The organism is Kitasatospora sp. NPDC087314 (assembly GCF_044744365.1).
GTDB lineage: Bacteria > Actinomycetota > Actinomycetes > Streptomycetales > Streptomycetaceae > Kitasatospora.
Genome location: NZ_JBIUYE010000016.1, coordinates 1 through 55,819, shown reverse-complemented (window position 1 = coordinate 55,819; position 55,819 = coordinate 1). Strand labels below are relative to the sequence as shown.

Sequence of the window (55,819 nt, the reverse complement as noted above, 5' to 3'; positions counted from 1 at the left end):
GCGCCCGGTGGGGCGTCGCCTGGTCACGGGCCTACCTGGCGAACCAGCCGTTCGAGGAACCCCTGGTCGTCCTCGGTCGCAGACCCTACTGCCGGCCGACGGGCGAACCGTGAGGTCGACCATCGGCCGCGCGATCCTCGGCCTGCTGCGTCAGGCTCGGGTCACCTGCCTGTGGCTCTGGGGCGCACACCTCCAATTCTCGCCGCCGCTCCTGTGGTTCAGCCCCCGGCGGCGCAAAGCGGTCGCGGCGGTGGAACGGGTGCTCGCCGAGGAATGGCACCTCCGGCAGGCCTGCGACGAGGCTGCCCGGGACGCCCTGCACGCCGAGCTGTCCGAGGCCATGGCCAGACTCCAGCAGGCGGCGGGCGGCTCGTACGCCCTCGCCCGACAGCCCGCTCCGGCGCCCCGCCGCCGGCCTCGCGCGGCGTCCCGGCCGCCCAACCGGCCCAATTGAGAGCCTCCGGCGGCCGACTGCTTCGACGCTATCCCGCGTCGCGCGGTGGCAGCCGTCGGGTGATCCGGTCGAACAGCTCCGCCAGCGGTTCACCGACGTCGCGACCGAACTCGGTCAGCCCGTAGGTGACCTGAGGCGGCGTCGTCGGCTCGACCTTCCGCCAGACCAGGTTGTCCTGGACCAGCGAGCGCAGGGTCTGGGAGAGCATCTTCTCGCTGATGCCGCGGATGCTGTCGCGCAGTTCGTGGAACCGGAGGTCGTTGCTCCGCAGGGAGATCAGCACCCAGATGCCCCACCTGCTGGTCACGTGGTCGACCATGTCGCGCGCGGGGCAGTCGGTGTGAAACACGTCATACCGCTTCGTCGTCTCGGTCTGCATGAGCTGCGAGCCTCCCACCATGTGAGGAGCTTACCCCGAGGTATGTCCTTACGGAATGTTAGCCGGACTCCTAGCGTCAAGGACACGAGCCACAAGGCCACAGGGCCTCAAGGCCGAAGGGTCGCAAGGCCATTGGACAAGGAGCTGATCATGATCGTGGTGACCGGGGCTACCGGAAACGTGGGCCGGCCGTTGACGCGGGCGCTGGCCGAGGCGGGCCACCAGGTGACGGCGGTGTCACGGCATGCGGCGGCGGTGCCGGACGGCGTCCGCCACGTGGTGGCGGACCTGGCCGAGCCGGGCGGCCTCGAACCCGCGCTGGCCGGGGCGAAGGCGCTGTTCCTGCTGCTGTCCGGCGACCTGCACGCGGCCGGAGCCGGCCCGGCCGAGCTCATCGGCCGAGCCGCGGCCGGTGGGGTCCGCCGGGTCGTCCTGCTCTCTTCGCAGGGCGTGGCGACCAGGCCCTTCGGCCCGACGCGGATCGCGGTGCGCGCGGTGGAGGACGCGCTGCGGGAGTCCGGCCTGGAGTGGGCCGTCCTGCGGCCGGGCGGCTTCGCCTCCAACGCCCTGTGGTGGGCCGAGTCCATCCGCACGCAGCGGGTCGTCGCCGCGCCCTTCGGCGACGTCGGGGTGCCGATCGTCGACCCGGCGGACATCGCCGAGGTCGCGGCGGCCTGCCTGCTGGACGACCGGCACACTGGCGGCGTATACGAGCTGACCGGCCCGGAGGTGATCACGCCGCGCGGGCAGGCGGAGGCCATCGCGGCCGCGCTGGGCTCGCCGGTGCGGTTCCAGGACCTCACCCGTGAGGAGGCCAAGGCCGCCATGGCCCGGAGCATGCCGGCGGAGCTCGCCGAGGACACCCTGGACATCCTCGGCTCCCCGAGCCCGGCCGAGCTGCGCGTCAGCCCGGACGTCCAGCGGGTCCTCGGCCGCGCTCCGCGCCGCTTCGCCGACTGGGCCGCCCGCAACGTCGCCGCGTTCCGCTGAGGCCGGGCAGCTGCCACCGGATCGGCGCGCTCGGCGATCCGCTGCCGACGGCTGACTCGCCGGGCAGCTGCTACCGGAACCGCCGGGGCGACGGCTCAGACGAACGGGCCGCGCGGGAACCACGGATCGCGGACCTCCCGGGGCCCGTAGGGCGTCAGCAGCGTCAGGGTGTGCGGCGAGGCCGCGTACTCGGCCAGCTGCACCGCGCCGTAGCGGGTCTCCAACTCGGCCTGCACCGGTACCGGCAGCTTGCTCAGCGCCCGCCGCAGTTGCAGCGCGTCCCGGCGGCTGATCGGGTGCGGGGCGCGCAGCACCAGCCGCAGCGGGCTCAGCGGCCCGGCCACCGGCACCCCGGTGCCCAGCTCGTAGCCGACCGCGCCGATCGGGCCCCAGGAGAGCCGGTGGTCCGCCACCACCCGGCCGACCTCCGGGAGCAGGGCCAGCGCCGGGATCCCGGCGACCCGCTCGGCGTCCAGCCGCTCCCGCCGCTCGGCCAGCTGCTCGGGCCGCAGCGTCCGGGCCACCGCGGACCAGGGCGCCAGCGCGTCCAGCCGCTGCCCGGGGCGCGGGCCGCGCACGGTCACCGGGAACCAGAGTTCGGGCGCCGCCTCCGGATCCCGGGTGCAGCGTTGCGGGTGCGGCAGGTCCACCGGGGAGCCGACCACCGACGGCGCCCGGCCGACCGTCACCCACGGGTGCGCCCGCAGCACCGCTCGCGCCCAGTCCGGCAGCTCGCCGCCCGCCAGTGGGCGCAGCGAGCTGGGGCACTGCATCAGCAGCAGGTCGTGGGCGCCGGGCAGCCGCCCGTCCAGCGCGGCCAGCGGGCCGACCCGCCGGCGCGGTCCGTCGTGGGGCTCCTCGGCGGCGGTGCGTCGGGCGTGGCTTCCGGAATGTACGACGGTCACAGCGGGCTCCAGACGGTGGCGTCAGTTCGGCCGACGGCTCCACCCTGCGCCCGTCCGATGCCGACCGACTACGGTCCTTGGGCGCGTTCACCAGGGACCAAAGGCTCAAGGTGCGTGCGTCCGGACCCGGTGTGAGAGTGGGGGAAGCCCGGTATCCGTCCGAGGAGGAGTCATGGGCATCTTCGACAGGTTCCGCCACAAGACGCACGAGGCGACCGGGCAGGACGCCGCCGAGCGTGCCGCCCTCGCCCACGACGAGGCCGTCGACGCGTACAGCCCCGAGGTCGAGCGGACCCGGGAGACCCGCGAGGCGGAGCAGCGCGCCGCTCAGGAGGAGGACGACCGGCGTGCGGCCGAGAACATGACGGCCGAGGGCGACCCCTGGGGCTGACCGTCCCGGTCCACCCTGCCCGCCCTACCGCCCTGCCCGCTCTACCGCCCCGCCCGCCGATACCGTCCCGCGCAGTCGCCGTCCCGGCCTCAGTGCGTCCGGGGCGGCAGCGGCGGGCGCCGCAGGTCCGGCCGGGGGGTGTCCTCCGGCGGGGGCACCGAGGCGGGCACGTCCTCCAGCAGGTCCAGGGCCAGCTGGACGGCGGCGACCAGCTCGGGGTGGCGCCCCCGGGCCCAGTCCCGCGGGGAGCGCAGCACGTGCACGTCCGGTTCGACGCCGCGGTTCTCCACCGACCAGCCGAGCCCGCCGGTGAACCAGGATGCGTTCTTGGGCACCGAGATCTGGGTGCCGTCGCCGAGGGTGTGCCGCCCGGTCATCCCGACCACCCCGCCCCAGGTCCGGGTGCCGACCACCGGGCCGAGGCCCAGCAGCTTGATCGCCGCGATGACCACGTCGCCGTCCGAACTGGTCGCCTCGTCGGCGAGCGCCACCAGCGGGCCGCGCGGTGAGTGCCGGGGCCAGCGGACCGGCTGGCGGTCCCGGCTGAAGTCCCAGGCGAGGACGTGCCGGGTGAGCTTCTCCAGCACCAGCTCGGAGACGTTGCCGCCGGCGTTGCCGCGCACGTCCAGGACCAGCGCGGGCTTGTCCAGCTCGCGCCGCAGGTCGCGGTTGAACTGCGCCCAGCCGGAGCCGCCGAGGTCCGGGATGTGCAGGTAGCCGCACCGGCCGTCGCTGAACTCCCGGACCAGGGCGCGGCGTTTGGCGACCCAGTTCTGGTAGCGGATGGCCCGCTCGTCGGTCAGCGGGGTGACGGTGATACGCCGCACCGGGCCGTCCGGGCCGGTGCGCAGGGCGAGCTCGACGGTGGTGCCGCCGGTGCCCGCCAGCAGCGGCAGCGGGCCGCGCACCGGGTCCACCGGGCGCCCGCCGACGGCGAGCAGTTCGTCGCCGTCGCGCACGCCCTGGGCGGCGAGCGGGGCGCGGGCGCGCGGGTCCGAGGACTCGCCGGGCAGCACCCGGTCGAGCAGCCAGCGCCCGTCGGGGGAGCGGTGCGCGTTGGCGCCGAGCAGGCCGAGCGGCTGCTGGGCGAGCGAGGGCCCCTCGGCGCGCCGGGAGGGGGTGACGTAGGCGTGTGAGGTGCCGAGCTCGCCGAGCAGTTCGCGCAACAGGTCGGCGAAGTCGTCGGGCGAGCAGATCCGCTCCAGCAACGGCTCGTACTGGGCGACCAGGGCGGGCCAGTCCAGGCCGGACATCCGCTCGTCCCAGAACTGGTCCCGGACGATCCGGGCCGCCTCGTGGTAGGCCTGTCGCCACTCGGTGGCCGGGTGCACGGTGTGGGTGATCCGGCGCAGGTCCACCGTGGTGCCGGCGCCGGGGGCGGCGACCGGGATGATCCGCAGGGTCCCGGCCGAGTAGATCGCGACCGAGCCGCCGTCCCCGGAGACCGCGTAGCCGTCCAGCCTGTCGACCAGGGTGGTCCGGGCGCCCCGGGCGAGGTCGAAGTACTCCAGCGAGGGGCGGCCCGAGGTGTCGTCCGGGCTGGCGAAGGTCTGCCCGAGGGTGCCGGAGATCGGCCAGCGCAGCCAGAGCAGGCCGCCGCGCACCGCGTCGGTGGCCGAGTACTTGGAGGCGATCACCGGGAACTGCAGCAGCCGCTCGCCGATGCCCTGCGGGTCGACCCGGACGGTGCCGTCCCCGCCGCCGTCGCCGCGCGGGCCGCCGTCCTCGGCGGGTGCGGCGAACGGGGACGGCGTGTCGGCGGTGAGCGGGACGAGGTACGGGCGGCAGCCGACCGGGAAGGAGAGGTCGCCGGTGTGCACGTCGTGGACCGGGTCGAAGCCGCGCCAGGACAGGAAGGCCAGGTAGCGGCCGTCCCGGGTGAACACCGGCTGCTCGTCCTCGAACCGGCCGTCGGTGACGTCGGTGATCGGTCCGGGCGCCTCGGTGCGGGTGAGCCGGATCCGGCGCAGCGAGCGCCCGGCGGCCGGCTGGGACCAGGCGATCCAGTGCGAGTCGGGGGAGAAGCGGGCGCTGGAGACCGGCCCGTAGCCGGAGGCGGCGAGTTCGCGGACGGTGCCGTCCGCGGCGTCGACGAGCAGCAGTCGTCCGTCCGAGGCGACGGCGGCCAGGCGGGCGCCGTCGGGGGAGGCGGTGAGTTCCAGGACGCGGCCGAGCCGGCCGGCGGCGAGCACCCGGTGCCCGTGCTTGCCGCCCTCCCCGTGCCCGGGATCGCCCTCGTGCCCGGGCAGCGGCATCACCTCGATCGCGTCGGCGCCCTCGGCGTCGGTGATCCAGGCGGCCTCGCCGGTGTGCCCGAGCACCACCGGCAGCCGGGTCCGCACCCCCGGGGTGTCCGCGAGGGCGCGGGCCGGGCCGTCCTTGTGGGTGAGCCAGTACTGGCTGCCGCGCACGGTGACGACCCCGGCCCGGCCGGTCTGGTCGCAGGCCAGGTCCTTGACCTGGGTGGCGGCACTGACCTGGTACGGGCGGCGGCCGGCCCGGGCGCCGCCGAGCGGGACGGTCAGCCGGCGTGGGGCGGGGGCTTCCAGGCCGTCGAGCAGCCAGAGGTCGCCGGCGTGCTGGTAGACGATCCGGGTGCCGTCGGTGGCGGCCTCGCGGGCGTAGTAGGAGGCGTGGTCGGTGTGCCGGCGCAGGTCGGTGCCGTCGGGGCGGCAGGAGTAGACGTTGCCGATGCCCTCGTGGTCGGAGAGGAAGGCGATCCGCCCGCCGACCGGCATGGGTGAGGAGAGGTGGCCGGGGTGGTCGGCCAGGATCTGCTCGCCGCCCACCCAGAGCCGGCCGACGGCGCCGCCGCGGTAGCGCTTCCAGGCGGCGGGCTCGTGCGGGGCGGCGCCGGTGAGCAGCACGGTGCGCTCGCGGCTCATCTGGGCGTCGCCGACCGGGCCCCAGGGCATCCGGCGGCCGGGGGAGCCGTCGGGCGGCAGCGCGTGCGCCCAGGTGTAGTGGCCGAACGGCTCGTGGTAGGAGGTGACGGCCAGTACCTCGCCGTCCGGCAGCCAGCCGCGCACCCGGGTGTCCTGGCTGCCCCAGTGGCTGAGCCGTCGGGCCTCGCCGCCCTCGACGGGGGCGGTCCACACCTCGGGGGTCAGGCTCAGCCAGCTGGTCCAGGCGAGGGTGCGGCCGTCGGGGGAGAAGCGGGGGTGGCTGACCCGGGTGCGGTCGCAGCCGACCCGCCAGGCCCGGCCGGTGGTGTCGTCGGCGTTCAGCGGGGCGATCCAGACGTCGTCCTCGGCGGTGAAGGCGAGCAGGTCGCCGTGCAGGTGGGGGTAGCGGAGGTAGCCGGGCGGGGTCACCCCTCCATCCTTCGACGGGGTGTCACACCCGGCAACCGGGGCGGTCCGCCGGGGTCGTCGGCTGGGGCGGGCCGCCCCGGTCGTCCGAACCGGTCTGGATCATTGACACCGTGCTGTATGCACGGATCACCCGGCCCACCTCCTTCCGGTCGACGCGGTCAACATGCGGCACGGCACTGACAAGGCGGCGATCTCCGCCGACTTCCACGTGGCGATGACCGACCTGCTGCTCAACGGCTTCCCGGTGGCGGGCAACATCGCCGGCATGTTCCCGCCGCTGCCCGCCTCCAAGATCGCCATCGGCATGCCGGCCACCACCAACGCCGGCAACGGCTACATCGCCCCGGCCGAGGTGAACAAGGCCCTGGACTGCCTCACCAAGCTGGCCAACTGCGGGACGTACGTGCCGCGTTCGGGCGCCCAGCCGAACCTGCGCGGGCTGATGGCCGGGTCCGTCAATCGGGACCAGTTCGGCGGCCGGGAGTTCTCCCGGAACTTCGACGGCTACTTCCACCGCTGACCGCGCCCCCGGGGCGCCGACGGCCCGTCGGCCCGGGACCGGTCGGAGCTTGAACCTGACACCGGTGTGAGGTCCGAGCATGAGCCCATGCCGACCACAACCCCGACGCCTCCCGTCACCACAGCCCCCCGATTCCCGCTGCCCGCCCTGCTGGCGCTGGCCACCGCCGTCTTCGTCACCGCGCTCACCGAGAACCTGCCCGCCGGCGTCCTGCCCGGGATGGGCGAGACCCTCGGCGTCAGCGAGTCGGCCGCCGGCCAGACCGTCACCGTCTACGCGATCGGCTCCGCCGTCACCGCGATCCCGCTCACCGCGGCCACCGCCGGCTGGGGCCGCAAGCGCCTGCTGCTCACCGCGATGGCCGGCTTCGCCGTCGCCAACACGGTGACGGCGGTCTCCACCGACTACCTGCTCACCCTGGCCGCCCGCTTCCTCGCCGGCGTCGCGGCCGGCCTGGCCTGGGCGCTGCTGGCCGGGTACGCCCGCCGCCTGGTGCCGCCCGAGCAGCAGGGCCGGGCGATGGCGGTCGCGATGGCGGGGGTGCCGCTGGCGCTGTCGCTCGGGGTGCCGGTCGGCACCCTCCTCGGCCGGGTGCTGGTGTGGTGGGTGCCGTTCCTGGCGATGACGGCGCTGGCCGTCGGCGTGGTCGGCTGGATCGTGGCGACGCTGCCCGAGCAGCCCGGCCGGCCGGGCGGCGAACGGACGCCGGTGCGGCGCGCGCTCACCGTGCCCGGGGTGGTGCCGGTGCTCACCGTGACGGTGCTCTTCGTGCTCGCCCACACCCTCCTGTTCACCTACGTCGCGCCCTTCCTCGACCGGGCCGGCCTCGGCGACGCCACCGACGCGGTGCTGCTGGTGTTCGGGCTGGCCTCGCTGGTGAGCGTCTGGTTCACCGGCGCGCACATCCACCGTCGGCTGCGCCGGCTGACCGTCGGCGGCGCGCTGCTGGTCGCGGTGGCGGCGGGCGTCCTCGGCCTGTGGTCCGCCAGCGCGCCGCTGGTCTACCTCGCGGCGCTGCTCTGGGGCCTGGGCTGGGGCGGCGCGCCGACCCTGCTGCAGACCGCCGTCGGCGACGCCGGCGGCGCCCGGGCGGACGCCGCCCAGGCGATGCTGGTCACCCTCTGGAACGCCGCGATGGCGGGCGGCGGCGTGGTCGGCGGCCTGGTGCTCGGCCACCTCGGCACCGGCGCACTGCCCTGGACGGTCCTCGCCCTGCTGCTCCCCGTCCTCGCCGTGGCCGTCGGCGCCCGCGCCCACGGCTTCCCGGCCGAACGCCGTTAGCCCAGCAGCAGCCGCTTCGAGCGCAGTTCGGCGACCAGATCGGGCGGGGCCGTCGCGATCGAGCCGGCCGAGTACGGCGGCTGCGGGTCGTACTCGATGATCAGCTGGATCGCCTCCGCGGTCGCGTCCCCGGCCAGCAGGCCGGTCAGCGTCAGTGCGAGGTCGATCCCGGCCGAGGCCCCGGCCGCGGTCGCGTACTTGCCGTCGACCACGACCCGCTCGGTGCCGGTCGGCTCGGCCCCGAACCGGGCCAGCTCGTCCAGGCAGATCCAGTGAGAGGTGGCCCGCCGGCCGGTGAGCAGTCCGGCGGCGCCGAGCACCAGCGAGCCGGTGCAGACCGAGGTGGTCCAGGTGGTGGTCGCGTCCACCGCGCGCACCCACTCCAGCACGGCCGGGTCGGTCAGCTGGGCCTCCATCCCCGGCCCGCCGGGGACGAGCAGCACGTCGGCCGAGTCCACCTCGTCCAGAGCGGCGTCCGCGGTCAGTGCCAGGGTCTTCATGTCGGTGCGGACCGGGCCGGGCTTCGCGGCGGTGAACACCACCTCGGCACCGGGGATGCGGGACAGCACCTCGCAGGGGCCGACCGCGTCCAGGGCGGTGAAGTCGTCGTACAGCAGAACGGCGATACGCATCAGTGTCCTCCAAGGGGGTGGGGGTGGAAGCGGCGTCGGTACTCGGCGGGTGGGGCGGCCAGGGCTCGGACGAAGGCGCGCCGCATCGCCTCCGGGGTGCCGTAGCCGCAGGCGCGGGCGACCTCCTCGATCCCGTCGTCGGTGTCCTCCAGCCGGCGGCGGGCGGCCTCCAGCCGGACCCCGTCCACGTACCGGCCCGGGGTCACCCCGACCTCGGCGGTGAAGGCGCGGGCGAAGTGCCGCGGCGACAGCGCCGACCGGTGGGCCAGCGCCTCGACCGACAGGTCGGCCTCCGGGTGCTCGGCGATCCACTGCTGGATCTCGCGCAGCGGCTGCCGGGCCGCCACCTGGGCGGCCAGCTGGGTGCTGAACTGGGCCTGGTTGCCCGGCCGGCGCAGGAACACCACCAGGTGACGGGCGATCAGCAGGGCGGCGTCGCGCCCGAGGTCCTCCTCGACCAGGGCCAGCGCCAGGTCGATCCCGGCGGTGACCCCGGCGGAGGTGGCGAGGTGCCCGTCCCGGACGTGGATCGGGTCGGGGTCGACCTCGACGTCCGGGAACCGCCGGGCCAGCGCGTCGCAGTACGCCCAGTGCGTGGTGGCCCGGCGCCCGGCCAGCAGCCCGGCCTCGGCGAGCAGGAAGGCCCCGGTACAGACCGACACCACCCGTTCGGCCCCCTCGGCCAGCTCCCGGATCCGCGCCACCAGCGCCCGGTCCGGGGCGCGGGTGCCCTCCCCGCCGGGGACCAGCAGGGTGTGCACCGGCCCGACCTCGGCGAGGTCCGTGTCCGGCGCCAGCCGCAGTCCGCTGTGGCTGCGCACCGGACCGCCGCCGGGGGAGGCGGTGGTCACCCGGTACGCGCCCGGCCGCCCGGCGGCTGTGCCCGCTCCCGCGAACACCTCCAGGGGGCCGGTCACGTCGAGGCTCTGCACGCCCTCGTAGAGGACGACGACCACGCTGCGTGCGCTCATGTGATCAGCCTGTCAGCGGCCGGCGGTGGCAGCAATGACCTGTTTCCCACCTTTTCTGCCACCGGCGGGCGAGTGGGCGGCAAAACGCCGGAAGGCCCTCCGCTCTCGCGAAGGGCCTTCCGGCTGTCTGTGCGCCGCCAGGGACTCGAACCCCGGACCCGCTGATTAAGAGTCAGCTGCTCTAACCAACTGAGCTAGCGGCGCCTGCTGACGTGGAAGACATTACCTGGTCGGCAGCCGAAACACACAATCGGCCCGGACGGCGGCCGCACCCGCCGCGGCCTCAGGCGGTCAGCACCACCTTGCCCCGGACGTGCCCGGTCGCGACCAGCCGGTGGGCGTCGGCGGCGCGCTCCAGGGGCAGCGCCTCGGCGACCTCCAGCCGCAGCTCGCCCGCCTCCCACAGCTTCACGAGCTCGGCCAGCCGTTCGGCCGTCCGCTCCCCGCGCAGCGGGCGCACCCCGAGCCGTTCGGCGCCCGCGTAGTCGACCACGGTGCCGATCCGGCTCCGGTCGGCGACCAGCTCGACCGAGGCCTCCAGGGCGCCCCGCCCGGCGGCGTCGAAGGCGGCGTCCACGCCTTGCGGGGCCGCCTCACGGACCCGCTCGACCAGCCCCTCGCCGTACGCGACCGGGATCGCGCCCAGCTCGCGCAGGTAGTCGTGGTTGGGCTCGCTCGCGGTGCCGATCACCGTGGCGCCCCAGGCCCGGGCGAGCTGGACCGCGACCGTGCCGACCCCGCCGGAGGCGCCGTGCACCAGGACGGTGTCGCCGGGGCCGACCCCCAGCAGGGTGAGCGCCAGGTGCGCGGTCTGACCGGAGGCGGAGAGCGAGCCGGCCTGTTCCCAGGGCATCCCGGCGGGCCTGGCCACCAGCCTGGCGGGGTCCACCGTGACGAACTCGGCCTGGCCGTTCAGGAACCCGAAGCCCAGCACCTCGTCGCCGATCCGCCGGCCCCCGGCGCCCGGCCCGATCCGGTCCACCACCCCGGCGAACTCGTTGCCGAGGACGAACGGCGGCTCGACCGCCAGCCCCGGCGGACGGAAGCCCTCCCGGATCGCGAGGTCCACCGGCTGCACCCCGGCCGCGAAGACCCGCACCCGCACCTCGCCCGGGCCGGGCTCCGGATCGGGCACCTCGGTGACCCGCAGGACCTCCGGACCGCCGGACCTCGTCACGGTGACCGCCTTCATGTCCGCTCCCGCCCTCTCGACCGTTCGACTGCCCCGATCCTCGAACCTGAAGCCCGCTTGAGGTCAAGTCGCCGTTCGGCGCGTCTTCACCGATGGGTGCATTGTCAGATTTATCCTGGGCGGCGCTCAGCCGTCCGTCAGCGAGAGGAACGTTTCCGTGGGCCAGCTGCCCCTGCTCTTCCTGGTGCTGCTCGCCTCCGTGGTGACCATGCCGCTCGCGCGCAGGACCGGAGTGCCGCAACCGGTCCTGATGACCCTGCTCGGCATCGTCATGGCGCTCGTCCCGCAGATCCCGGACGTCACGATCGAGCCCGAACTGATCCTCCCGCTGGTCCTGCCGCCGCTGATCTTCGCGGTCGCCCGGCGCTCCTCGGTGCGCTACTTCAAGGCCAACGTCCGCTCGATCCTGCTGCTGGCCGTCGCCCTGGTGGTGGTCACCACGGCCGCGGTGGCCGGGGCGGTGCACTGGCTGCTGCCCGCCCTGCCGGTCGCCGCCGCGATCGCGGTCGGCGCGCTGGTCTCCCCGCCCGACCCGGTGGCCGCCGTCGCGGTGGCCGGCAGCGTCGGCCTGCCCCGGCGCCTGGTGGCGATCCTGGAGAGTGAGGGCCTGTTCAACGACGTCACCGCGATCGTCGTCTACTCACTGGCCATCGAGGCCGTGGTCAGCGGCGACTTCTCGATCGGCCACGCGGCGCTGCGCTTCGTCCTCTCCGCGGTGCTCGCCGTGGTCGTCGGTGTCGCCCTCGGCTGGGTGAACGCCAAGCTCGCCGAGCGCCTGGACGATCCGACCCAGCAGGTCGCGCTCAACCTGCTGGTGCCCTTCGCCGCCTACACCATCGCCGAGGAGATCCACGGCTCCGGCGTGCTCGCCGTCGTGGTCTGCGCGCTCTACCTCGCCGAGCGGGCCTCCGACGCCGACGCCGTCTCCTACCGGCTGGTCGGCAACGCCTTCTGGGAGGTCGTCGAGATCCTGATCACCGGCGTCGCCTTCGGCCTGATCGGCCTGGAGCTGGCCACCGTGCTCAAGGAGGCCGGCCGTGGCTGGACCGGTTTCCTCGGCGACGCCGCCGTGGTCATCGGGGTGGTCGTGGTGGTCCGGCTGCTCTGGCTGCTGCCGGCCGGCTGGCTGTCGAAGAGGCTGCGCAGCGGCGACGACGAGGACACCCCGTTCAGCTGGAAGGAGAGCGTGATCCTCTGGTGGTCCGGCATGCGCGGCGTGGCCACCGTCGCCCTGGCCCTCGCCATCCCGCTCACCCTGCACTCCGGCGCGGACTTCCCCGAGCGCGGCCGACTGGTCTTCATCGCCTTCAGCGTGGTGCTGTTCACCCTGCTGGTGCAGGGACTCACCCTGCCCTGGCTGGCCAAGCGGTTCGAACTGGACATCGACCAGGACAAGCACGAGCAGGCCGTGCGCCAGCTCTGGTGGCGGGCCGCCAAGGCGGGGCTCCAGCGGCTCGGCGAACTGGAGGAGCAGGACCGGCTGCCCGTCGAGGTCGCCGACCGCCTGCGGGACCGTCAGCACGACCGGCTGGCCCGGCTCTGCCCGGAGAACTACGCCGAGGAGGAGGCCGCCGAGGCGAAGCTGCGCCTCGCCCAGTGGCGGGCCGCCCGGGACGTCGAGCAGGAGATGATCGCCGCCTCCCGCCGTGAGATGCTCGCCGCCCGCAGCGAGCTCGGCGCCGATCCGGAGCTGGTCGACCAGGTGCTGCGCGGGCTGGACCTGCGATCGGAACGGAAGTGACGAGGCGTCCGGCCGCCGCGGGCCGGAATGTGCGCGACCCCGCCGCCCGTTGCATAGGCTGAGCCCGGGCAGGCCGTCAACGACGTCGGCGCACCACCAGTACCCGCACGACCTCGCACGGAGACCCTTGCGGCCTGGCCCGCACCGCCTGGCCCTGCCGGTATCCGCACCCAGATGAATCGAGGAACCCCCGATGTCGGAGACCCGCGCCGACGCCCGCACCCCGCTCGACCGCACCCCGCAGTGGGCCGCCCTCGGAAAGCACCGGGCCGCGCTGGGTGACACGCACCTGCGCGAGCTGTTCGCCGCCGACCCGGAGCGCGGCCGCCGCTACACCCTCCAGGTCGGCGACCTGCACGTGGACTACGCCAAGCACCTGGTCACCGACGAGACGCTGGAGCTGCTGCGCGAACTCGCCGCGGCCACCGGCGTCGCCCGGCTGCGGGACGCGATGTTCCGCGGCGAGAAGATCAACAACACCGAGCACCGCGCCGTCCTGCACACCGCGCTGCGCGCCCCGCGCGGCGCCGTGATCGAGGTCGACGGCGAGAACGTGGTGCCCGCCGTGCACGCCGTCCTCGACAAGATGGCCGGTTTCGCCGAGCGGGTCCGCAGCGGCGAGTGGCGCGGCCACACCGGCAAGCCGATCCGCACCGTCGTCAACATCGGCATCGGCGGCTCCGACCTCGGCCCCGCGATGGCCTACGAGGTGCTCCGCTCGTACTCCAAGCGCGACCTCGACGTCCGCTTCGTCTCCAACGTGGACGGCGCCGACCTGCACGAGGCGGTCCGCGACCTCGACCCGGCCGAGACGCTGTTCATCGTCGCCTCGAAGACCTTCACCACCATCGAGACCATCACCAACGCGGTCTCCGCCCGCGACTGGCTGCTCACCGGGCTGGGCGCCGGCACCGAGGCGGTGGCCAAGCACTTCGTCGCGCTGTCCACCAATGCCGAGGGCGTGCAGGACTTCGGCATCGACACCGCCAACATGTTCGAGTTCTGGGACTGGGTCGGCGGCCGCTACTCCTACGACTCGGCGATCGGCCTCTCGCTGATGATCGCCATCGGCCCGGACGCCTTCCGCGAGATGCTGGACGGCTTCCACCTGGTCGACGAGCACTTCCGCACCGCGCCGCCGGAGCAGAACGTCCCGCTGCTGCTCGGCCTGCTCGGGGTCTGGTACGGCGCGTTCTTCGACGCCCAGGCGCACGCCGTGCTGCCCTACTCGCACTACCTGTCGAAGTTCACCGCCTACCTGCAGCAGCTGGACATGGAGTCCAACGGCAAGTCGGTGACCCGCGACGGCTCGCCGGTGAACTGGCAGACCGGCCCGGTGGTCTGGGGCACCCCCGGCACCAACGGCCAGCACGCCTACTACCAGCTGCTGCACCAGGGCACCAAGGTCATCCCGGCCGACTTCATCGGCTTCGCCGAGCCGGTCGCCGACCTGCTCCCGGGCCTGGTCGCCCAGCACGACCTGCTGCTGGCCAACTTCTTCGCCCAGACCCAGGCGCTGGCCTTCGGCAAGACCCCGGAGGAGGTCGCGGCCGAGGGCGTGCCCGCCGAACTCGTCCCGCACAAGACCTTCCAGGGCAACCACCCGACCACCACCATCCTGGCCGCCGAGCTGACCCCCTCGGTGCTCGGCCAGCTGGTCGCGCTGTACGAGCACAAGGTGTTCGTCCAGGGCGCGATCTGGAACATCGACTCCTTCGACCAGTGGGGCGTCGAGCTGGGCAAGGTGCTCGCCAAGCGGATCGAGCCGGTGCTGCTCACCGGCGAGGGCGCCGGGCAACTGGACAGCTCCACCGCCGAGCTGGTCGCCCGCTACCGCGCGCTGCGCGGCCGCTGAGCCCCGGCCGGGCCGTCCGCTCCGGCGGGCGGCCCGGCGTTCTCGTCCCGTCGGACGCGGCGGAGAACGCCGAGAGGCCCCTCGCTTCCGCGAGGGGCCTCTCGGCTGTCTGTGCGCCGCCAGGGACTCGAACCCCGGACCCGCTGATTAAGAGTCAGCTGCTCTAACCAACTGAGCTAGCGGCGCCTGCTGACAGAGAAGACTTTAGCAGCGGCTCCGGTCCGCGCCAAAATCGAATACCGGTCGTCCGGCGTTCACCCCCCGGTCACGACCGCCGCACCGGACGGCACCGCCGGGACCGGCTCCCGGGCCGCCCGCACGCACGCCCACAGCACCACCGAGGCGCCCGGCAGCCACGGCTCCCGGTCCTCCGGCGCGACGATCCACCGGCCGGAGCCCAGCCCGGGGGAGTCCGGGCTGTTCACCATGCGCTGCACCGGCGGCACCGTCACCGCGTCGCCCCTGCCGTGGCACAGCAGCGGCGGCACGTCCCGGGCCCACTCCTCCCAGGCCAGCAGCCGGCGCAGCCGGGGTGCCGCGCCGGGCCGGACGAACAGCAGCGTCCGCCCCCGGTAGGAGGCGACCGGCCCGCAGCCGGGCCCGGAGGCCCACAGCTCGTCCAGCACCCGGCGGCCGAACAGGGCCGGCATGCTGATCACGTCGAAGGCGCGACCGCAGGGCAGCACCGAGGGCGCCCACGGGCGGGCCTCCCAGAGGGCGCGCATGCTGCGCGGGTACTCGCTGGCGGAGGCGAGCCAGGCCTCCCCGGCGACGGTGACGTACTCCACCGACTGATACGTCCAGATGTCCACGGACAGCAGCCTGCGCGGTCCGCCGGCACGGCGGGAGGGAAAGCACCGTTTGCCGGACACGGCAACGGGGAACCGCGTACCCTTCCCGCTCGCGCATATGCCAGCGGCGAATGTTCGGGTGCGCTCAGTCCTCGTGGCGACGGGGCTGGAGCAGGCCGCGGCCGTACTCGATCATCTTGGCGGCGTAGTCCGGGGTCCAGTCCGCGCGCCGGGCGATCTCGGTGCCCGACAGCGCGTCGAAACGGCGCGGGTCCGCCAGCTGGGCGGCGGCGACCGCCTGGAAGTCGGTGGCCCGCTCGGCCGCCGCCCGGAAGGCCAGGGCCAGCTCGGTGGAGCGGCGCAGCAGCTCCGCGGGGTCGTCGATCGACTCCAGGTCGAAGAAGCGTTCCGGCTCCGGCTCGGCGGACTGCGGCTCGAACAGCAGCTGCACCGGACGCAGACGCCGCCCGGGGTCGGCCGGACCGCCGTGGTCGGACGCCTTCGTGTGGGAGTCGGGCATGGACGGACACCTCCGGGTCTCGGTGGGGGGTGGGCGGCGGCCGCTCCGGGCCGCGCCGCCCGGCCGCGGCCGCCGTCCATTGTCGCGCGGCACCGGCCGGTAACGGAACGGTGCGCGTGCGGGCGCTATTCCCCCGTACGCGCCGGGGTCGTACTACTCCTTCGGGTGGTTGGGGGTGTACGGCGTTGTCCTGACGGCGGGGTCGTCGTTGTCCCGGATGTCCCAGTGATCCTCAACCCCGGGGAGAACCCATGCTCGTACGAAATGGCCTCGCGGCCGGCCTCCTACTGATCACCCCGGCCCTCGGACTGGTGGCCGCACCCGTGGCCGAGGCCGCCGAGACGACCACCGTGGTGACCGGGCCGGCGAGCTACCCGGGCGGCTGGTCGACGGCGACCTGCCCCGAGCCCAGCCACCTGACCGGCGGTGGTTACTTCCTCCAGCAGGCCAGTCCCGACGACGTCGTCCTGGTCAACGCGCCGAACCCCAACGACCCGGGCACCTGGATGGTGCGGGCCAAGTACGGGACCGTCCGGGCCTACGCCGTCTGCGAGACCGAGTCCGGGTCCTGATCCTCAGCCCAGTCGTACCCGGTGCCCGGACAGGTGGTCCAGCACCTGGTGGTTGGCCTCCCAGCCGTCCGGGAAGGTCACCGGGACGCCCAGCTGGACCGGCTCGGTGGACGGATGCTCGTCCAGCAGCTCGCCGATCCCGGCCCGGGCCACCACGATGCAGGCGTGCCGGTGCCGGGAGGCGAGCACGCACAGCCGGCCGGTCTCCAGGTGGAAGGCCGTCGCGTCGGGCCGCCCGGAGAGCGGGTGCAGCACCACCGTGACGTCGTACTCGCGGCCCTGCAACCGGTTGGCGGTGTCCACCGTGACGGCCGGGCCGGCCGCCTGGTCCACCGGGACGCCCGCCGTGAGCAGGGCCGCGCGGACGGCCGCGGCCTGGTCCCGGTGGGCGGTGCCGACCGCGATCCGGTCCGCGGTGAGCGGGGCCTCGCCCTGTTCGGAGCGGGCGGTCAGCCCGCGCTCCAGCAGCCGCCGGACGGTGGCCGCGACGGCCGCCACCGCCTGCGGGTCGGTCCGTACGGTGTGCCGGGCGGGCAGCTCCAGCAGCGCCCAGCCGTGCTCGGCGGCCCGGTCGATCGCGGCGTCCAGCGCCGAGCCGTCCGGCCGGACGGCGGCGGTCAGCCGGCGGTCGTCCGGGCCGGTGCCGGAGCGGAACGGCGTGTACGGGTAGAAGGCCCGCGAGATCAGCGGCGCCGCGCTGGCCGGCAGGCGCCAGGAGACCGGCAGGCGGTGCGGCTCGATCTGCGGGTTGTGCGCCAGCATGGTGACCACGGCGCTGCTCGACGGGTCGTACGACAGGCCCGCCCACTGCTCGGTGCCGACCACGGTGAACGGGTCCAGCTGGCCCGGGTCGCCGACGAACAGCGCCCGCTCGAACAGCCGGGCCACCGCGAGCAGGGCGTCCGAGCGCATCTGGTACGCCTCGTCGACGATCGCGTGCCGCCACGGCGCCTCGGCCCGGACCCACTGCCACTTGGCGGAGGTGGAGACCACCACGTCGTGCTCGACCAGGTCGGCGACCTTGTCGGAGGGCGTGACGTTGGCGTGCTTCAGCACCTCCGGGCCGGGCCGGGAGTCCGCGGCGTGCAGTCGGCCGATCGTCAACTCCGGCGCCTTCTCGGCCAGTCGGCCGACCAGGTCGTCCACCTGCCCGTTGGTCTGGGCGACGATCATCAGCCGCTCGCCGGCCCCGATCAGCTCCCGGGCCGCCCGCACCACCAGCGTCGACTTCCCGGCGCCGGGCGGGGAGTCCACCACCACGCCGCGCGGGGCGCCGGCCGACGGGTGGACGGTCGCCGCCAGGATCCGGGCCACGGCCGCGTCGGCGGCCGCACCGGGTGCCTGCTCGGTGCTCATCTCGGCCATCACTCCCACTCCTCGGAGCCGGGCGGGGCGGGTACGGGCGCGGCGCCGGGCGGGCCGCCGTGCGTCCACGGGGTGTCGTCCGGCTCGGGCAGCGGCGCGGACTGGCGGACCGTCAGCTCGAAGAGCGTGAAGGTGACCAGGTCGCCGGGTTCGGGCAGGCTGCCCGGCTCGGGCTCCTTCTTCCGGCCCATGCCGGACAGCACCCGCAGGGTGATGGTGCCCTCGGCCGGGTCGACCGCCGCGATCTCCGCCTTCTGCGCGGCCGGGCCCCCCTCGGCCTCCTTGCGGACCCGGTGGGCCTCCCGTCCTAGGTCCGCGTGCGGGCGGTCGGCGGTGCGCAGGGTGACCAGCGGGCGCGGCTTGGGGGAGCGGCCGGTGGTGTCGTAGTCCGGCACCACCTCCGTCACCACGCCGCTGAACGCCTCGCCGGCCAGCCGGTGTTCGGCCATCGCCAGCGGGTCGTCCAGCGCCTCCTGGACGTCCAGCCGGGCCTGCTCGCGCTCGCGCTGGGCGAGCTTGCGGGCGGCCGTCACGGCGTCGTCCTGCCGGGGCTGTGGCGGCTCGCCGGCCGCCAGCCGGTCCCGGTGGCCGGTGTACGACCAGCGGTCGCCGGTCCAGCGCTCCGCCAGGTGCCCGGCGGGCGGCAGCGTCCGCAGCAGGTCCAGGCCGTGCCAGACGTCCCGCCAGGTGGGCAGCAGCACGGCCGTCAGCACCTCGCGCAGCTCCTCGACGGCTGTGCGGACTGCCGCCCGGGCGCGCTCGGCGGCGGTCTCGTCCTGCTGCTCGACGCCGTGCTGCAGGGCGGCCGCGGCGGCGTCGTAGCGGGCGATCGCGGGGGCGAGCACGAACTCGTCGAAGCGCGGATCGGTGGCCGGGCCGGCCGGTGGGTGCAGCAGCTGCCCCCGGTCGTCCCGGGCGGACTCGGCGCGCTCGGCCGCCGCGGCGCCGGTCAGGCCCTCCGGCGGGGCGTGCCAGGCCAGTCGGGCGGCCAGGTGCTGGTCCTCCAGGTGGCTCTGGCCGGTGGCCCAGTGCCGGGCCAGCAGGCCGGTCATCGACAGCAGCAGGCTGGTGCCGGGCACCTGGGCCCGGTCGGTGAGGTGGGTCAGCCAGCGGCCGAGCAGCGGCACCCGCACCGGGGCCGGGTACGGGCCCGGCTCGTCGTCCTCGACCGTGCGGCGGAACCGGGTGGAGCGGCCGAGCAGGGCCAGGTGCCGCACGCCCGCGCCGTTCGGCACGATCAGCTGCGGTGCGTCGGCGCACAGCTCGCGGAACACCTGCGTCTTCTCGCCGGTCTCCGGGTCCTTCTCGGAGCCCTCGATCTGCTCCACGTCCTCGGCGAAGGACTCCAGGTACGGCAGCAGGTCGGCGGCCAGCTCGGCCAGGAAGTCGAACCGCAGGGTGCGGTTGAGCGGCTGCGGCACCAGGTGCAGCCGGGGCGCGTCCCGGTCGGTGCCCAGCATCACCGCCAGCGGCGCACCGGCCTCGCCGGCCGCGGTCAGCGGGACGACCACCATCGGGCGGTCGGACAGGTGCCGGTGCCGGACGGTGGCCAGCGGCTCGGCCCGCCCGCTGCGGACGGCCTCCAGCCGGGCCAGGGTGGTCAGCAGACTCATCGGCCCGCCACCTCCGCGTGCCCGGCGTGGGTGTGCGCCCGCCCGCGGCCTTCGCCGGCGAGCCCGTTCCGCCCGCTCATGCGCGACCCGCCACCGGGATCCGGCCCAGCGCCTCGGCGCGCAGGGCGGCCGCGTAGGCCAGCCGCTCGGCCGCCTCGTCCGGTCCGGCCTCGGCATCGGTGGTGACGGCGGCGGTGACGGCTTCGGTGGTGGCGGCGGCGAGCGCCTGCGTCACCGTCCGGATGCTGCCCAACTCGCCGCGCACGCCCCGGCCCAGCTGCTCGACCCGGTCGCCGCAACGGGCCTGGGCGCGGCAGTGGAAGCCCAGCTCGCAGGTGGAGAGGCAGTCCGGGCCGTACGCGGCGGGCACCGCCTCGACCGAGGCGGCCAGCTCCTCGGTGGAGCGGGCCGGCACGCCGTTCTGGTCGGCCGCCAGGTCGAAGTCGGCCCCGGCCGGCAGCTCCTCCAGCAGCCGGCCGATGCCGGTCATCCGGCCCAGCTGGCGGCGGGTGGTGGCCAGCTCGCGGCGGACGTCGACGGCGACGGCGGTCGGCCGGTTGCCGAAGTCCTTCGGGCAGACCAGCAGCACGCTCGACCGGGGACTGCCCGGCAGCCGCTGCTCGGTGTACGGGTCCGCGGCGAGCGGCCGGCCGGCCAGCGCGGCGGCGGCCTGCTGGAGCGCCAGCACGTACACGGCGGCCTGACGGGCGGCGGCGCCGACCTTGGCCGGGTCCGCGCCGCCGTCCAGCACCGGGAAGGACTTGATCTCGACCACCGTGCACCGGCCGCCGTGCACCACGACCGCGTCCGGCTCCAGGTAGGCGGTGCCGCCGGCCACGTCCAGCCGCAGCATCGGGTGGTCCAGCAGCGTCCAGGCGTCCGGGTCGGCGGCGGCCCGGGCCAGCGCCTCGACCGTCCGGTCGGCCCGGACGGCGGGGCCGGAGCGGGGCAGCAGATCCGGCACCTGCACGGGGGCTCCGCCGTCCGCCGGGACGCCGAGGTGGGCGCGCAGCGGCTCCAGCAGCGCGGCGTAGTCGTCCGCCTTCAGCCGGGACTCGAAGATCACGCCGCGGGCGATCGCGAACGGGGACTGCCCGAAGGGCGCGGGGCGGCCGAGCCGGGCGGCCAGCGCCGACTTGTCCACCCCTGCCGCGTCGAGCACGGCGCGGCGGTGGCAGCCGGGATTGGCGGCGAGCGCGGCGAGGGAGCGGGCGTTCAGACTGCGCTGCGGTGCCGGTCCGCGCAGCTCGGCGAGCCGCTGGGCGAGCGGCTCAGCGTGCCCGCTGGACGGGACGTTCGTCGAGACGTTCATGGTGCGGCCCAGTGTCGCACCAGGGTCCGACAATGCGGTGCGGACCGGCGTGTTCCGGCCTGAGCCGCGCGTCCCCGCCGGAGGGGACACCCCGCGCCGTGGTCGGCCGGACACCCGTGCCGCCCCGAGCGCCGTCCGCCCCGGGGCCGTTCCCGCCCGGCCCGCGATCGTGTCCGCCGTCCGGGTGGGAGATCATGGAAGCCGGTGCTCAAGGGTGAGACCGACCGTTGCCACCGCCCCGCTGCGAGGAGCCTGCCATGCCCGCCCGAATCGTGCTGGTCCGCCACGGCGAGACCGAATGGTCGGCCACCGGCCGCCACACCGGCCGCACCGACATCCCGCTGACCGAGGAAGGCCGCGCCATGGCCAGGGCCCTCGGCGCCCGCCTGGCCAAGGCCCCCTGGAACGGGCTGCCGGACGCGCTCGTCTACACCAGCCCGCTCGGCCGCGCCAAGGAGACCTGCGCGCTGGCCGGCTTCGGCGACCGCGCGGTCGAGCGCCCGGAACTCATGGAGTGGGACTACGGCCAGTACGAGGGCCGCACCGGCGCGGACATCCGCGCCACCGACCACCCCGGCTGGCTGATCTGGCGCGACGGCGTGCCCGGCGGCGAGAAGCTGTCCGAGGTGGCCGCCCGGGTGGACGCCTTCCTCGCCGACCTGAACGAGGAGCACGGCGTCCCCGCGGCCGACACCACCGACATGCACTGCGCCGACCGGGACGTCGTCCTGTTCGCGCACGGCCACCTGCTGCGCATCCTGACCGCCCGCTGGCTGGGCCTGCCGCCGGAGTACGCCCAGCGGTTCAAGCTCGGCACGGCCGCGCTCTGCGTGCTGTCCTGGGAGTACGGCGCGCCGGCCGTGGAGGTCTGGAACGACCTCTCCCACCTGGAGGGCCTGGCCGCCGGGCACTGATGGCACGTCAGCAGCCGTGTCTCAGGCGGCCGCCGCCTGGTCGTACCCGATCAGGAAGCGGCGGACCTCGGGCGCGGCGGCGTGCGGGCGCAGCCGTTCGGCGGTGTCCGCCAGCATGCTCCGGATCCGGGCCGAGCGGACCTCGCCGAACAGGGCCACGGCGGCCGAGCCGTGGTGTGCCGCGCCCGCCAAGTCGCCCCGGCCGAGCCGGTCGTGGGCCAGTTCGGCGGTGTACAGCACCCGGTTGCGGACGAAGTGCGGCTGCTGCAGCGTTATGGCCAGCCCGGCCTGCTCGCTGGCGCGGTCCCAGTCGCCGAGCGCGGACCAGCACTGCGACTGCAGGCCGGCGATCTCCGCCTCGCCGAAGAAGGACATCCACTCCGGATCGTCCTCGGAGGGGCCGCGGTCGAACAGGATGTACGCCCGGGCGATCGCGCGTTCGCAGGCGGCGCGGTCCTGCAGCAGCGCCCAGCCGCCGGCCTCGCGCATGGCCAGTAGCGCGAGCAGCCGGTCGGAGTCCAGCTGGCGGGCGGCGACCTGCCCGGCCTGGGCGGCGCGCAGCGCCTCGCGCGGCCGGCCGGCGTCCCGGGCGAGGAAGGCGCTGTTGCAGAACACGTGCGCCTCCAGTGCGGCGTCGCCGGCCATGCGGGCGGTGGCGAGCGCCTCGGCGTAGAGCGAGCGGGCGTCCGCCAGCCGGTTCGAGTCGTGCGCCAACCAGCCGACCGAGATGGCGAGTTCGCCGGCTCCGGCCTGGAGCCGGCGTTCGGTCTCCGCGCTGTACTCGCCCTCGTTGAGCAGGAGGTAGGCGGTGCGCAGCGACTGTCCGGCGCGTTCGAACAGGGTGTCGCCGCCGTACGCGTCGTCGGCCAACCGGATGTCCCGGACGGCCTGTTCGACGCAGAGCACCTCGGCGGCACCGACCTTGCGGGGCGGCGGTACGGGCCGGGGCCGGCCGGGCACGAAGGCGCCGGGGCCCGGGTCGAACAGCGCGGGTGCCGCGGGGGCCGCGGCTGCGGCGGTGGGGGCGGCGGCCACCGCCGCGGCCACGGTCGGCCGGTCGATGCCGACCACGGTGGCCAGCGCGGTCGGGCCGCCGGCCAGGAACGTACGGCGACGCACGTCGTCGTTCTCCTCGTCGAGATAGGGCGATCCATCGGGCCCCCGGGGCACCGCGACGGCGCTCGGCCACGGGGGCCCGTCCGAAGCGGCTGGATCCGCGTACGGCGAGGCAGCGTACGGGAGTTGAGTGGAGAGTGGTGAGCGCGGGGCGGGCAGGGGCGGGAACGGCGGTTGGAGCGTGGGCATTTCGGCGCTCCCGCCGGCGCTCTCCGCTGAGCGGCGGCGGACGGCGGTCCGGGGGGAGAAGCCGAGATCGGTGAGCGTGCGATCCGGCCACATGTGCCGAAAGACCCGCTCGTAGGCGTAGTTGGGGCAGCGGATCTCACCGGATTCGACCCGTCCGACGTAGCGGGCGTCGCAGGACACATGCTCCCCGATCTCCCGGGCCGCCCGGCGTACGGCCATGGCGAACTCACCGGGTGAGCGGTCGCCGCGCAGTGCGCGCATCGCGGTGTTGGGTGACGGGCGGTTCGGCTCGGCCGGTGGGGTGGCTGCCATGGTGCGCTCCGTGGTCGTGCGGGGGCGGTGGTGCGGGCGCGGGGCCGGGGGGCCGGAGGTGCGCGGGTGTGCGGGGGGCGAGGGTCGGGGTGCGGTGCGGGGGTCGATGGACGGGGGCCGGGGTCGGACTGTGCGGCGGTGCGGGAACGGCCCGATGGGGCCGGTGGGGTCGTGGTGATCCGCCACCGACAGTACCCGGCGTGACTGACCGAACACAGCTGGTTTGTGGGAGATGTGCTGTCAATTCGGTATAAATCGGGCGTGGTTGTGGGTTATCCGCCATGAAATGCCATGCCTTGCTGTAAGGCGCCCCGTGGCCTCGGGCGGGTCCGCCACGTTGTCCTGATACGTGGAAGCCCAGGCCGTCGCCCCGGCCCGCCGCTCGTCCCCGCGGCCCCCACCTCCCCGGGCGGCAGTGCTTCCGACCCGACCAGGTACAGGAGGGCCCATGATGGCCACCGGACTGCCGCAGCACCGACCGGTCGCCGGGGGTGTGCTGGCCGGCGCCGCCCCCGCCCTGCTCCCCGACCCGGCCGATGACCGGATCCCCGGCCGGGGCCCGGTCGAGGGCGGCCGCGCCTCCTGCGGCGGGCGGCACCCCGGCCACCGCCTCGTCCCCAACGTGGACCAGGACACCCTCGTCACCACCTACGACACCGTGACGGTCGCCCTGCGGCACGGCCTGGAGGCGGTCGACATCCTGCGGCTGCGCCGCGCCTGCGGGGCCGTCCTGCAGAGCCGCAACGGCAGCACCGTCACCTTCCTCGTCCCCGCCGGCACCTTCGAGACCTGGCACCTGCCCGGCAGCTCCTGTACGGCCGGCGCCCTGCTGCCGGCCGGCACCGACCCACGCTGGGTGATGCCCCCCGCCGGCGCCGTCTGCGCCGCCCGCCCCACCGACGCCTGGGTACTCCGCTCCGCCCTCTGCGAGGCCGCCTGCACGCTCACCGCAGGCGGCCTCGGCCCGTTCTAGCGGGCGTGCCGTGCGGATCCCGCCGGGCCGCGAGCCTGGCCCGCCCCTCCGGCCGGATCCACCCGGCACGCCCCCCGGACATCCCTGACCTGCGAGGTCGCTCCGCCCGGCGGCGATAATGGCGGTCATGGGACGAAGCAGCAGAGCCGCCCGGGGCGCGGGCCGCAGCACCGAGCGCGACACCGGGCCGGCCGTCACCGGCCCCGGCGGCCGTACCCACGCCCAGGGTCCGCTCACCAGCCCCGTCGGCTCCGGCCTCGCCGAGCTGCGCCCCGACCGTGACCGCCCCGCGGCCTGGTCGCTGCTGATCGACGGCGCCCCGCAGTCACTGGTCGACCTCGCCGATCCCACCCACCTGGGCTTCGAGTACCAGCGCCGGCTCGGCCACCTGATCGACCTGGTCGCCCCGCCCGGCCGCCCGCTCACCGTGCTGCACCTCGGCGGCGGCGCCCTCACCCTGGCCCGCTACGTCGCGGCCACCCGGCCCCGTTCCCGCCAGCAGGTCGCCGAGATCGACACCGCGCTCACCGAACTCGTCCGCACCGAACTCCCGTTGGAGCGCGGCTGGCAGATCAAGGTGCGCGGTGCCGACGCCCGCAGCGTGCTCGAACGCACCCCCGAGGGCAGCGTCGACCTGGTCATCACCGACGTCTTCTCCGGCGCCCGCACCCCGGCCCACTGCACCACCGTCGAGTTCACCGCCCTCGCCGCCCGCGCCCTCGCCCCCGGCGGCTGGTACGCGGCCAACATCGCCGACGGCTCGTCCCTGCCCTTCGCCCGCTCCCAGATCGCCACCCTCGGCGCCGTCTTCCCCGAACTGTGCCTGGTCGCCGACCCCGCCGTGCTGCGCGGCAAGCGCTTCGGGAACCTCGTCCTCGCCGGCGCCCACACCCCCCTCCCGATCGCCGACCTCACCCGCCGGGTCGCCTCCGACTCCGCCCTCGGCCGGGTCGAACACGGCCCCGCCCTCACCGCCTTCGCCGCCGGGGCCACCCCCGCCACGGACGCCACCGCGGCCCCCTCCCCGGCTCCGCCCCCGGGCGTCTTCCGCTGACCACCCGCAGGGCCGGGCGGCCGGAATCCGCCGGTGGCCCCCCGGGTCGCGGCCGACAGCGGCCGTCGCCGCCCGGTCCGCGCACCGAGCCGTACTGCCGCGCGCTGGGCGCCACCCGGACCGGCCGCACGCCGTCCGGTTCGATCCCCGGGTGTGAACTCCCCCGGCCGGCACCGGAGCTGTCGTCGGGGGCCTGATCCCCGGGGCCTCATCCCGTTCAGTGCCCGCGCGGCAGGCCGCGGTGTTTGCACATGGCCGCGCCGGTCAGCAGCAGTCCGGCGGCGATCGGCGCGAGGACGGCGGTCGCGGTGGCGGAGCCGTCGTCCAGGGCCGTCACCGTGGCGGTGTCGGCGAGCGTGAGTGCCTCCGGCGGCTCGGCGGGCGTGCCGGGCGGGGCCGGTACGGCGGTGGTGGCGCCCACCTGGTCGGAACTCGTGGCGGGTCCGACCGCGCCCTGCCCGTCCGGCGCGGTGGCCTCCTGGACCGCGGATGCCCCGGAGGCCACCGCGCCGGACGGGCGCGCGGAGGTGGCCGGGGCGGCGGAGCGGCCGGTGCCGGTGCCGGGGCGTGCGGGGGTGCGCAACTCGGCGGGCTCGCCGTCCCGGGAGGCGCGCGTCCCGGTGGGGCGGCCCTGGGCGGGGACGGTGTCGAGCAGACCGGAGGCGAGCGCGAAGGCGTCGGGGACGGCGGCCCGCTGGCCGGGCAGGGGGAGTCCGCCGGAGCGGATCCGGTCCTGGAGGACGTCGCCGACCGTCCCGGTGGCGCCGTCGACGCCGGTGTCGGAGACGGTGCCGGTCGGGTCCCCGGCGAGTCCGGGGGAGTCGGCCGCCTCCTCGGCCGCCGCGCCCCCGGGGCCGCCGGGCCGCTTGGCTGACTGGCCGTCGCGCGCGGTCCGCCCGTCCGGTACGGCCTGCCCGTTGTGCACGGGCCGGCCGTGCACGGCCCCGCTGTGCAGGGCGCGGCGGACGGCGGGCTGCGCCTGGGCCGGCAGCGGGTCGACGGACGCGGCGTACGCGCCGGGAGCACCGAAGCCCCAGAGCTGGACGAGGAGGGCGCCGCCGGCCGCGACGGTGCGGGGGTGGGGCAGCCACCGGCCGATCGCGCTCCGCATGCCGACGCCGCCACGGGGGGCGGGTTCCTGGGGCCTGGTCGCGTGATTGGCTCGCATGTGAGTTGAGAACGAGCGGACGGGTCGTGAGGTCACGCCCGCCGTCACGGACAGTCATCGCACGGGTGGCCCCGGGGCCTGCTTTCCGGGGCCACCGGCCGCGGGACGGTCAGGAGTTGGGGCGCAGGGTCCAGGTGACGGTCATCACGCCGGTGACGGCGCCGTCGGCGCGGGTGATCTCGACGGTGACCGGGAACTCGGGGCGGCCGCCGGCGTCCAGCTCGGCGACGACCTCGGCGGCGGGGCGGCCGAGCACGGCGGTGGCGGTGACGTCTCCCATGGCCAGCTTCTTGTACGCGATCTCGGCGTTCACCGCGAGCGGCACGGCCCGGGAGAGCTGGTCGCCGAACGCGGCGAGCACGACGCAGCCGCTGGCGGACTCGGCGAGGGTGAACATCGCTCCGGCGTGCGGTCCGCCCACGTGGTTGTGGTACGCGGGCTGGTCGGGCAGCCGGAGCACGGCGCGTTCCGGGGTGGTCTCCAGGTACTCGAGCTTGAGGGTGTGCGCCATCGGCACGGTGGAGTCGAGCAGCTGGCCGATCGAAGGTGTGGTCATGGCGGCAATGTTACTAGTCGGTAGCTTCCGGCGGCAGGCCTGCGCCGGGAAAACCCGAACCGCCGTGGACAACTGAGGGAACGCGAAAACGCCCGAGGGGCCGACCTCTTGAAGAGATCGGCCCCTCGGGCTCTGGGGTGAGTGACGGGACTCGAACCCGCGGCCACCTGGACCACAACCAGGTGCTCTACCAACTGAGCTACACCCACCATCTGTCCGGACCGTTCCCGCTCTCGCGTTCCCGTTCCGACAGGAAGAACTCTACAGGATCCGAGAGGGTGCTCGCGCCAGGGTTTCGTTCCGGCGAACGCGGGCACCCCGGTGGACCTCCTGGACGCCGGTCAGTCCGTCGGTCGGTCCGTCGGGGCCTGGTACTTCTCGGCGATGGCGCGCGCGGTGTCGGTGTCCGGGCCGGGCTGCGGGACGAACACCGCCTCGCGGTAGTACCGCAGTTCGTCGATGCTCTCGCGGATGTCGGCGAGCGCCCGGTGGTTGCCGCCCTTCTGCGGGCTGTTGTAGTACGCCTTCGGGTACCAGCGGCGGGCCAGCTCCTTGATCGAGGAGACGTCCACGATCCGGTAGTGCAGGTGCTTCTCCAGGGCCGGCATGTCCCGGGCGAGGAAGCCGCGGTCGGTGGCCACCGAGTTGCCGCACAGCGGCGTCCGCCCGGCCTCCGGCACGTGCTGGCGGATGTACGCGAGCACCCGCTCCTCGGCCTCGGCCAGCGTCACGCCCTGCTCCAGCTCGTCCAGCAGGCCGGAGGAGGTGTGCATCGCGCGCACCACCTCGGGCATGCTCGCCAGCGCCTCCGCCGGCGGGCGGATGATGACGTCCACACCCTCGCCGAGGATGTTCAGCTCGGAGTCCGTCACCAGCGCCGCGACCTCGACCAGGGCGTCCCGGTCGAGGTCGAGGCCGGTCATTTCACAGTCGATCCATACCAAACGGTCATTCACACAGGTCACCCTACGGCGCGATCACGCGCCGCGGGGACCGCGGGAGCCGAGCGGGGCTCCGGGGCGCAGCCCTCGGCCTGGTGCTCCTCCGTGCCGCCGAGCTGGCCGTGGCCGTCCGGGCGCTCGCCCTCCCGGCCGGTCCGGACCGCGTGGCCGTCTCGCCCGGGACGGCCCTCGCGGGTGGTCCGGGCACCGTCGGCCGCCGCCACCCGGCTGCCCTGCGGACGACCCTGCGGCGCCCTCGCCGGTCGACCGCGGAGCTCGCCCGCCCCGGCCGTCGGCTGCCCGCCGGGGGCGGGGGCCGGCACCCGGCCGGTCGCCGCGCCGTGACCGCGCCCGGCGGAGCCCGCCGCGGTACCCGGCTCGTCCGCGGGCCGTTCGACCGCGCTGCGGTGCCCCTGCCCCTGGCCGCGCGCCCCCGGCTGAGGGTGGCCGTCCTCCGCCGCCGCGTGCTCCGCGGTGCGTGGCGGACGCCCCGCCCCCGGCCCGGCCTGCGGCGGGACCAGCGGCGACCGCGCCGGACCGCGCCCCGCACCCTGCTGTCCGGGGTGCGGCTGCTGTGCGGCCTGCTGGTGCGGATACGGCTGTCCGGCACGGGCGTGGAAGGACTGCGAGGCCGGCGTCCCGGCCTGCCCCGGACCGAACGGGCCGGGCTGGCCGTGCGGGCCCGGCTGCCCGGGCGCGACCGGCGGTGCGCCGTGCGGCACCGGCTGCCCGTGCGCGCCGCCCGGCATCGGTACGCCGTTCCCGGCCGGGAACTGGTGCGCGGGCTGCGCACCGCCGAACAGTGCGCCGCCCGACCCGGCCGCGGCGGCCGCCGCGTGCGGCAGGGCGCCGGGCAGCCGCAGGTCGCCGCCGTGCGGGCCGGCCGACTGCGGCCCGGGCCGGCGAGCCCGGTAGCCGGTCCGGTACGCGGCCGGGGACACCCCGAGCTGGCGGCGGAAGTGCCCGCGCAGCGCCACCGGCGAGCGGAACCCGCAGCGGCGGGCGACGTCGTCCACCGACAGCTCCGAGGTCTCCAGCAGCCGCTGCGCCTGGAGCACCCGCTGGGTGATCAGCCACTGCAACGGCGCGCTGCCGGTGAGCGTGCGGAACCGCCGGTCGAAGGTGCGCCGACTCATGTAGGCGCGCGCCGCCAGCACCTCGACGTCGAACTGCTGGTTGAGGTTCTCCAACGCCCAGGTGACCACCTCGGCCAGCGGGTCGTTGCCGATCTCCTCAGGTAAAGACTGATCGATGTACTGGGCCTGTCCGCCGCCGCTGCGACGGCTCGGCACCACCAGCCGGCGGGCCAGTGCGTTGGCCGCCTCGGCGCCGTGGTCGCTGCGCACCACGTGCAGGCACAGGTCGATGCCGGCGGCGGTGCCGGCCGAGGTGAGCACGTCGCCGTCGTCGACGAAGAGCTCGCGCGGGTCGACGTGGACCCGGGGGTAGCGCTTGGCCAGCGTCGGCGCGTACATCCAGTGGGTGGTCGCCGGGCGGCCGTCGAGCAGGCCGGCGGCGGCGAGGACGAAGGCGCCGGTGCAGAGCCCGATGATCCGCGCGCCCTCGTGGTGGGCCTTGCGCAGGGCGGTGATCGCCTCGACCGGCGGGGGCTGCGAGATCGAGCGCCAGGCCGGTACCACGATCGTGCCGGCCCGGGCGAGGGCCTCCAGGCCGTACGGGGCGGAGAGGGTGAGGCCGCCGGTGGTGGCGAGCGGGCCCTCCTCCCCGGCGCAGACCAGCAGTCGGTAGCGCGGCACCCCGGCGTCCTGGCGGTCGACGCCGAAGACGGAGAGCGGGATCGAGCTCTCGAAGATCGGGGCGCCGCCGAAGATCAGCACCGCGACGGTCTCGCGGCGGCGCCGGCCGGAGAGCTTGCGCGGGGCGGAGACCGTCACCGGGGTCGGGGAGCCGTTCGCACCGGGCCCGCCGTGGCCCAGCGGGCCGTGGCCGGGGGAGCCCAGGGGGAGACCGGCGAGGGGGCCGCCCAGTGCGCCGGCGGGGGTGCCGTTCAGGCCAGGGGCGCCGTTCGTCCCGTTCATCCCGTTCGTCCCGCTCGGTCCGGGGTGGCCGGAGTAGGCGGTGAAGTCGCCGCCGTAGGCCTGCGGGTGGCTGACGGTGCCTCGGCTGACGGCTTGTCCGGCGTGTGCCGCTCCGCCGTGTGCCGTTCCGCCGTACGTCGCTCCGCCGTGTGTCGTCCCGCCGTGCTCCGGGGCCGCCGCCGTGGTGCCGTTGGCGGCGCCGCCGGGGGAGGGCACTGCGGGGTACGGGGAGTGCGAGGCGGCGCCCGAGGTGCCGGAGTTGCGGGTGGTGGCGGCGATCGCGGAGGTGCCAGTGCTTCTCGCGGACCGACCCGCGATACCGGCCACCGCCTGGCCGCTGTCAGGACCCGCGTCGCTCCTGCTCACCCTGCTCAAGGCGCTCAAGCCCCCTCGGTGGTGTGGTGTGGGTGGTGCGGCACTGCTCGCCAAGATCGAAATCTATCGGGTGGACCATTGCCGTTGTGACAAGTTCACCATCCGACGCTATGTCGACATGGCAATTTGGCGTGATGCATTCGATCACGAAGCGTGGCACCCGTCGACCTTTCTGGGAAGAGGGCCGGTGCAACGGTGGCTGGTTGTCGCAGGACCGGTCCTGGGGCGTCCGGCTCCCGCGCGCCCGGTCGGCGGGTCTGGACTGCGGATTTGCCCAAGCGGGAGGGATCGGCGCGAAATTGACCGAAAATCGGCGGTGCACGGGAGGGCGCACAGAAAGAGTCCGTGCGCCTCCCAGGCTTCATCCGGCCAAGGCCGGGGCGGCGGAACCGGGGCGCGACGCCCGGGTTACCGTCCTGCCGTGAATACCAACAGCCGGCTCGAACAGGCCAACGACAACGCCGCCGCCTTCTGGCTCGCCCAAGCCCGCGTGCACGGCTGGCGGTTCCGTACCCGACCGGGCTGGACGGCGGTTCGCTGCGCCCGCACCCCGGAGGACGCGCACCGGGTCGTGGTCACTCGCCCGTACACCGAACCAGGCCTGCTGGAACGTGAGTTGGAAGACCTCCTGAGCGAGTGGGAGACCATCCGCTTCACCCTGGAAGACCCGTACGGCGGGCTCGACCTGACCCGCTTCGGCGCCACCCGAATGCCGATCATGCCGGTGATGACCCGTGAACCCGGGCCGGTCGAAGGAGTATCGGCGACCCTCCCCGCCCTTGTGGCGGTGCACGGCGGCGGCTCCCTGACGGTCGATGAGGCGCTGGACGGTGACACCTTCGCGCAGGTCGAGCGGGCGATCGTGGACGGGTTTCCGCTGCCCGCCCGGCAGCCCTGGACCCGTGGCGACGCGCTGCCGGAGCGCCTGTGGGGCGAACCCGGGTGGCGAGCCTGGCTGGGGCGCGTCGACGGTGTCACCGCGGGCACCTGCCTCACCTACGACGACGGCCAGGCCACCGGGGTGTACTGGGTCGCCACGCTGCCGGCCCAGCGCGGCCGGGGCGTGGCCCGCGCCGTCCTCCAGGCCGCCCTGGCCCACGCGCATCCCGACCGCCCGGCCACCCTGGTCGCCACCTCGCTCGGTGAACCGCTCTACCGCAAGCTCGGGTTCACCGAGCAGGCCCGCACCTGCTGGTGGACCCGAACCTCCGTTGACGGCTGACGGCTGACGGCTGACGGCTGGCGTTTGGCGGCTGACAGCTGACAGCTGACAGCTGACGGCCGGGCCGCCGCGTGGCGGACGGTTGGCCGAGAGGCGGGTGGGGTGGCAGGCGGGCCGGTGGCGCGGGAGGGTGCTACGGGGCGGCCGCCGGCGCCGCGGCGAACGTGGTCCGCGCCGGACCGGTCCCATCAGCCGTTGCGCGGACCGGCGTTGGGCGCGCCAATGCGGCGACGCGGCGCGCATTCGCACCGGGATCCGTGCCCGCGGGCCCTCCCGAGCGGCCGTCGGCGACCACGGCAAGCTCGCCGGTGCGGTTTCGGACATCCGACCCCGCCGCCGCAGCACCGGCCGCCCCGGCGGTCACGACCGCGGGCGCAAACGAGCCATCAGGGGCGGCTGCCGTCGGCCGTGCGCCGGACCGCGCGCTGAGGAGCGCCGTCGCGCGCACCGACGCTCCGATGGAGCGCCGCCCGACCGGTCCGCCCGCGCGGATGCCCGGCCGGGGCGACGGCGCGTTGCGCGCGGCGAGCACCTGCCCGACGGCCTCCGGCAGACCGGCCGCCTTCAGCGTCGGCCGGTAGCCGGGCTCGGCCCAGGGACGGCCGTGGTGCAGCCAGACGCTGCGCAGGCCTGCCAGTTCGGCGCCGGCGATGTCGGCGGGCGCGTGGTCCCCGACCATCCAGGTGTGCGCGGCCCAGTTCCCGGTGGGCGCGACGCCGCACCGCTGGGCGGCGATCTCGAAGATCAGCGGATCCGGTTTGACGCAGTCCGCCTCCTCGGAGATGACCCAGCCGTCGACCAGCGGCCCCAGCCCGGTCCGCCGGATCTTCTCCAACTGCGGCCGGGTGCCGCCGTTGCTGACGATGCCGAGCGTCCACCCGGCCGCCCGCGCCGCCCGCAACGCGTCGACGTGTCCGGTGGGGCAGTGGATGTGGGAGTTGATGCCGCGTCGGTAGTGGGCGAGCAGGAACTCGGCGGAGGCGTCGAGGCCGTAGCGGCGCCGGACGGCGGACAGTACGGTGCTGCGCGGTACGTAGCCGCCGCCGTCGAGGGTGACGAACCAGTCGAGGTCTCCGGGCGGTAGCTCGCGTTCGGACAGAAAATCCTGAGCCCAGGCCCGGAAAGCGGCGTCCCTGGGGAGCAGCGTGTTGTCGAGGTCGAACAGGAGCAGGGGCATGCCGAGCATGGTGCCAGCGGCCGAGCCTATGCACCTGGCAAATGCCAGACAGCGTCGCGAAGCCGTACACAGTGGCTGAAACGGTTCCAGGACCAGGCGTACGGATGGGTCCGGACGGGCCGGCTGAGGCTCGCGGGGCGTGACGGTTCGCGACGTGTCGCAACGGATCGTCGCCGATCCATGACAGTCCGGTCACGGTGTCCGGTGGGCCTGTTGCGTCGACTGGTCCGCTCAGTCAAGCTCCAGGGAACCTCCTTTCCGGAGGGGGCGCGTCGCCTGCGGGCAGGGCGCACTGCCGTCGGCGGGCGCATCCTCCTTTCGCGGGAACAATGTCGCTCCGAGGCTTCACCGCTGGGCTGGGCCTCCTACCCGTCGTACTCTGAAAGGAACAGGTCACATACGGTGCTGCGCGGCGCAGACCGACGTCATCCCGTGGGCGGGCCTGCTGCCCGGGCAGCGTTGTCCTCTCCTGTCGGCCCCTCTCCCTTGAAGAGCCGTGAGCCATGGCTGGTTTTGAGTCCTCCCGACCGGTGGAACCGGACACCCCCCGCAGCGCGGGCGCAGCGACCGGGGACGACGACGGCCGCGCGGACCGCGCTCCATCCGACGGGCACGCCGAGGTATCGGGCCTGCTGCCTGCCGGCAGGAAGCCCGACGGGCAGATCGACGAACCGGGCCGCACACCGGCCTCCGCGCACGCTGACGAGCGCCCCGTCGACCGGTCCGGCGGGAGGGGCGGTGACCGCGCCGACGAGCAGGTCGGCGACCGCGCAATCGAGCAGGCCGGTGACCGCGCAGTCGACCGTGCCGGTGACCGCGCCGACACCCCAGGTGGCGCCGGTGACCCGAGCGCCGAGGAAGCCGGCCCCGGGCGGGGCGATCCCCAGGGCTTCGCGCGTGCTCTGCGTGGCCTCGTCCGGCGCGGCGGCCTCGCCCGACGCGGCCGTTCAGGGCCTCGCCAGCGGCGTGGTGAGTCCGCGGCCGACGCGGCGGGGGCTCCGGTGACGGGCCGCCTGGGCCCGGGCGCCGAGCGCCCGGAGGCGTCCGGCCTGCCTGGTGCGCACACCGAGTCGACGGCCCAGGACGCGTCCGCGCGCTCCCCCGACCCGGTGTTCCAGCACGGCGTCGTGGTCGGTTTCGACGGCTCCTTGTCGAGCGAGCGCGCCCTCGCCTACGCGGTGGGCATGGCGCGTCGTTCGCAATGCGGCCTGGTGATCGTGCACGTCGCCAACCGCCTGCCCGCCACTGTCTGGGCAGGCTGTGAACCTCCCGTCTTCGTCGACCTCCCCGACCACCGGACCGAGGTCCTGGGCCTGGAGCTCGCCTGCGCGGACTTCCTCACCGGGGTGCCGTGGATCCTGATCGAGCGCGGCGGCGACATCTGCCACGAGATCGAGGAGGTCGGCCGTGAGTACGCCGCCGACGCGATCGTCGTCGGCACGACACACGGCCTGCTCGGCAAGATCTTCGGCTCGGTCTCCGGACGGCTGGCGCGGCGGGCCAACCGCCCGGTGATCGTGATCCCCTGACGCCCCCTCGGGGCGCTGCTTCCGCGCGCCCCCGGGACATCTCCCCGCTGTCGCCCGCTCCTCAACGCCGCCTGAGGAGCGGGGTGTTGCTCCGGTCGGCTCGGCTCAGAACGCGGCGCCGATCTCCCGGGCGATGAGCATGCGCTGAACCTCCGATGTGCCCTCCCCGATTTCCAGGATCTTGCAGTCGCGCCAGAAACGGGCGACCGGGAACTCGTTCATGAAGCCGTACCCACCGTGGATCTGGGTCGCCTCGCGGGCGTTGTCGACGGCGGCCTCGGACGAGTACAGCTTCGCGATCGCGGCCTCCTTCTTGAACGGTTCGCCGTGCAGCAGCCGGGAGGCGGCGTCCCGCCAGGCCAGGCGGGAGGTGTGGGCGCGCAGCTCCATGTCGGCAAGCTTGAACTGGATGGCCTGGTTGGCGCCGATCGGCCGGCCGAAGGCCCGGCGCGTGCCGGCGTACTTGACGGACTCGTCGACGCACCCCTGGGCCAGGCCGGTGGCCAGGGCCGCGATCGCGATGCGGCCCTCGTCGAGGATCCGCAGGAACTGGGCGTAGCCTCGGCCACGCTCGCCCAGCAGGTTGGCCGCAGGAACGCGGCAGTCGGTAAAGGACAGTTCGCGGGTGTCGGATGCGTTCCACCCGACCTTCGAGTACTTCTTCGATACCTGGAACCCCGGGGTCCCGGTGGGCACGATGATGGAAGAGATTTCGCGCGTTGGCGAGCGGAATTCGCCTTCTTCACTCGAACGAGCGATCGGTTCCGTGAGGGCGGTGACGGTGACCAGACCGGTGATGTCCGTGCCGGAATTCGTGATGAAACACTTGGTGCCGTTGATGACCCACTCGTCGGTGGTCTCGTCGTACCGCGCCGTCGTGCGGGTCGCGCCGGCGTCCGAGCCGCCCTCAGGCTCGGTCAGACCGAAGGCGCCGAGGAGTTCGCCGGAGGTCAGCCGGGGCAGCCACTCGCGCTTCTGCTCCTCGGTCCCGAACCGGCGGATCGGCATCGCACCGAGCGAGACGGCCGCCTCCAGGGTGATCGCCACCGAGGAGTCGACCCGGGCGAGCTCCTCCAGGGCGATGCCGAGCGCGAAGTAGTCACCGCCCATGCCGCCGTACTCCTCCGGGAAGGGCAGGCCGAACAGGCCCATGCGCCCCATCTCGCCGACGATCTCGTAGGGGAACTCCTCCCGCTCGTAGAACCCGCCGATCTTGGGCGCCACCACGTCCTGGGCGAACTCGGCGACGGTGCGCCGCAGGTCCTCGTACTCGCTGCTGAGCCGGTGGTCGAACATGGTGATCCTCCTGGGGCCCGGCCGGGGTGGCCGCGGGCGTGAGCGGGATGACCGGCGCCCGTCTGACGGTGTGACGGTCGCACGGTGTGGTTGGACGATGAGCGGTGCCTGGTGCCTGGTGCCTGAGGCCCGGTGCCGGTGTGGCCGGGGTCCCGGGTGGCCGGCACCGGGGGAGCGGTGGGGCGGGGTCAGCCCCGGGCGGCGCCGAGCAGCGCCTGGACGGTGCGGGACGGGCTCGGGCGGCCGAGCTGATCGGCCATCCAGCCGCTGGTGGCGACCAGCGCGCGCAGGTCGACCCCGGTCCGGATGCCGAGTCCGTGCAGCATCCACACCAGGTCCTCGGTGGCCAGGTTGCCGGTGGCGCTCTTCGCGTACGGGCAGCCGCCGAGGCCGCCCGCCGAGGCGTCCACCGTGGTGACCCCCTCGCGCAGGGCCGCCAGGGTGTTGCTGAGCGCCTGGCCGTAGGTGTCGTGGAAGTGCACGGCGAGCCGGTCGGCCGGCACGCCGGCCCGCGCGAAGCCGGCCAGCAGGGCGCCGACCTGGCCCGGGGTGGCCACGCCGATGGTGTCGCCGAGGCTCAGCTCCGCGCAGCCCATCTCCAGCAGCCGCACGCCGTACCCGACCACCTGGGAGACCGGGACCGGTCCCTCCCAGGGGTCGCCGAAGCACATCGAGAGGTAGCCGCGGACCGCCACCCCGGCCTCGGCGGCCCGCGCCACGACCGGGCGGAACATCGCCATCGCCTCGTCCGCCGAGCGGTTGAGGTTGCGGCGGGCGAAGGTCTCGGTGGCGCTGGCGAACACCGCGATGTCGGTGACGTGGTGGGCGAGCGCGCGGTCGAGGCCGCGCTCGTTGGGCACCAGCACCGGCAGCCGCAGGCCGGGGTGACGCTCCGGCAGACCGGCGAGCCGGGGCACCAGCTCCTCGGCGTCGGCCAGCTGCGGTACCCATTTCGGGTGAACGAAGCTGGTCGCCTCGACGGTGCGCAGCCCGGCGGCCGCGAGCCGGGCGATGAACTCCGCCTTGACCTCGACGGGCACCAGGGAGCCCTCGTTCTGCAGTCCGTCGCGCGGCCCGACCTCGTGGATCCGGACCTCCTCGGGCAGGCCGGCGGCACGGACGGGGTCGGGCAGTCCCAGGTCCAGCGCGTCGGGTTCGCGGGCGGGGGCGGTCATGACCGCACCTCGGCGGGCACGGGGGCGGACTGCTCGGCGGCGTCGTCCTCGGCCGGGGCGACCACGACCAGCAGTTCCTCCATCGCGACGGTGGCGCCTGCGGTGGCCCGCAGTTCGGCGACCACGCCGTCGTGCGGGGCGGTGATCACGTGTTCCATCTTCATGGCCTCCAGCACGAGCAGGGGCTGGCCCTTGCGGACCGTCTCGCCCGCCGTGGTCTTGACGACGGTGACGGTCCCGGGCATCGGGGCGGTCAGGGCGCCGTGGTGGGCGGCGGTTCCGGCGGTGCTCTCGCCGACCGGGTCGTAGGCGTGCAGCGACCAGGCGTCGCCCTCGACGCCGAGCCAGGTCACCGGGCCGGCGGCGAGGCCGGGGGTGGCGTCGGTGGCCAGCGCGAACGTGGTCTGCAGTCCGTCGACGGTCAGGTGCAGCCGGTCGGCGGTCAGGGTCGCGCGGGCGCGGTGGACGTGGCCGGAGTCGAGCCGGAGCTCCACCTCGCGGGTGAGCTCGGCGGGATTGTCAGTGGCATCGGCTACGTTGCCCGCAGTGATCGAACGGATGCGCACCGAGACCGGGTCCTGGCCGGGGGTACGGAGTCGGTGGGTGGTCCAGGCGGGGGTGCCGCCCAGGCGCCAGCCGGAAGGAAGGGAGAACGGGTCGGTCCAGCCGCCGGGGTCGGCGGCCGGGGTCAGGTCCAGGTGCCGCGCCAGCGCGGCCGCGTAGTAGAGGAGGTGGGCAGGTGGCGGTGTTTCGACCGTCAGCGGGCCGGTTGCTTCGGGGTCGGCTTCGCTCACCGCGGTTGCCGCGCTCGCTTCGTTCGCCGCATGTGCCGCGTTCGTCGCACCCGCCGCGTTCGTCGGGGAGTACGGCGAGGCGAGCAGGGCGGGTTGCTGTTGGGCCGTCTGTTCCACCAGGCCGGTGTCCAGCCGGCCGGCGACGACCTCGGGGTGTGCGAGCAGCCGTCGCAGGAAGCCCGTATTGGTGGTGACGCCCAGGATGCGGGTGTCGGCCAGTGCGGCGCGGAGCCGGCGCAGCGCGGCCGGGCGGTCGGGCCCGTACGCGATGACCTTGGCGAGCATGGGGTCGTAGGCGCTGGTGACGACGGATCCGGGGGCGACCCCGGAGTCGACGCGTACGCCCTCGCCCCGGGGCTCGTCCAGGACGAGGATGCGCCCGCCGGTGGGCAGGAAGTCCCGTTCCGGGTCCTCGGCGCAGATCCGGGCCTCGATGGCGTGGCCCAGGAAGGAGATGTCGGACTGATCGAAGGAGAGCCGTTCACCCGAGGCGATCCGCAGCTGCCACTCGACCAGGTCGAGTCGGGCTGAATCGTCGCCGACGGCGATGGCGAGTTCGGTGACGGGGTGTTCCACCTGGAGGCGGGTGTTCATCTCCATGAAGAAGAAGTCCCGAACCCCCTCCTCGGCGGAGGCGGTGGCGGGAGAGTCCGGGTCGATGCCGGGAACGATGAACTCCACGGTGCCGGCCCCGGTGTAGCCGCAGGACTCCGCGGCTCGGACGGCCGCGGCGCCCATCGCGGCGCGGGTCTCGGCGTTGAGGAGAACGGAGGGAGCCTCTTCGATCAGTTTCTGATGGCGGCGCTGGAGGCTGCACTCGCGCTCGCCGAGGTGGACGGTGGTGCCGTGGGCGTCGGCGAGCACCTGCACCTCGATGTGGCGCGGCCGGTCGATCCAGCGTTCCAGCAGCAGGGTGTCGTCGCCGAAGGCGGTCCGGGCGACGCGGCGGGCGGCGGCGATCTCGGTGGGCAGGTCGACGGGGTCCCGCACGAGGCGCATGCCCTTGCCGCCGCCGCCGGCGGACGGCTTGAGCAGCACGGGGTAGCCGATCTCCTCGGCGGCGGCGAGGAGGTCCTCGTCGGTGGGCGCGGTGGCCTGGCTGCCGGGGACCACCGGGACGCCGGCGGTCCGGACGGCCTCCTTGGCGTTGATCTTGTCACCCATCAGTTCGACCGCACCGGGAGGAGGTCCGATGAAGACGAGGCCGGCGTCGGCGCAGGCACGGGCGAAGCCGGCGTTCTCGGCGAGGAAGCCGTAGCCGGGGTGGACGGCCTGGGCGCCGGTGCGGCGGGCGGCGGCGAGGATCTGGTCGGTGCGCAGGTAGGTCTCGGCTGCGGAGCTGTCGCTGCGGTCGGCCGGGCCGAGCCGGACCGCGACGTCCGCCTCGCGGACGTGCGGCGCGTCGGCGTCGGCGTCGCTGAACACGGCGACCGAGCGCACACCGAGCCGCCGCAGGGTGCGGATCACCCGGAGGGCGATCTCGCCGCGGTTGGCGACCAGAACTGTGTCGAACATGGGAGGCGTTCCTCCGGGTCGAGGGGAGCCGTACGAAGGAGGTGGCGATGGAGGGGGAGGCGGCGCCGGCACGGGCGGTGCGCCGGCGCCGCGGGAGTCACACCCACCCGAGCGGAGTCACATCCGAGCGGAGTCACACCCGAGTGGGGTCACATCCATGGGAGGAGGTCACACCCACCGGAGCGGGGTCACATTCGGAAGACCCCGTACGGGCCGGGCGGCGGGAGCGGGGCGTTGGCGCAGGCGGTGAGGGCGAGGCCGACGACGGTGCGGGTGTCCATCGGGTCGATCACGCCGTCGTCCCAGAGCCGGGCGGTGGCGTAGTAGGCGTTGCCCTGGTGCTCGTACTGCTCGCGGACGGGGCGCTTGAACTCCTCCTCCGCCTCGGCCGGCCACTGCTCGCCGTGGGCCTCCAACTGGTCGCGGCGGACGGTGGCGAGGACGGAGGCCGCCTGTTCACCGCCCATCACGGAGATCTTGGAGCCCGGCCACATCCACAGGAAGCGAGGTGAGTAGGCCCGGCCGCACATCGAGTAGTTGCCGGCTCCGTACGAGCCGCCGATCACCACGGTCAGCTTCGGAACGCGGGTGCAGGCGACGGCGTTGACCATCTTGGCGCCGTGCTTGGCGATGCCGCCCGCCTCGTACTGCCGGCCGACCATGAACCCGGTGATGTTCTGCAGGAAGAGGAGGGGGATGCCGCGCTGGTCGCACAACTCGATGAAGTGGGCGCCCTTGAGGGCCGACTCGGAGAACAGCACGCCGTTGTTGGCGACGATGCCGACGGGGTGGCCGTGGATCCGGGCGAAGCCGGTGACGAGGGTTGCGCCGTACTCGGCCTTGAACTCGGCGAACCGGCTGCCGTCGACCAGCCGGGCGATCACCTCGCGCACGTCGTAGGGCGTGCGCGGGTCGACCGGGACGGCCCCGTACAGGCCGGCCGGGTCCACGGTCGGCGGCTCGACCGGGGTGAGCGGCCACGGCCTGGTCGAGCGCGGGCCGAGCCCGGCCACGATCGTTCGCACGATGGAGAGGGCGTGGGCGTCGTCCTCGGCCAGGTGGTCCGTCACGCCCGAGGTGCGGGAGTGGAGGTCGCCGCCGCCCAGTTCCTCGGCGGTGACCACCTCGCCGGTGGCGGCCTTCACCAGCGGTGGCCCGCCCAGGAAGATCGTGCCCTGGTTGCGCACGATCACGGCCTGGTCGCTCATCGCCGGGACGTACGCACCGCCGGCGGTGCAGGAGCCGAGCACGGCGGCGATCTGCGGGATGCCCGCGGCGGAGAGCCTGGCCTGGTTGTAGAAGATCCGGCCGAAGTGGTCGCGGTCCGGGAAGACCTCGTCCTGCATGGGGAGGAAGGCGCCGCCGGAGTCCACCAGGTAGACACAGGGCAGTCGGTTCTCCAGCGCGACCTCCTGGGCGCGCAGGTGCTTCTTGACGGTCATCGGGTAGTAGGTGCCGCCCTTGACGGTGGCGTCGTTGGCGACGACCACCACCTCGCGTCCGGCGACCCGGCCGATGCCCGCGATCACCCCGGCCGCGGGCGCCGCCCCGTCGTACATTCCGTCGGCGGCCAGCGGGGCCAGTTCCAGGAAGGGCGAGGCCGGGTCGAGCAGGGTGTCCACCCGGTCGCGCGGGAGGAGCTTGCCGCGCGCCGTGTGCCGGGCGCGGGCCTTGGCGCCGCCGCCGAGGGCCGCCGCGTCGAGCTTCGCGCGCAGTTCGGCGACGAGGGCCCGGTGCGCCTCGGTGTTGGCGAGGTAGGCGGCGGAGCCCGGATCGACCGAGGTGCCGAGCCGGGGCGCGGGAGCGGCGGCTCCCGGCGGGACGGCACCTGGCGTCGCCGTGGCGCCGGTCGCTGCGCTGCCATGGACGCCGGTGGGTACGCCGGCGGTTGAGATGACCATTCCCAAGAGCTCCCTTGCCCTCGGCAGCAGGTGGGCGGCCGGAAGCGGTGCGCCCATGATCCCCACGTTAATTAACGTTAACTTACCCTCCCAGGTTAACGGTCGATAACCCGACTGTCTACGATGGGCAGCATGTCGAACGTCCCCGCAGCCTCCGCGCTCCCACGCCGCGACCAGATCCGCCGGGAGGCCGCGCGCCTCTTCGCGGCCCGTGGCTTCCTCGGGGTGGGCGTGGACGAGATCGGCAAGGCCGTCGGCATCAGCGGCCCCGGGCTCTACCGCCACTTCGCCGGAAAGGACGCGATGCTCGCCGATCTGCTGATCGGCATCAGTGAGCGTCTGCTGGAGGAGGGGCGGCGTCGGGCGGGCGGCGGTGACGGTCCGGCCGCCGCGTTGGACGCGCTGATCGGCGGCCACGTCGACTTCGCCCTCGACGACCGCGACCTGATCACCCTGCACGACCGCGAGCTGCTGAACCTCAAGGAGGAGGACCGCCGCACCGTCCGCCGCCTCCAGCGCGGCTACGTCGAGCTGTGGGTGGACGTGGTCCGGCAGGTCTACCCGCAGCTGACCGGCCCCGCCGCCGAGCCGGTGGCCCGTGCCACCGTGCACGCCGTCTTCGGCCTGATCAACTCGACCCCGCACAGCCTCGGCCCGAACCTCGCCCAGGACGAGCGCTCCGGCCTCCAGCGCGACGGCATGGCCGCCCTGCTGCACGCTCTCGCCCACGGGGCCTTCGCGGCGGCGGCCGACTCGGTGTCCGCGCCCGCCTGAGCCGGGCCTGCCCCGGGGCGCGCACCAGGGGCCTCAAAGCCGGACGAGCCCCGAGGCCGGACGAGTCCCAAGGCTGGGCGAGCCCCAAGGCCGGGCGGGCTTCAACCGGACGGGCTTCAAGACTGGATGGGCCCCGGCGTCCTAGGTCCAAAGGACGGCGCCCGCCCGTCCTTGGCCGCTGGGCGTCCGGCGGGCCGTCCGCGACCCTGGAAGTAGGCGGGGCTGCTGGGTGGTGTGGGGATTCGATCGGGAATCACCGCAGGCCGCAGGCTGTTGGTCAGTCCGCCGGACCGGACGATCAGGGCTGCCTCGGTCCGCTCCGACCCTGCCCGGGCCGGAAAACGCCGTGGCGGCCACCCGACGAAATGGTTAGCATCCCTAAATATGCCTGAGACTCACGGATCTACGGTGGAGCAATCCCCGAGCGGCTCACCGACCCCCGGCGCGAGCCCGCAGCCGGACGGCGACCACCCGCAGGCCGCCGGCTGGCTGTACCGCCTGGTCGGCTACTGCTGGCGGTCCCGCCGCAGCGTGCTGCTCGCGTTCGGCGCCTCGCTCGTCGGCATGGCTGTCACCTCGCTGGTGCCGCTGGTCACCAAGCTGATCATCGACGACGTCATCACCGCCCACACCCGCTCGCTGGCCCCCTGGGCGGTGGTGCTGCTGCTCGCCGCCGCCGTCGTCTTCGGCTGCACCCAGGTCCGCCGCTACTACGGTGGCCAGCTCGCCCTGGACGTCCAGCACGACATGCGCAGCGACCTGTTCCGCTCGCTCGGCCGACTCGACGGCCACCGCCAGGACCGCCTGGACACCGGCCAGGTGGTCGGGCGCGCGACCTCCGACCTCCAGCTGATCAACGGCCTGCTCTCGATGCTGCCGATGATGACCGGCTACCTGCTGATGTTCGTCATGTCGCTGGCCGTGATGATCTGGCTCTCCCCGCCGCTGACCCTGATAGCCGTGGTGATGGGCCCCGTGCTGTGGTGGATCACCGTCCTCAGCCGCAAGCGGCTGTTCCCCGCCACCTGGGCCGCCCAACAGGAGGCGGCCGCCGTCGCGGGCGTGGTGGACGGTGCGATCGGCGGGGTCCGGGTGGTCAAGGGGTTCGGCCAGGAGACGCAGGAGCTGGGCAAGCTGGAGCGGGCCTCCCGCGACCTGTTCGCCGCCCGGCTCCGGGCGATCCGGCTCAACGCCCGCTACAACCCGGCGATGCAGGCCATCCCCGCGCTCGCGCAGGTCGCGGTGCTGGCCTTCGGCGGCTGGCTGGCCGTCGACGGCCAGGTCTCGCTCGGAACCTTCGTCGCCTTCTCCACCTACGTCGCGCAGATGACCGGCCCGGTGCGGATGCTCACCATGGTCATCACGGTCGGCCAACAGGCGCGGGCGGGGGTGGAGCGCGTCCTCCAGCTGATCGACGAGCGCCCGCTGGTCCAGGAGCGCCCGGACGCGCTCACCCTGGACCTCACCGGAGACGGCACCTGCGACGGAGCCACCGCCGGCACCCGCGAGAGCACCACTGCGGGCCCCCGCACCTCCGACGTCGCGTTGGAGTTCGACCAGGTCGAGTTCCGCTACGACCCCGAGCACCCCGCCCCCGTGCTGCACGGCCTCAGCCTGAAGCTCGCGCCCGGCGAGACCCTCGCCCTGGTCGGGGCCTCCGGCTCCGGCAAGTCGACGGTGGCGCAACTGGTGCCGCGCTTCTACGACCCGGCGGCCGGTGTCGTCCGGCTCTACGGTCACGACCTTCGCGACCTCACCCTGGACTCGGTCCGCGCGGCGGTCGGCATCGTCCCCGAAGAGAGCTTCCTGTTCTCCGAGTCGGTCCGCACCAACATCGCCTACGGCCGCCCGGACGCCACGGACGAGCAGATCCTGGCGGCCGCACGCGCCGCCCAGGCCGACGAGTTCATCCGCGCCCTGCCGGACGGCTACGAGACCAAGGTCGGCGAGCAGGGCCTGACCCTCTCCGGCGGCCAGCGCCAGCGGATCGCGCTGGCCCGGGCGATCCTCACCGACCCCCGGATCCTGCTGCTGGACGACGCCACCTCCGCGGTGGACCCGCAGATCGAGGCGGAGATCCACGACGCGCTGCGCTCGGTGATGACCGGCCGCACCACGCTGCTGATCGCCCACCGCCGCTCGACCCTCCAACTCGCCGACCGGATCGCCGTCCTGGACCACGGTCGGCTGCTGGACATCGGGACGCACGAGGAACTCGACGCCCGATGTCCCCAGTACCGGGCCCTGATCACCGATCCCGAGGCCGGCCGCACCCCCCGGCCGTCCGAGGTCGAGCCGGCCTCCGAGCCGATTGACGCGCCGACCTCCGCGCACATCGCCGAGCACGCCTCCGAGCCGGCACGCGAGCCGGCACGCGGGCAGGCACGCGGGCAGGCACGTGGGCAGGTGCAAGAACAGGCACAAGAGGAGGCACCAGAGCAGGCCCCGGCGACGCCCCCCGCCCTCCCCACCCCCGCCCTGGTCAAGGCGGCCCGCACCGCCGACCCCGACCTGCTCACCAAGGTCGCCGCCCTCCCGCCGGCCGCCGACTCCCCGGCGGTCCCCCGCGCCCAGGCCGAGGCCGGTGACCCGGACTTCACCCTCCGCCGCCTGCTGCGCCCCTTCCGCGCCCCGCTCGCCCTCGCCCTCCTGCTCGTCGCCCTCGACGCGGGCGCCGGCCTGGTGCTGCCCGTGCTGATCCGGCACGGCATCGACCAGGGCGTGAGCAAGGCCCTGATGTCCGGGGTCGCCGTGGCCGCACTCACCGCGCTCGTCGTGGTGCTGCTGGACTGGGTGGTGCAGAGCGCCGAGAACCGGGTCAGCGGCCGTACCGGTGAGCGGGTGCTCTACACGCTCCGGCTCAAGATCTTCGCCCACCTCAACCGGCTCGGCCTGGACTACTACGAGCGCGAGCTGTCCGGCCGGATCATGACCCGGATGACCACCGACCTGGACTCGCTGACGTCCTTCCTGCAGACGGGCGTGGTCACCGCCGCGGTCAGCGTGCTGACCTTCGCCGGGATCTTCGCCGCGCTGCTGATCATCGACGCCGGCCTGGCCCTGGTGGTCTTCGCGGTGCTGCCCCTGCTGGTGATCGCCACGCTGGTGTTCCGCAGGAAGTCCAGGGACCAGTACGAGCTGTCCCGGGACCTCATCAGCACCGTCAACGCCGATCTGCAGGAGAACGTGGCCGGCATGCGGATCGTCCAGGCCTTCCGCCGCCTGGACACCAACACCGACCGCTTCGTCGCCCGGGGCGTCGCCTACCGCGAGGCCCGGGTGCGCGCGCAGCTGTACATCTCGCTGTACTTCCCGTTCGTCCAGTTCCTCTCCAGCGTGGCCGCCGCACTGGTGCTGATCGTGGGCGCGGCCCGGGTCGACGCCGGGACGCTGACGGTCGGCGCGCTGGTCGCGTACCTGCTGTACATCGATCTGTTCTTCGCGCCGGTCAACCAGCTGTCCCAGGTGTTCGACGGCTACCAGCAGGCCTCGGTGGGACTCGGCCGGATCCGGGAGCTGCTGCGCACCCCGACCACCACGGCCGAGGTGGCCGACCCCGTCCCGGTGCCCAAGGGGCTGCGCGGTGAGATTTCCTTCGAGGGCGTCGGCTTCGCCTACAACGGCGGTGCGGACGGCGCCCCGAGCGTGCTGACCGGCGTGGATCTGCACATACCGGCCGGGCAGACGGTGGCCCTGGTGGGCGAGACCGGTGCCGGCAAGTCGACGCTGGTGAAGCTGGTCGCCCGGTTCTACGACGCGACGGCGGGCACCGTGCGGGTGGACGGCGTCGACCTCACCCGCTTCGACCTGGCGCAGTACCGCCACCGGTTGGGCGTGGTGCCGCAGGAGGCGTACCTGTTCGCGGGCACGGTGCGCGAGGCGATCGCCTACGGCCGGCCCGACGCCTCGGCGGCCGAGGTGGAGGCGGCGGCACGGGCGGTGGGCGCGCACGACATGATCGTCCGGCTGTCCGGAGGCTACGACCACGAGGTCGCGGGCCGCGGCCGCAACCTCTCCGCGGGCCAGCGCCAGTTGATCGCCCTGGCCCGGGCCGAACTGGTCGATCCGGACATCCTGCTGCTCGACGAGGCGACCGCGGCACTCGACCTGGCCACCGAGGCGGCGGTCAACCAGGCCGCGGACCGGCTCAGCGGTGGCCGCACCACGCTGGTCATCGCCCACCGGCTGACCACCGCCGAGCGCGCCGACCGGGTCGTCGTGCTGGACCACGGCCGGGTGGTCGAGGACGGCACGCACACCGAACTGCTCGCCCGGGGCGGCACGTACGCCCGGCTCTGGCAGGCGTTCATCGCGGACGGCCACCCGGCGGTCGAGGCCGTCGCCGCCGGGTAGTCCGCCGCCCGGGAACTGTTCTGGGAGCCGCCTGGCGGGCCGTCGTGTGCGGTCGGGCGCGCCCGTCCGTCGGGTGCGGCCCGCCACCTCCGGTCCGTCGTGTCCGGCCGGTCAGGCGGCGATCAGCGAGGCCAGCAGGCCGGAGGCGTCGATCCCGCGCGGGAGGTCGCTGACCTGCCCGTCCCCGACCTCGACCACCCGCCAGCCGGAGCCGTCGGCCCGGCTGGCGAGGTCGGTGGTGATGAAGCGGCAGCCGAGCGTCCGGACCAGGGGCTGGACGCCGGTGAGGTCGGGCTCGACGGTGCGGTGCGGCGCGTCCGGGTGTGGCCCGACCAGGACGGGTTCGCCGTCCAGCCACCACACCCGCGCCTCCACGGCCCGCCCGTCCCCGCCGCCCGACCGGTCGGCCGAGCCACCGCCCGAGCCATCGTCCACTCCGTCGGCCGAGCCACCGCCCGTGCCATCGGCCCGGCGCTCGAACTCCTCGTACCGCCGCAGCACCACCCCGCCGGCCAGGAACTCGCCCTGCAGCTCGACGAACCGCGCCACCACCCGCCGGACGGCCGCCGGATCGGCCAACTCGGGGATGTAACAGGCCTCGTGCCACTCGTGCTTGCGCGACTTCACGTAGTCCTTGACGATCGCCGGCCCGCTCCCGCCGAGCCGCGCCACGGCGGCGGCCAGCTCCGCCGGCCGGGGCGCGACCGTGCCGGCGGTGGGGATCCACACGCTGGGCGGGGTCGCCCCCTCGAACACGCCGTACCAGCCTGGCAGTTCGTGTGCCGTCAGGTATCCGGCCGCGCTGGTCAGCAGGGCGCCGCCGCGTACGGCGAGTGCGGTGGCGAAGCCGGCGTAGCGGTCGGACGGGAGCATCCAGCCCCGGTACCAGAGCGGACCGCCGTCCCGGGGCACCTGCCCGACCGCCTCCTCGGCATGCCCGGCGAGTAGCGCGTCGTGGTCGACCAGGTGGTGCTCGCCGCCCAACTCCCGTAGCAGCCGGGCCTCCCAGGCGAAGTGCGGGTCGGGTCGGCGCGGGTTGAGCGGGTCGGCGGGGAAGAGGATCGCGGGTACGGGCATGGCCGTCAGGGTAAGGCCCCGAGCGGGGCGGCGTCGGCGGCTTTCGCGCCGTCAAACCCGCTCGACGACCCGGCCGGGGTGCTGGGAGAGTGATCCGATGCGAAATCTGCTGAGACCCCGCACCCGCGTCCCCCGGCAGGCGGCACGCACGGTCGTCCTGGACGAGAGCGGCTCGGTCTTCCTGCTCCGTTCGGACAACGACGAGGTCGGCGTCCACTGGACCATGCCGGGTGGCGGGTTGGAGCCCGGCGAGACCCCGTGGACCGGTGCCCGGCGCGAGCTCTGGGAGGAGACCGGTTGGAGCGACCTCGAACCCGGCCCACTGCTCTGCACCTGGGAGCACGACTTCACCTGGCACGGCACTCCGGTGCGCCAGCACGAGCACATCTACCTCACCACCGGACCGCACCGCGGCCCGGTCGGTGACGTCAGCGCGGTGCACGCCGAGGACCGGATCCTCGACTGGCGCTGGTGGACCCCGGCCGACCTGGCCGATGAGAACGCCGATGCCCTCTGGCCGCCCCGACTGCCGGAGCTGCTGGACACCGTCCGCGAGGGCTGGGCCGTCGACGGCCGCATCCCGGTGCCCGTCGACCTCGGCTTCGTCCCGAACATCCCGGCCCCCCGCTGACGGCCGCCTACTGACGGCCACCCGCTGACGGTCACCTGCCGACGGCCGGCCGACCGCACAGCCGACCGATGCCCGCCGCAGACGGGCCCCGAACGCACGCCGCTGCCAGCCACGTCGCCGCAGGCGCGCCGTGACGAACGCACGCCCCTACGGGCGCCCGCCGCGCCGGACCCGCCCGGCCGGGCCGGACTCCCAGCCGTGCAGGTCCAGCTCCCGGTCGTGCAGCGCGCAAGGGTTCATGAGCACGGTCAGCTGCGCGTCGGCCAGCCGCTCGTAGGCGAGCCCGGTCGCGGAGAGCAGATGCTCGGTCGGCACCGAGACGGCGATGGCGGGGCGCCACGCGGGCAGCACGATCAGGCTGGTGCCGCGGCCGATCCGGACCGGCTCCGCCGTCACTCGGACCGGTGCCCGCTCCTCCGGTCGCCCGACGGCCTCGGGCTGGTTCGGGCTGCCGCCGATCAGGATGCCGAGCGGTGTCTCGGCCCGCGCCATGTCGGAGTCGACGGCCGACGGTGCTGCCACCGGCCCGACGGCACCGGCGAGTTCACCCGTGCCCGGCGCGGCCGCCGCCCGGGCCGCACCCGGGAGGCCGGTCGAGGCCGCAGGCGTGGCGGGCGCCGTGGATGTCGTCGCGGCCGCCGTGGACACCGTCATGGAGGGCTCGGCCGCGGCCGTCTCCCGTGCGGTCGCCTCCTGCCCGGTTGCGGCGGCCTGCGGGTGCATCCGGCGCAGCCGGCGCGAAGGCGAGGGGCGCCGGGAGCCGGTGGTCCGCAGTTCCTCGCGTGCCGCGCGCAGCACGGGGACGGCCCGGTCACCCTCCGGGAGGGCTGGCGGCCGGTGGAACCGGACGTACTCGGCCTCGCCCCCGACGCCCGGAGCCTCGCCGTCGCCCGGGACGTCGGCACGGTTCGCGCCGTGCGCACCGCGTGCCTCGTCCTCGTCGCTCTCGGCGCTCTCGCCGAGCAGCGCCCGCACCTCCGAGACCGGCCGCCGGCACGCGGCCGCCAGTTCGGCGACCGAGCGGCCTTGGGCGCGCGCGGCCCGCAGCCGGTCGGCCAGCGCCGACCGCAGCCGCGACGTGGTCGGATCGTCCGTCGCCGCCGGCTCGCCCGCAGCAGCAGCGGGCACGACCGCCGCCGACTCGCCTGTCGTAGCAGCGGGGACAGCGGCAGGCTCGCCCGCAGCAGCGGGGACAGCCGTCGCCAAGTCGTCCGCCGCAGCAGTCGGGTCGCCCCCCGCCGCGCCCTCCCGTCCGCGCGGCTGCGGCACCGAGTCGTGGCGTGCGCCGCCGACTTGGCGCGGTCCGCCGGCCGTACCGGACGGGGCGGAGCCCGGAGCGCAGCCCGGGCCGGTCTCGGCGGCCGTCGCGATGGAGCAGCGCGCGGCGGACGGGGGCGCGGATCCGGCGCTGTCCCCGGGCGGGCCGGGCAGGGACGGGTCGGTTGCGGCGGTGTGGAGCGAGGTCATCGGCACGGGCCCTTCGGCGGACGGTCCCGATGATCCTCCCGCACCGCGCGACCAGCTCCAAGCATCAGTTCCGGGGGTGTGCGCGAGACCACCGCCCGTCCCTACACCGTGTGTCGGCTCAAGTGCCGGGCGCGACGAAGCCCTTGAGGTCGACGAGCACCGCGTTGGCCGCCATGACGCCGAGCCCGAGGAACCAGGTCTCGTCCGAAACCGGCCGGGCCTGACCGGACTTGACCGCGCCGAGGGTCTTCCAGAGCGCGCCGCCGAGCACCGCGTCCTGGTTGGTGGAGCTCGGGGTGCCGTACACGCCGTAGAAGATCCAGTCGGCGTCGGCCTTGTCGATCTGCTCCGGGCTGATCTCCACCGCGAGTTCCCTGACCCGCTCGATCTCGGGCTGCGGCAGCGGTACGTCGGTGAGGATGGTGCCGATGAAGGACAGCTCGGCGTACAGCCGGGTGCGGCCGGGCATGAAGCGCAGCGGCGTGATGGTGGGCCGCTTGTCGCCGAGCTTGGCGCCGATCGCGGTGGCGGCCGCCTGGTACGCGTCGAGCTGGGCCTTGGCCTCCGCCTCCAGGCCGAACGGGCTGGCGTTGAGCTGGAAGTTCTGCTTCCAGGGGTAGCCGGGGCGCAGTGAGAAGACGGTCGGCGCGATCTTGGACAGCTGCGCGTACTGGTCCTGGGCACGCAGCTGGCTGCCGAGGATCAGGTCGGGCTTGAGCGCGGCGATGGCCTCCAGGTTGAGGCTGTTGATGGTGCCGACGTTGGCCGGGTTGCCGGCCTTGTCCTTGAGGTAGGACGGCAGGGACTTGGATCCGTCGGTGTAGACGATGCCCACCGGCTGGATGCCGAGCGACACGACGTTGTCGAGCTCGCCGGTGTCCAGCACGACGACCCGGGTGGGCTTGGCGGGGATGACGGTCTCGCCCATGGCGTGCTTGACGGTGCGCGGGTAGACGCCGGGGGCGGCGTCGGTGCCGAAGCCCTTCATCTTCTCGATCACGGTGGCGTAGTCGTCGCCGCCCTGCTTGACCGACTTCTGGTCGGCCGAGGCGCCGCCGGATCCCGGCGTCGCGCCGCCGCTGCCGCCCGATCCGCCCGAGCTGCCGCAGGCGGTGAGCAGCCCGCCGAGGCCGAGTACCGCCCCGCCGGCGATCCCGGCGGAGAGGAACCTGCGGCGGGAGGGGGTGCGGGGAACGAGGGCCAGGTCGTCGGAGTTGGGGGCCACGCGACGCTCCTTCGCGGTCGAGGTTAGGTGAGGCAAACCTATCCGACGCGCGAGGAGTGGGGTGCCACGGGCTACTCGGGCCACGGGTCGAACCGTCTCAAACCTTGACATAAAGGAGAAATTCTCTTGACCCCAACCCTTTGAAACAAAGGTACACGGGTTAACGCGCCGTTAATGCATCGCCCCGCATGGCCTCTCTGGGAACGAATCGAAGCAAGTGGTTTAGATCACCAAGAGTTGGTCTACTCAACCTTCCATGCTCGCGCCTAGGGTGCGCTGGTGTTTGATCAGCAGCTCTCAGAGCACACAAGCAGCGGCCGGGCAATGGCGCCCGGCGCTCCGCAGGGTGCCCCGGTCAGTGGCATCAGTGGTGGAGTCCCCGACCAGGGGACGGCTGGGGGAGCGGGGGACAAGGGTCTACGGGGCAACTCGGTGGGCCTGTTGAGCAGTGTGGTTCTGGGCGTCTCCACGGTCGCCCCGGTCTACTGCCTGACCGCGACACTCGGGCCGACCGTCACCGCGGTCGGCGTGCAGATGCCGGCCGTGTTCCTGGCCGGCTTCCTGCCGATGCTGCTCGTCGCGTTCGCCTACAAGGAGCTGAACAAGGACTTCCCGGACTGCGGGACGTCCTTCACCTGGACGGTCAAGGCCTTCGGCCCCCGGGTCGGCTGGATGGCCGGCTGGGGCCTGACCGTGGCGACCATCATCGTGCTCTCCAACCTGGCCGGGGTCGCGACCAACTTCCTCTACCTGATGCTCGGTGAGATGACCGGCAGCAGCTGGGTCGCCGGGCTCGACCAGAACAAGGCCGTCCATCTGCTCACCGTCGTCCTGCTGATCGGCGGTGCCACCGCGATGAGCTACCGGGGGATGACGGCCACCAAGTGGTTCCAGTACAGCCTGGTCGGCCTCCAACTCGCCGTGCTGGTGCTGTTCTCGGTCATCGCCATCGCCAAGGCCGCCGCCGGCGACCTGCCCGACTCGATCGGCTTCTCGCTCTCCTGGCTGAACCCGCTCCAGGTCAGCTCCTTCAGCGCGTTCACCGCCGGCCTGTCGCTGTCGATCTTCATGTACTGGGGCTGGGACACCTGCCTCACCATGAACGAGGAGACCCTCGGCAGCGCCAAGACACCCGGCCGCGCTGCGATGATCTCCATGGTCACCCTGGTCGGCTCGTACCTGCTGGTCGCGATCGCCTCCCAGATGTTCGCGGGCGTCGGCTCCACCGGCTCCGGCCTCGGCAACCCCGAGACCGCCGACAACGTCTTCTCCGCGCTCGCCCGCCCGGTGCTCGGCTCGCCCTGGAGCATCCTGCTCTTCCTGGCCGTCGTCGCCAGCGCCGCCGCCAGCCTGCAGACCACCTTCATCCCGGTGGCTCGCACCCTGCTCGCGATGAGCGCCTACCGCGCCGTGCCGCCGCGCTTCGGTGCCGTCCACCCGCGCTTCCGCACGCCGGGGTACGCCACCGTCGCAGCCGGGATCGCCACCGCCGTCTTCTACGTCGGCATGAGCCTGATCAGCGAGAACGTCGTCCAGGACACCATCCTGGCGCTCGGCCTGATGATCTGCTTCTACTACGCGCTGACCGCGTTCGCCTGCGTCTGGTACTTCCGCCGCTCGCTGCGCGCCAGCTTGCGCGACCTGCTCCTCAAGGGCGCCGCTCCACTGCTCGGCGGCGTGCTGCTGAGCGCGGTCTTCCTGCAGACCCTCACCGACGCCTGGAGTCCGGACTACGGCAGCGGCGCCGTCTTCGGCATCGGCTCGGTGTTCGTCATCGGCGTCGGCATCCTGCTGCTCGGCGCCGTGCTGATGACCTGCTACGGCCTGGTGCGGCCGGAGTTCTTCCGCGGCGAGACGCTGCGCAAGGACACCCCCGCGTTGGTCGTCGAGGACTGAACCGACCACGGCGAGGACCGAACCGACCACGGCGCCGGCAACCGGCGCTATGCTCGAACGCATGAAGCTTCACACGGGCCTGTGCTGGTGGCCGTCCTAGGGACGGCCACCCCTCATGCTCGAACAGGGCCGTCCGGAATGGACGGCCCTGTTGCGTTTCCCATGGAACCGGGCCCCGCCCCGGACGGCCGCCACCACCGCCGTACCGAGGAGACACCCGATGACCACCGCGACGACCACGACCACCGAGGCCGCGACCACCGCAACGAGCGAGACCACGACCGCCGAGACCGCGGCCTCCACCGCCACCTTCACCGCCGACCCGGCCACCCACCGCGTCCTCACCGGGGACCGCCCCACCGGACTGCTCCACCTCGGCCACTACTTCGGCACCCTGCGCAACCGCGTCCGACTGCAGAACGAGGGCGTCGAGATGTTCGTCGTGATCGCCGACTACCAGGTCATCACCGACCGGGACATCGCCGACCGGCTCGCCGAGCACACCGAGAACCTCGTCCTCGACTACCTCGCGGCCGGACTCGACCCCGACCGCGCCACGATCTTCGCGCACAGCGCCGTCCCCGCCCTCAACCAGCTGCTCCTGCCCTTCCTCAGCCTGGTCAGCGTCGCCGAACTGAACCGAAACCCCACCGTCAAGGACGAGATCGCGCACTCCCGCCAGTCCGCCGTCAACGGGCTGATGTTCACCTATCCCGTCCACCAGGCCGCCGACATCCTCTTCTGCAAGGCGAACCTCGTCCCGGTCGGCCAGGACCAGCTGCCCCACCTCGAAGTCGCCCGCACCGTCGCCCGCCGCTTCAACGAGCGCTACCCGCACGTCGACGGTGGCGCCGTCTTCCCCGCTCCCCAGGCCCTGCTCTCCGACGCTCCGATGCTGCTCGGCACCGACGGCGGCAAGATGAGCAAGAGCCGGGGCAACGCCATCCCGCTCGGCGCCACCGAGGACGAGACCGCCCGGGCCATCCGCGGTGCCAGGACGGACGCCGACCGCCGGATCGACTACGACCCGGTCAACCGCCCCGAGGTCTCCGGCCTCCTCCTGCTCGCCGCGCTCTGCCAGGACCGCGCGCCCGAGGAGATCGCCGAGGAGATCGGCGACCGCGGCGCCGCCGCGCTCAAGCGCACCGTCACCGACTCCGTCAACGAGCACCTCCGCCCCCTGCGCACCCGCCGCGCCGAACTCGCCACCGACCGCGGACACCTGCGCCAGGTCCTGCGCGACGGGGCCGAACGAGCCAACGCCATCGCCGACGCCACCCTCGACGAGGTCAGGGCGGTGATGGGGTCGATCTGAAGAGCGGCCCCAGCAGCCCGAGCGACCCCGCGTCCTCGGCCCACTGACCCACCGACATCGACCGGTAGACGTCGGCCTGCGGACGTCGACCCGCGGACATCGGTTCGTCGACACGGGGGCATATCGTCACCGGGCGGCCTCGACCACATCGAGGCCGCCCGTACCCGGCCTCCCCCGAAAGGTGACCCGGCCCATGGACCAGCACCCGACCACGCCCGGCCAGGGGCTGACCCGCCCGCCGCACCTGCGCCCCGGCGACCACATCGCCGTCGTCGCCCCCAGCGGCCCGATCGACCCCCAGCGGCTCACCGACGGCTGCGCGATCCTCCGCTCCTGGGGGCTGCGCGTCACCGTCGCCCGGCACGTCCTCGACACCCACCCCACCCTCGGCTACCTCGCCGGCACCGACGCCGACCGCGCCGCCGACCTCCAGTCCGCCTGGCTCGACCCCACCGTCGACGCCGTCATCTGCGCCCGCGGCGGCTACGGCGTCCACCGCATGGTCGACCTGCTCGACTGGGACGCCATGCGCGCCGCCCCGCCCAAGCCGTTCATCGGCTTCAGCGACGTCTCCTCCCTGCAGGAGGCCTTCGCCCAGCGCCTCGGCATCGCCACCCTGTACGGGCCGATGAGCGCGGCCGGCTCCTTCATCACCGACGGACCGACCGCCGAGCACCTGCACCGCACCCTCTTCGAGCCCGCGGCCACCACCGTGCTCACCTCACCCACCGCCACCGCCCTCGTCCCCGGCCGGGCCCGGGGCGTCACCGCGGGCGGCTGCGTGCACGTCCTCGCGGCCGAGCGCGGCACCCCCGCCGCCCGACCGTCCTACGCCGGCAGCATCCTGATCCTGGAAGACGTCAACGAGCACCCCTACCAGCTCGACCGGCTCCTCACCCAGTTCCTGCGCTCCGGAGCGTTCGACGGGGTCGCCGGCATCGCGCTCGGCTCCTGGGACGGCTGCGGGCGGCTCGACCGGGTCCGGGACGTCATGCTCGACCGCCTCGCCCCGCTCGGAATACCCGTCATCTGGGAACTCGGCTTCGGCCACTGCCCGTCCACACTGACCGTCCCGCTCGGCGTCCCCGCCCTGCTCGACGCCGATGCCGGGACCCTCACCCTGGAGGTGCCCGCCCTCGCCGGGCGGTAAGGCCCGTGCCCGGGCGGTGAGTAGGGTGCGGCCATGAACGCGGACCGCCTCACCGCCCTCGCCCTCGGCTTCCTCGGGGGCCCGGGCAGTAACGCCCGTACGATCCTCGGACTTGCCGGCCCGCCCGCCGCCGGCAAGTCCACCCTGGCCCGGTACCTGGTCGCCGAGATCGAACGTGCCGCGGGCCCCGGCAGCGCCGCGTACGTGCCGCTCGACGGCTTCCACCTCTCCGCCGCCCAACTGGACCGCCTCGACCTGACCCACCGCAAGGGCGCCCCCGCCACCTTCGACGCCCACGGCTACGTCGCCCTGCTGCGCCGCATCGCCGCCGACCGCTTCCAGGACATCTACGTCCCCGACTTCGACCGGACGCTCGACGAACCGGTCGCCGCCCGGCACGTCGTCCGCCCGCAGACCCGCCTCGTCATCACCGAGGGCAACTACCTCGCCTCCACCGACACCCCGTGGCCGGACGCCCGCCGCCTGCTGCGCGAGCTTTGGTACGTGGACACCGACGACGCCCTCCGCGAGGAGCGCCTGCTCCGCCGCCACCGCGACGGCGGCCGCGACGAGGACACGGCCCGCCGCTGGGTCACCGGCAACGACCACCCCAACGGCGAGTACGTGAAGGCCGGCCGCTCGCTCTGTACCCGGACCATCCCCGGAATCGGTTTGCCCGAGACGCCGGACGGGGGTAGTGTTCTCTAGTCGCTCGGCAGGGAGCACCGGACACGCGTTTGCGCGGACGGTCCCGGAGCGGCCAATCCTTCGAAACACCACTTCCCGGTTCGAGCTGGGTCGCGTCTTGTCGCGTCTCGGTTCTTATTCGGCGTGCTCGTTTTATTGGGTTGCGGTCGGATTCGCTTTTCGGAGCGGGGATCGGCTAG

43 protein-coding genes, 3 tRNA genes and 2 pseudogenes (1 of these 48 cut by a window edge) are annotated in these 55,819 nt (G+C 74.2%); 21 read left to right on the top strand and 27 right to left on the bottom strand.

Features of this window, described 5'->3' with window-relative positions; genetic code table 11:
• Together ACIO5E_RS30935 and ACIO5E_RS30930 are read left to right on the top strand one after the other, a co-directional pair.
• Nucleotides 1-113 carry the 3' portion of a hypothetical protein gene (locus tag ACIO5E_RS30935; protein WP_400674195.1) on the top strand. The gene continues 100 nt to the left of window position 1, outside the view, so 113 of the gene's 213 nt are visible here — the last part of the coding sequence; its start codon lies beyond the left edge, outside the window; it ends in the stop codon at nt 111-113.
• Nucleotides 110-454 (top strand): hypothetical protein, encoded by a 345-nt coding sequence (locus ACIO5E_RS30930; protein ID WP_400674193.1) that lies wholly within the window; start codon nt 110-112, stop codon nt 452-454. The genes ACIO5E_RS30935 and ACIO5E_RS30930 overlap by 4 nt, the downstream gene beginning before the upstream one ends.
• 28 nt (nt 455-482) lie before the next feature.
• Here ACIO5E_RS30930 and ACIO5E_RS30925 read toward each other — a convergent pair whose 3' ends face one another.
• Nucleotides 483-854 carry a winged helix-turn-helix transcriptional regulator gene (locus tag ACIO5E_RS30925; RefSeq protein ID WP_400674191.1) on the bottom strand — a complete coding sequence of 124 codons (372 nt, stop codon included), beginning with the start codon at nt 852-854 and terminating at the stop codon, nt 483-485.
• 129 nt (nt 855-983) lie between these two features.
• Here ACIO5E_RS30925 and ACIO5E_RS30920 point away from each other — a divergent pair, with 129 nt between their 5' ends.
• A complete protein-coding gene (locus tag ACIO5E_RS30920; protein ID WP_400674189.1) occupies nt 984-1,823 on the top strand; it encodes an SDR family oxidoreductase in 840 nt (279 codons plus the stop codon).
• Nucleotides 1,824-1,918: 95 nt separating this feature from the next.
• Here ACIO5E_RS30920 and ACIO5E_RS30915 read toward each other — a convergent pair whose 3' ends face one another.
• Nucleotides 1,919-2,728, bottom strand: a complete 810-nt coding sequence (locus ACIO5E_RS30915) for a phosphoribosyl-dephospho-CoA transferase MdcG domain-containing protein (protein ID WP_400674186.1) — start codon at nt 2,726-2,728, stop codon at nt 1,919-1,921.
• A gap of 172 nt (nt 2,729-2,900) precedes the next feature.
• Here ACIO5E_RS30915 and ACIO5E_RS30910 point away from each other — a divergent pair, with 172 nt between their 5' ends.
• On the top strand, nt 2,901-3,119 hold the full coding sequence (locus tag ACIO5E_RS30910) for a hypothetical protein (protein WP_400674184.1): 219 nt from the start codon (nt 2,901-2,903) through the stop codon (nt 3,117-3,119).
• A gap of 89 nt (nt 3,120-3,208) precedes the next feature.
• Here ACIO5E_RS30910 and ACIO5E_RS30905 read toward each other — a convergent pair whose 3' ends face one another.
• Nucleotides 3,209-6,433, bottom strand: coding sequence for a S41 family peptidase (locus ACIO5E_RS30905; protein WP_400674183.1), 3,225 nt, complete (start codon nt 6,431-6,433; stop codon nt 3,209-3,211).
• Between the two features lie 196 nt (nt 6,434-6,629).
• Between ACIO5E_RS30905 and ACIO5E_RS30900 the strand changes: the two are divergent.
• Nucleotides 6,630-6,953, top strand: a pseudogene (locus ACIO5E_RS30900) (chitinase); the annotation flags it as partial.
• A gap of 87 nt (nt 6,954-7,040) precedes the next feature.
• Nucleotides 7,041-8,234, top strand: coding sequence for an MFS transporter (locus ACIO5E_RS30895; RefSeq protein WP_400674181.1), 1,194 nt, complete (start codon nt 7,041-7,043; stop codon nt 8,232-8,234).
• Here ACIO5E_RS30895 and ACIO5E_RS30890 read toward each other — a convergent pair.
• The 4 genes from ACIO5E_RS30890 to ACIO5E_RS30875 form a co-directional block, all read right to left on the bottom strand.
• Nucleotides 8,231-8,866 carry a DJ-1/PfpI family protein gene (locus tag ACIO5E_RS30890; RefSeq protein ID WP_400674179.1) on the bottom strand — a complete coding sequence of 212 codons (636 nt, stop codon included), beginning with the start codon at nt 8,864-8,866 and terminating at the stop codon, nt 8,231-8,233. The genes ACIO5E_RS30895 and ACIO5E_RS30890 overlap by 4 nt on opposite strands.
• On the bottom strand, nt 8,866-9,837 hold the full coding sequence (locus tag ACIO5E_RS30885) for a GlxA family transcriptional regulator (protein WP_400674177.1): 972 nt from the start codon (nt 9,835-9,837) through the stop codon (nt 8,866-8,868). The genes ACIO5E_RS30890 and ACIO5E_RS30885 overlap by 1 nt, the downstream gene beginning before the upstream one ends.
• 130 nt (nt 9,838-9,967) lie before the next feature.
• Nucleotides 9,968-10,041 (bottom strand) — tRNA-Lys (locus ACIO5E_RS30880).
• Between the two features lie 79 nt (nt 10,042-10,120).
• Nucleotides 10,121-11,029 carry an NADP-dependent oxidoreductase gene (locus tag ACIO5E_RS30875; protein WP_400674175.1) on the bottom strand — a complete coding sequence of 303 codons (909 nt, stop codon included), beginning with the start codon at nt 11,027-11,029 and terminating at the stop codon, nt 10,121-10,123.
• 157 nt (nt 11,030-11,186) lie between these two features.
• On the opposite strand from ACIO5E_RS30875, the gene ACIO5E_RS30870 reads away from it, so the two are divergent.
• A complete protein-coding gene (locus ACIO5E_RS30870) occupies nt 11,187-12,770 on the top strand; it encodes a Na+/H+ antiporter (RefSeq protein WP_400674172.1) in 1,584 nt (527 codons plus the stop codon).
• 193 nt (nt 12,771-12,963) lie between these two features.
• Entirely contained in the window at nt 12,964-14,625 is a 1,662-nt protein-coding gene (pgi, locus tag ACIO5E_RS30865) for a glucose-6-phosphate isomerase (RefSeq protein ID WP_400674170.1), read from the top strand.
• Between the two features lie 112 nt (nt 14,626-14,737).
• Here the strand turns inward: pgi and ACIO5E_RS30860 are convergent.
• From ACIO5E_RS30860 to ACIO5E_RS30850, 3 genes are all read right to left on the bottom strand, one after another.
• A tRNA-Lys gene (locus ACIO5E_RS30860) sits at nt 14,738-14,811 on the bottom strand.
• Nucleotides 14,812-14,879: 68 nt separating this feature from the next.
• The gene (locus ACIO5E_RS30855; protein WP_400674169.1) at nt 14,880-15,437 is read right to left on the bottom strand and encodes a bifunctional DNA primase/polymerase; all 558 of its coding nucleotides are present in this window, start codon (nt 15,435-15,437) and stop codon (nt 14,880-14,882) included.
• A gap of 124 nt (nt 15,438-15,561) precedes the next feature.
• Nucleotides 15,562-15,936, bottom strand: coding sequence for a hypothetical protein (locus ACIO5E_RS30850; RefSeq protein ID WP_280679831.1), 375 nt, complete (start codon nt 15,934-15,936; stop codon nt 15,562-15,564).
• 251 nt (nt 15,937-16,187) lie between these two features.
• On the opposite strand from ACIO5E_RS30850, the gene ACIO5E_RS30845 reads away from it, so the two are divergent.
• Nucleotides 16,188-16,508, top strand: a complete 321-nt coding sequence (locus ACIO5E_RS30845; RefSeq protein WP_400674168.1) for a hypothetical protein — start codon at nt 16,188-16,190, stop codon at nt 16,506-16,508.
• Nucleotides 16,509-16,511: 3 nt separating this feature from the next.
• Here ACIO5E_RS30845 and ACIO5E_RS30840 read toward each other — a convergent pair whose 3' ends face one another.
• The 3 genes from ACIO5E_RS30840 to ACIO5E_RS30830 all read right to left on the bottom strand — a co-directional run bounded on the left by ACIO5E_RS30840 (nt 16,512) and on the right by ACIO5E_RS30830 (nt 20,798).
• A complete protein-coding gene (locus ACIO5E_RS30840) occupies nt 16,512-17,864 on the bottom strand; it encodes an AAA domain-containing protein (RefSeq protein ID WP_400674552.1) in 1,353 nt (450 codons plus the stop codon).
• A gap of 8 nt (nt 17,865-17,872) precedes the next feature.
• Nucleotides 17,873-19,486 carry a hypothetical protein gene (locus ACIO5E_RS30835; RefSeq protein ID WP_400674165.1) on the bottom strand — a complete coding sequence of 538 codons (1,614 nt, stop codon included), beginning with the start codon at nt 19,484-19,486 and terminating at the stop codon, nt 17,873-17,875.
• A 76-nt stretch (nt 19,487-19,562) separates the two neighbouring features.
• Nucleotides 19,563-20,798 (bottom strand): hypothetical protein, encoded by a 1,236-nt coding sequence (locus tag ACIO5E_RS30830; protein WP_400674164.1) that lies wholly within the window; start codon nt 20,796-20,798, stop codon nt 19,563-19,565.
• Nucleotides 20,799-21,055: 257 nt separating this feature from the next.
• Between ACIO5E_RS30830 and ACIO5E_RS30825 the strand changes: the two genes are divergently transcribed.
• Nucleotides 21,056-21,712 carry a histidine phosphatase family protein gene (locus ACIO5E_RS30825; protein WP_400674163.1) on the top strand — a complete coding sequence of 219 codons (657 nt, stop codon included), beginning with the start codon at nt 21,056-21,058 and terminating at the stop codon, nt 21,710-21,712.
• A gap of 21 nt (nt 21,713-21,733) precedes the next feature.
• Here ACIO5E_RS30825 and ACIO5E_RS30820 read toward each other — a convergent pair whose 3' ends face one another.
• Complete coding sequence (locus tag ACIO5E_RS30820) at nt 21,734-23,329, bottom strand: tetratricopeptide repeat protein (protein ID WP_400674162.1); 1,596 nt, start codon at nt 23,327-23,329, stop codon at nt 21,734-21,736.
• Nucleotides 23,330-23,777: 448 nt separating this feature from the next.
• Between ACIO5E_RS30820 and ACIO5E_RS30815 the strand changes: the two genes are divergently transcribed.
• Both ACIO5E_RS30815 and ACIO5E_RS30810 read left to right on the top strand, forming a co-directional pair.
• Complete coding sequence (locus tag ACIO5E_RS30815; RefSeq protein ID WP_400674159.1) at nt 23,778-24,302, top strand: hypothetical protein; 525 nt, start codon at nt 23,778-23,780, stop codon at nt 24,300-24,302.
• Between the two features lie 127 nt (nt 24,303-24,429).
• Entirely contained in the window at nt 24,430-25,356 is a 927-nt protein-coding gene (locus ACIO5E_RS30810) for a spermidine synthase (RefSeq protein ID WP_400674157.1), read from the top strand.
• Nucleotides 25,357-25,573: 217 nt separating this feature from the next.
• Here ACIO5E_RS30810 and ACIO5E_RS30805 read toward each other — a convergent pair whose 3' ends face one another.
• The 5 genes and pseudogenes from ACIO5E_RS30805 to ACIO5E_RS30785 form a co-directional block, all read right to left on the bottom strand.
• Nucleotides 25,574-26,467: a hypothetical protein gene (locus ACIO5E_RS30805; RefSeq protein ID WP_400674155.1), complete on the bottom strand. Its 894-nt coding sequence runs from the start codon at nt 26,465-26,467 to the stop codon at nt 25,574-25,576.
• Between the two features lie 166 nt (nt 26,468-26,633).
• Nucleotides 26,634-27,080, bottom strand: coding sequence for a DUF4442 domain-containing protein (locus tag ACIO5E_RS30800; protein ID WP_400674154.1), 447 nt, complete (start codon nt 27,078-27,080; stop codon nt 26,634-26,636).
• Between the two features lie 133 nt (nt 27,081-27,213).
• A tRNA-His gene (locus ACIO5E_RS30795) sits at nt 27,214-27,289 on the bottom strand.
• 132 nt (nt 27,290-27,421) lie between these two features.
• Complete coding sequence (gene orn / locus ACIO5E_RS30790; RefSeq protein ID WP_400674153.1) at nt 27,422-28,036, bottom strand: oligoribonuclease; 615 nt, start codon at nt 28,034-28,036, stop codon at nt 27,422-27,424.
• 881 nt (nt 28,037-28,917) lie between these two features.
• Nucleotides 28,918-29,916, bottom strand: a pseudogene (locus ACIO5E_RS30785) (helix-turn-helix domain-containing protein); the annotation flags it as partial.
• A 940-nt stretch (nt 29,917-30,856) separates the two neighbouring features.
• Here ACIO5E_RS30785 and ACIO5E_RS30780 point away from each other — a divergent pair.
• A complete protein-coding gene (locus ACIO5E_RS30780) occupies nt 30,857-31,657 on the top strand; it encodes a GNAT family N-acetyltransferase (protein ID WP_400674151.1) in 801 nt (266 codons plus the stop codon).
• Nucleotides 31,658-31,790: 133 nt separating this feature from the next.
• Here ACIO5E_RS30780 and ACIO5E_RS30775 read toward each other — a convergent pair whose 3' ends face one another.
• On the bottom strand, nt 31,791-32,834 hold the full coding sequence (locus ACIO5E_RS30775) for an HAD-IA family hydrolase (RefSeq protein ID WP_400674148.1): 1,044 nt from the start codon (nt 32,832-32,834) through the stop codon (nt 31,791-31,793).
• 1,049 nt (nt 32,835-33,883) lie between these two features.
• Here ACIO5E_RS30775 and ACIO5E_RS30770 point away from each other — a divergent pair.
• Nucleotides 33,884-34,363 carry a universal stress protein gene (locus tag ACIO5E_RS30770; protein WP_400674549.1) on the top strand — a complete coding sequence of 160 codons (480 nt, stop codon included), beginning with the start codon at nt 33,884-33,886 and terminating at the stop codon, nt 34,361-34,363.
• Between the two features lie 105 nt (nt 34,364-34,468).
• Here the strand turns inward: ACIO5E_RS30770 and ACIO5E_RS30765 are convergent, their stop codons facing one another.
• From ACIO5E_RS30765 to ACIO5E_RS30750, 4 genes are all read right to left on the bottom strand, one after another.
• Nucleotides 34,469-35,659, bottom strand: coding sequence for an acyl-CoA dehydrogenase family protein (locus tag ACIO5E_RS30765; protein WP_400674146.1), 1,191 nt, complete (start codon nt 35,657-35,659; stop codon nt 34,469-34,471).
• 188 nt (nt 35,660-35,847) lie between these two features.
• On the bottom strand, nt 35,848-36,834 hold the full coding sequence (locus ACIO5E_RS30760; protein ID WP_400674144.1) for a hydroxymethylglutaryl-CoA lyase: 987 nt from the start codon (nt 36,832-36,834) through the stop codon (nt 35,848-35,850).
• Nucleotides 36,831-39,143 (bottom strand): acetyl/propionyl/methylcrotonyl-CoA carboxylase subunit alpha, encoded by a 2,313-nt coding sequence (locus ACIO5E_RS30755; protein WP_400674143.1) that lies wholly within the window; start codon nt 39,141-39,143, stop codon nt 36,831-36,833. The genes ACIO5E_RS30760 and ACIO5E_RS30755 overlap by 4 nt, the downstream gene beginning before the upstream one ends.
• Nucleotides 39,144-39,331: 188 nt before the next feature.
• On the bottom strand, nt 39,332-41,044 hold the full coding sequence (locus ACIO5E_RS30750; RefSeq protein WP_400674142.1) for a carboxyl transferase domain-containing protein: 1,713 nt from the start codon (nt 41,042-41,044) through the stop codon (nt 39,332-39,334).
• Nucleotides 41,045-41,176: 132 nt separating this feature from the next.
• Here ACIO5E_RS30750 and ACIO5E_RS30745 point away from each other — a divergent pair, with 132 nt between their 5' ends.
• Entirely contained in the window at nt 41,177-41,818 is a 642-nt protein-coding gene (locus ACIO5E_RS30745; RefSeq protein ID WP_400674141.1) for a TetR/AcrR family transcriptional regulator, read from the top strand.
• 384 nt (nt 41,819-42,202) lie between these two features.
• Entirely contained in the window at nt 42,203-46,171 is a 3,969-nt protein-coding gene (locus ACIO5E_RS30740; protein ID WP_400674140.1) for an ABC transporter ATP-binding protein, read from the top strand.
• 111 nt (nt 46,172-46,282) lie between these two features.
• On the opposite strand, the gene ACIO5E_RS30735 is transcribed toward ACIO5E_RS30740, so the two are convergent.
• Nucleotides 46,283-47,248, bottom strand: coding sequence for an ATP-grasp domain-containing protein (locus ACIO5E_RS30735; protein ID WP_400674139.1), 966 nt, complete (start codon nt 47,246-47,248; stop codon nt 46,283-46,285).
• 97 nt (nt 47,249-47,345) lie between these two features.
• On the opposite strand from ACIO5E_RS30735, the gene ACIO5E_RS30730 reads away from it, so the two are divergent.
• On the top strand, nt 47,346-47,879 hold the full coding sequence (locus ACIO5E_RS30730) for an NUDIX hydrolase (RefSeq protein WP_400674138.1): 534 nt from the start codon (nt 47,346-47,348) through the stop codon (nt 47,877-47,879).
• Nucleotides 47,880-48,026: 147 nt separating this feature from the next.
• On the opposite strand, the gene ACIO5E_RS30725 is transcribed toward ACIO5E_RS30730, so the two are convergent.
• Both ACIO5E_RS30725 and ACIO5E_RS30720 read right to left on the bottom strand, forming a co-directional pair.
• Nucleotides 48,027-49,346: a hypothetical protein gene (locus ACIO5E_RS30725; RefSeq protein WP_400674136.1), complete on the bottom strand. Its 1,320-nt coding sequence runs from the start codon at nt 49,344-49,346 to the stop codon at nt 48,027-48,029.
• Between the two features lie 118 nt (nt 49,347-49,464).
• Complete coding sequence (locus ACIO5E_RS30720) at nt 49,465-50,571, bottom strand: ABC transporter substrate-binding protein (RefSeq protein ID WP_400674135.1); 1,107 nt, start codon at nt 50,569-50,571, stop codon at nt 49,465-49,467.
• Nucleotides 50,572-50,895: 324 nt separating this feature from the next.
• Between ACIO5E_RS30720 and ACIO5E_RS30715 the strand changes: the two genes are divergently transcribed.
• The 4 genes from ACIO5E_RS30715 (at nt 50,896) to ACIO5E_RS30700 (ending at nt 55,640) form a co-directional block, all read left to right on the top strand.
• Nucleotides 50,896-52,467 (top strand): APC family permease, encoded by a 1,572-nt coding sequence (locus tag ACIO5E_RS30715; protein ID WP_400674133.1) that lies wholly within the window; start codon nt 50,896-50,898, stop codon nt 52,465-52,467.
• A gap of 220 nt (nt 52,468-52,687) precedes the next feature.
• Nucleotides 52,688-53,782, top strand: a complete 1,095-nt coding sequence (trpS, locus tag ACIO5E_RS30710) for a tryptophan--tRNA ligase (RefSeq protein ID WP_400674132.1) — start codon at nt 52,688-52,690, stop codon at nt 53,780-53,782.
• Nucleotides 53,783-53,975: 193 nt separating this feature from the next.
• Nucleotides 53,976-54,932 carry an LD-carboxypeptidase gene (locus ACIO5E_RS30705; RefSeq protein ID WP_400674130.1) on the top strand — a complete coding sequence of 319 codons (957 nt, stop codon included), beginning with the start codon at nt 53,976-53,978 and terminating at the stop codon, nt 54,930-54,932.
• Between the two features lie 33 nt (nt 54,933-54,965).
• Complete coding sequence (locus tag ACIO5E_RS30700) at nt 54,966-55,640, top strand: nucleoside/nucleotide kinase family protein (protein WP_400674129.1); 675 nt, start codon at nt 54,966-54,968, stop codon at nt 55,638-55,640.
• The last annotated feature ends 179 nt before the right edge of the window (nt 55,641-55,819 follow it).

Coding starts and splice junctions, on each gene's coding strand:
- ACIO5E_RS30735 (WP_400674139.1), bottom strand. CDS start 47,248: ATGCCCGTACCCGCGATCCTCTTCCCCGCCGACCCGCTCAACCCGCGC.
- ACIO5E_RS30745 (WP_400674141.1), top strand. CDS start 41,177: ATGTCGAACGTCCCCGCAGCCTCCGCGCTCCCACGCCGCGACCAGATC.
- ACIO5E_RS30835 (WP_400674165.1), bottom strand. CDS start 19,486: ATGAGTCTGCTGACCACCCTGGCCCGGCTGGAGGCCGTCCGCAGCGGG.
- ACIO5E_RS30875 (WP_400674175.1), bottom strand. CDS start 11,029: ATGAAGGCGGTCACCGTGACGAGGTCCGGCGGTCCGGAGGTCCTGCGG.
- ACIO5E_RS30750 (WP_400674142.1), bottom strand. CDS start 41,044: ATGGTCATCTCAACCGCCGGCGTACCCACCGGCGTCCATGGCAGCGCA.
- ACIO5E_RS30765 (WP_400674146.1), bottom strand. CDS start 35,659: ATGTTCGACCACCGGCTCAGCAGCGAGTACGAGGACCTGCGGCGCACC.
- ACIO5E_RS30715 (WP_400674133.1), top strand. CDS start 50,896: ATGGCGCCCGGCGCTCCGCAGGGTGCCCCGGTCAGTGGCATCAGTGGT.
- ACIO5E_RS30885 (WP_400674177.1), bottom strand. CDS start 9,837: ATGAGCGCACGCAGCGTGGTCGTCGTCCTCTACGAGGGCGTGCAGAGC.
- pgi (WP_400674170.1), top strand. CDS start 12,964: ATGTCGGAGACCCGCGCCGACGCCCGCACCCCGCTCGACCGCACCCCG.
- ACIO5E_RS30890 (WP_400674179.1), bottom strand. CDS start 8,866: ATGCGTATCGCCGTTCTGCTGTACGACGACTTCACCGCCCTGGACGCG.
- ACIO5E_RS30805 (WP_400674155.1), bottom strand. CDS start 26,467: ATGCGGAGCGCGATCGGCCGGTGGCTGCCCCACCCCCGCACCGTCGCG.
- ACIO5E_RS30725 (WP_400674136.1), bottom strand. CDS start 49,346: ATGACCTCGCTCCACACCGCCGCAACCGACCCGTCCCTGCCCGGCCCG.
- ACIO5E_RS30820 (WP_400674162.1), bottom strand. CDS start 23,329: ATGGCAGCCACCCCACCGGCCGAGCCGAACCGCCCGTCACCCAACACC.
- ACIO5E_RS30740 (WP_400674140.1), top strand. CDS start 42,203: ATGCCTGAGACTCACGGATCTACGGTGGAGCAATCCCCGAGCGGCTCA.
- ACIO5E_RS30830 (WP_400674164.1), bottom strand. CDS start 20,798: ATGAACGTCTCGACGAACGTCCCGTCCAGCGGGCACGCTGAGCCGCTC.
- ACIO5E_RS30910 (WP_400674184.1), top strand. CDS start 2,901: ATGGGCATCTTCGACAGGTTCCGCCACAAGACGCACGAGGCGACCGGG.
- ACIO5E_RS30925 (WP_400674191.1), bottom strand. CDS start 854: ATGGTGGGAGGCTCGCAGCTCATGCAGACCGAGACGACGAAGCGGTAT.
- ACIO5E_RS30755 (WP_400674143.1), bottom strand. CDS start 39,143: ATGTTCGACACAGTTCTGGTCGCCAACCGCGGCGAGATCGCCCTCCGG.
- ACIO5E_RS30700 (WP_400674129.1), top strand. CDS start 54,966: ATGAACGCGGACCGCCTCACCGCCCTCGCCCTCGGCTTCCTCGGGGGC.
- ACIO5E_RS30815 (WP_400674159.1), top strand. CDS start 23,778: ATGATGGCCACCGGACTGCCGCAGCACCGACCGGTCGCCGGGGGTGTG.
- ACIO5E_RS30920 (WP_400674189.1), top strand. CDS start 984: ATGATCGTGGTGACCGGGGCTACCGGAAACGTGGGCCGGCCGTTGACG.
- ACIO5E_RS30810 (WP_400674157.1), top strand. CDS start 24,430: ATGGGACGAAGCAGCAGAGCCGCCCGGGGCGCGGGCCGCAGCACCGAG.
- ACIO5E_RS30730 (WP_400674138.1), top strand. CDS start 47,346: ATGCGAAATCTGCTGAGACCCCGCACCCGCGTCCCCCGGCAGGCGGCA.
- ACIO5E_RS30895 (WP_400674181.1), top strand. CDS start 7,041: ATGCCGACCACAACCCCGACGCCTCCCGTCACCACAGCCCCCCGATTC.
- ACIO5E_RS30800 (WP_400674154.1), bottom strand. CDS start 27,080: ATGACCACACCTTCGATCGGCCAGCTGCTCGACTCCACCGTGCCGATG.
- ACIO5E_RS30850 (WP_280679831.1), bottom strand. CDS start 15,936: ATGCCCGACTCCCACACGAAGGCGTCCGACCACGGCGGTCCGGCCGAC.
- ACIO5E_RS30845 (WP_400674168.1), top strand. CDS start 16,188: ATGCTCGTACGAAATGGCCTCGCGGCCGGCCTCCTACTGATCACCCCG.
- ACIO5E_RS30840 (WP_400674552.1), bottom strand. CDS start 17,864: ATGAGCACCGAGCAGGCACCCGGTGCGGCCGCCGACGCGGCCGTGGCC.
- ACIO5E_RS30775 (WP_400674148.1), bottom strand. CDS start 32,834: ATGCCCCTGCTCCTGTTCGACCTCGACAACACGCTGCTCCCCAGGGAC.
- ACIO5E_RS30705 (WP_400674130.1), top strand. CDS start 53,976: ATGGACCAGCACCCGACCACGCCCGGCCAGGGGCTGACCCGCCCGCCG.
- trpS (WP_400674132.1), top strand. CDS start 52,688: ATGACCACCGCGACGACCACGACCACCGAGGCCGCGACCACCGCAACG.
- ACIO5E_RS30760 (WP_400674144.1), bottom strand. CDS start 36,834: ATGACCGCCCCCGCCCGCGAACCCGACGCGCTGGACCTGGGACTGCCC.
- ACIO5E_RS30825 (WP_400674163.1), top strand. CDS start 21,056: ATGCCCGCCCGAATCGTGCTGGTCCGCCACGGCGAGACCGAATGGTCG.